Annotated in this window: 66 protein-coding genes, 5 tRNA genes and 1 pseudogene (1 of these 72 only partly in view); 9 read left to right on the top strand and 63 right to left on the bottom strand. The window is 39.0% G+C overall.

The genetic code is table 11. The features are described from left to right. Positions 1-25: 25 nt before the first annotated feature. Complete coding sequence (locus tag A6B45_RS01175) at positions 26-697, top strand: histidine phosphatase family protein (protein ID WP_072612976.1); 672 nt, start codon at positions 26-28, stop codon at positions 695-697. Positions 698-739: 42 nt separating this feature from the next. Here the strand turns inward: A6B45_RS01175 and A6B45_RS01170 are convergent, their stop codons facing one another. The 4 genes from A6B45_RS01170 to A6B45_RS01155 all read right to left on the bottom strand — a co-directional run bounded on the left by A6B45_RS01170 (position 740) and on the right by A6B45_RS01155 (position 5,077). Continuing rightward, the gene (locus A6B45_RS01170) at positions 740-2,278 is read right to left on the bottom strand and encodes a YhgE/Pip domain-containing protein (protein ID WP_072612975.1); all 1,539 of its coding nucleotides are present in this window, start codon (positions 2,276-2,278) and stop codon (positions 740-742) included. Positions 2,279-2,425: 147 nt separating this feature from the next. Next, on the bottom strand, positions 2,426-2,971 hold the full coding sequence (hpf, locus tag A6B45_RS01165) for a ribosome hibernation-promoting factor, HPF/YfiA family (RefSeq protein WP_010291116.1): 546 nt from the start codon (positions 2,969-2,971) through the stop codon (positions 2,426-2,428). Between the two features lie 136 nt (positions 2,972-3,107). After that, complete coding sequence (locus tag A6B45_RS10540; RefSeq protein ID WP_237048968.1) at positions 3,108-3,518, bottom strand: ComF family protein; 411 nt, start codon at positions 3,516-3,518, stop codon at positions 3,108-3,110. Between the two features lie 278 nt (positions 3,519-3,796). After that, a complete protein-coding gene (locus A6B45_RS01155) occupies positions 3,797-5,077 on the bottom strand; it encodes a DEAD/DEAH box helicase (RefSeq protein ID WP_072612973.1) in 1,281 nt (426 codons plus the stop codon). A 17-nt stretch (positions 5,078-5,094) separates the two neighbouring features. Here A6B45_RS01155 and A6B45_RS01150 point away from each other — a divergent pair, with 17 nt between their 5' ends. Beyond that, positions 5,095-5,730 carry a YigZ family protein gene (locus tag A6B45_RS01150; RefSeq protein ID WP_072612972.1) on the top strand — a complete coding sequence of 212 codons (636 nt, stop codon included), beginning with the start codon at positions 5,095-5,097 and terminating at the stop codon, positions 5,728-5,730. Positions 5,731-5,870: 140 nt separating this feature from the next. On the opposite strand, the gene ppx is transcribed toward A6B45_RS01150, so the two are convergent. From ppx to A6B45_RS01115, 7 genes are all read right to left on the bottom strand, one after another. Further along, positions 5,871-6,836: an exopolyphosphatase gene (gene ppx, locus A6B45_RS01145; protein ID WP_072612971.1), complete on the bottom strand. Its 966-nt coding sequence runs from the start codon at positions 6,834-6,836 to the stop codon at positions 5,871-5,873. Then, positions 6,833-8,965 carry an RNA degradosome polyphosphate kinase gene (locus tag A6B45_RS01140; protein ID WP_237048955.1) on the bottom strand — a complete coding sequence of 711 codons (2,133 nt, stop codon included), beginning with the start codon at positions 8,963-8,965 and terminating at the stop codon, positions 6,833-6,835. The genes ppx and A6B45_RS01140 overlap by 4 nt, the downstream gene beginning before the upstream one ends. Before the next feature lie 8 nt (positions 8,966-8,973). Beyond that, positions 8,974-10,452 (bottom strand): Ppx/GppA phosphatase family protein, encoded by a 1,479-nt coding sequence (locus A6B45_RS01135; protein ID WP_072612969.1) that lies wholly within the window; start codon positions 10,450-10,452, stop codon positions 8,974-8,976. Positions 10,453-10,527: 75 nt separating this feature from the next. Further along, positions 10,528-11,115 carry a DNA-3-methyladenine glycosylase I gene (locus A6B45_RS01130; RefSeq protein ID WP_072612968.1) on the bottom strand — a complete coding sequence of 196 codons (588 nt, stop codon included), beginning with the start codon at positions 11,113-11,115 and terminating at the stop codon, positions 10,528-10,530. Between the two features lie 78 nt (positions 11,116-11,193). Further along, positions 11,194-12,519: a phosphopyruvate hydratase gene (gene eno / locus A6B45_RS01125; RefSeq protein ID WP_072612967.1), complete on the bottom strand. Its 1,326-nt coding sequence runs from the start codon at positions 12,517-12,519 to the stop codon at positions 11,194-11,196. A 122-nt stretch (positions 12,520-12,641) separates the two neighbouring features. Beyond that, positions 12,642-13,451 (bottom strand): triose-phosphate isomerase, encoded by an 810-nt coding sequence (gene tpiA / locus A6B45_RS01120; protein ID WP_072612966.1) that lies wholly within the window; start codon positions 13,449-13,451, stop codon positions 12,642-12,644. Then, complete coding sequence (locus A6B45_RS01115; RefSeq protein WP_072612965.1) at positions 13,448-13,783, bottom strand: hypothetical protein; 336 nt, start codon at positions 13,781-13,783, stop codon at positions 13,448-13,450. Before A6B45_RS01115 ends, tpiA begins: the two co-directional genes overlap by 4 nt. A 112-nt stretch (positions 13,784-13,895) precedes the next feature. On the opposite strand from A6B45_RS01115, the gene A6B45_RS01110 reads away from it, so the two are divergent. After that, positions 13,896-13,980, top strand: a tRNA-Leu gene (locus A6B45_RS01110). Between the two features lie 93 nt (positions 13,981-14,073). Here the strand turns inward: A6B45_RS01110 and A6B45_RS01105 are convergent. Next, positions 14,074-14,145, bottom strand: a tRNA-Gln gene (locus A6B45_RS01105). Positions 14,146-14,182: 37 nt separating this feature from the next. After that, positions 14,183-14,265: transfer RNA gene (locus tag A6B45_RS01100), tRNA-Tyr, on the bottom strand. Between the two features lie 127 nt (positions 14,266-14,392). On the opposite strand from A6B45_RS01100, the gene A6B45_RS01095 reads away from it, so the two are divergent. The 3 genes from A6B45_RS01095 to A6B45_RS01085 all read left to right on the top strand — a co-directional run bounded on the left by A6B45_RS01095 (position 14,393) and on the right by A6B45_RS01085 (position 16,476). Then, positions 14,393-14,590: a helix-turn-helix transcriptional regulator gene (locus A6B45_RS01095; RefSeq protein ID WP_072612964.1), complete on the top strand. Its 198-nt coding sequence runs from the start codon at positions 14,393-14,395 to the stop codon at positions 14,588-14,590. A gap of 12 nt (positions 14,591-14,602) precedes the next feature. Next, complete coding sequence (locus A6B45_RS01090) at positions 14,603-15,067, top strand: hypothetical protein (RefSeq protein WP_072612963.1); 465 nt, start codon at positions 14,603-14,605, stop codon at positions 15,065-15,067. Positions 15,068-15,291: 224 nt separating this feature from the next. Continuing rightward, a complete protein-coding gene (locus A6B45_RS01085) occupies positions 15,292-16,476 on the top strand; it encodes an oxidoreductase (RefSeq protein ID WP_072612962.1) in 1,185 nt (394 codons plus the stop codon). Between the two features lie 22 nt (positions 16,477-16,498). Here A6B45_RS01085 and A6B45_RS01080 read toward each other — a convergent pair whose 3' ends face one another. From A6B45_RS01080 to A6B45_RS01045, 8 genes are all read right to left on the bottom strand, one after another. Next, positions 16,499-17,416, bottom strand: coding sequence for a LysR family transcriptional regulator (locus tag A6B45_RS01080; protein WP_072612961.1), 918 nt, complete (start codon positions 17,414-17,416; stop codon positions 16,499-16,501). A 183-nt stretch (positions 17,417-17,599) separates the two neighbouring features. Next, entirely contained in the window at positions 17,600-17,995 is a 396-nt protein-coding gene (rpsI, locus tag A6B45_RS01075) for a 30S ribosomal protein S9 (protein WP_002815996.1), read from the bottom strand. An 18-nt stretch (positions 17,996-18,013) separates the two neighbouring features. Then, positions 18,014-18,457, bottom strand: coding sequence for a 50S ribosomal protein L13 (rplM, locus tag A6B45_RS01070; protein WP_002815997.1), 444 nt, complete (start codon positions 18,455-18,457; stop codon positions 18,014-18,016). Positions 18,458-18,594: 137 nt separating this feature from the next. Further along, on the bottom strand, positions 18,595-19,005 hold the full coding sequence (locus A6B45_RS01065; RefSeq protein ID WP_072612960.1) for a pyridoxamine 5'-phosphate oxidase family protein: 411 nt from the start codon (positions 19,003-19,005) through the stop codon (positions 18,595-18,597). A 48-nt stretch (positions 19,006-19,053) separates the two neighbouring features. Beyond that, on the bottom strand, positions 19,054-19,821 hold the full coding sequence (truA, locus tag A6B45_RS01060; protein ID WP_072612959.1) for a tRNA pseudouridine(38-40) synthase TruA: 768 nt from the start codon (positions 19,819-19,821) through the stop codon (positions 19,054-19,056). A gap of 20 nt (positions 19,822-19,841) precedes the next feature. Next, entirely contained in the window at positions 19,842-20,645 is an 804-nt protein-coding gene (locus A6B45_RS01055; RefSeq protein WP_072612958.1) for an energy-coupling factor transporter transmembrane component T family protein, read from the bottom strand. Then, entirely contained in the window at positions 20,638-21,495 is an 858-nt protein-coding gene (locus A6B45_RS01050) for an energy-coupling factor transporter ATPase (protein ID WP_072612957.1), read from the bottom strand. Before A6B45_RS01050 ends, A6B45_RS01055 begins: the two co-directional genes overlap by 8 nt. Further along, positions 21,471-22,289: an energy-coupling factor transporter ATPase gene (locus A6B45_RS01045; RefSeq protein ID WP_072612956.1), complete on the bottom strand. Its 819-nt coding sequence runs from the start codon at positions 22,287-22,289 to the stop codon at positions 21,471-21,473. The genes A6B45_RS01050 and A6B45_RS01045 overlap by 25 nt, the downstream gene beginning before the upstream one ends. A 174-nt stretch (positions 22,290-22,463) precedes the next feature. Between A6B45_RS01045 and A6B45_RS01040 the strand changes: the two are divergent. Both A6B45_RS01040 and A6B45_RS01035 read left to right on the top strand, forming a co-directional pair. Continuing rightward, positions 22,464-24,133: pseudogene (locus A6B45_RS01040) on the top strand (FAD-dependent oxidoreductase). Positions 24,134-24,201: 68 nt separating this feature from the next. Continuing rightward, positions 24,202-25,200: a polyprenyl synthetase family protein gene (locus A6B45_RS01035; RefSeq protein ID WP_072612955.1), complete on the top strand. Its 999-nt coding sequence runs from the start codon at positions 24,202-24,204 to the stop codon at positions 25,198-25,200. A gap of 41 nt (positions 25,201-25,241) precedes the next feature. Here the strand turns inward: A6B45_RS01035 and rplQ are convergent, their stop codons facing one another. The 36 genes from rplQ to rpsL all read right to left on the bottom strand — a co-directional run bounded on the left by rplQ (position 25,242) and on the right by rpsL (position 47,816). After that, positions 25,242-25,625 (bottom strand): 50S ribosomal protein L17, encoded by a 384-nt coding sequence (gene rplQ / locus A6B45_RS01030; RefSeq protein ID WP_002816006.1) that lies wholly within the window; start codon positions 25,623-25,625, stop codon positions 25,242-25,244. A gap of 36 nt (positions 25,626-25,661) precedes the next feature. Further along, entirely contained in the window at positions 25,662-26,606 is a 945-nt protein-coding gene (locus A6B45_RS01025; RefSeq protein ID WP_011679138.1) for a DNA-directed RNA polymerase subunit alpha, read from the bottom strand. 47 nt (positions 26,607-26,653) lie between these two features. Beyond that, positions 26,654-27,040, bottom strand: a complete 387-nt coding sequence (gene rpsK / locus A6B45_RS01020; RefSeq protein ID WP_011679137.1) for a 30S ribosomal protein S11 — start codon at positions 27,038-27,040, stop codon at positions 26,654-26,656. A gap of 125 nt (positions 27,041-27,165) precedes the next feature. Further along, entirely contained in the window at positions 27,166-27,537 is a 372-nt protein-coding gene (rpsM, locus tag A6B45_RS01015) for a 30S ribosomal protein S13 (protein ID WP_002816010.1), read from the bottom strand. 76 nt (positions 27,538-27,613) lie between these two features. Beyond that, positions 27,614-27,733, bottom strand: a complete 120-nt coding sequence (gene rpmJ / locus A6B45_RS01010; protein WP_002816013.1) for a 50S ribosomal protein L36 — start codon at positions 27,731-27,733, stop codon at positions 27,614-27,616. Positions 27,734-27,777: 44 nt separating this feature from the next. Then, positions 27,778-27,993 (bottom strand): translation initiation factor IF-1, encoded by a 216-nt coding sequence (gene infA / locus A6B45_RS01005; RefSeq protein ID WP_002816015.1) that lies wholly within the window; start codon positions 27,991-27,993, stop codon positions 27,778-27,780. Positions 27,994-28,099: 106 nt separating this feature from the next. Continuing rightward, the gene (locus tag A6B45_RS01000; protein ID WP_072612954.1) at positions 28,100-28,663 is read right to left on the bottom strand and encodes an adenylate kinase; all 564 of its coding nucleotides are present in this window, start codon (positions 28,661-28,663) and stop codon (positions 28,100-28,102) included. Then, positions 28,656-29,990, bottom strand: coding sequence for a preprotein translocase subunit SecY (gene secY, locus A6B45_RS00995; RefSeq protein WP_072612953.1), 1,335 nt, complete (start codon positions 29,988-29,990; stop codon positions 28,656-28,658). The genes A6B45_RS01000 and secY overlap by 8 nt, the downstream gene beginning before the upstream one ends. Beyond that, positions 29,990-30,424, bottom strand: a complete 435-nt coding sequence (gene rplO, locus A6B45_RS00990) for a 50S ribosomal protein L15 (RefSeq protein WP_072612952.1) — start codon at positions 30,422-30,424, stop codon at positions 29,990-29,992. The genes secY and rplO overlap by 1 nt, the downstream gene beginning before the upstream one ends. Positions 30,425-30,454: 30 nt before the next feature. Further along, positions 30,455-30,637 carry a 50S ribosomal protein L30 gene (gene rpmD / locus A6B45_RS00985; RefSeq protein WP_072612951.1) on the bottom strand — a complete coding sequence of 61 codons (183 nt, stop codon included), beginning with the start codon at positions 30,635-30,637 and terminating at the stop codon, positions 30,455-30,457. A gap of 11 nt (positions 30,638-30,648) precedes the next feature. Beyond that, the gene (rpsE, locus tag A6B45_RS00980) at positions 30,649-31,155 is read right to left on the bottom strand and encodes a 30S ribosomal protein S5 (protein ID WP_072612950.1); all 507 of its coding nucleotides are present in this window, start codon (positions 31,153-31,155) and stop codon (positions 30,649-30,651) included. Positions 31,156-31,173: 18 nt separating this feature from the next. After that, positions 31,174-31,527: a 50S ribosomal protein L18 gene (rplR, locus tag A6B45_RS00975; RefSeq protein ID WP_072612949.1), complete on the bottom strand. Its 354-nt coding sequence runs from the start codon at positions 31,525-31,527 to the stop codon at positions 31,174-31,176. Between the two features lie 80 nt (positions 31,528-31,607). Continuing rightward, a complete protein-coding gene (gene rplF / locus A6B45_RS00970) occupies positions 31,608-32,144 on the bottom strand; it encodes a 50S ribosomal protein L6 (protein WP_072612948.1) in 537 nt (178 codons plus the stop codon). A 24-nt stretch (positions 32,145-32,168) separates the two neighbouring features. Further along, positions 32,169-32,567 (bottom strand): 30S ribosomal protein S8, encoded by a 399-nt coding sequence (gene rpsH, locus A6B45_RS00965; protein WP_002816023.1) that lies wholly within the window; start codon positions 32,565-32,567, stop codon positions 32,169-32,171. A gap of 133 nt (positions 32,568-32,700) precedes the next feature. After that, complete coding sequence (gene rplE, locus A6B45_RS00960) at positions 32,701-33,243, bottom strand: 50S ribosomal protein L5 (RefSeq protein WP_002816024.1); 543 nt, start codon at positions 33,241-33,243, stop codon at positions 32,701-32,703. A gap of 23 nt (positions 33,244-33,266) precedes the next feature. Further along, positions 33,267-33,575, bottom strand: coding sequence for a 50S ribosomal protein L24 (gene rplX / locus A6B45_RS00955; protein WP_002816025.1), 309 nt, complete (start codon positions 33,573-33,575; stop codon positions 33,267-33,269). Positions 33,576-33,598: 23 nt separating this feature from the next. After that, on the bottom strand, positions 33,599-33,967 hold the full coding sequence (gene rplN, locus A6B45_RS00950; RefSeq protein WP_002816026.1) for a 50S ribosomal protein L14: 369 nt from the start codon (positions 33,965-33,967) through the stop codon (positions 33,599-33,601). Positions 33,968-34,015: 48 nt separating this feature from the next. Then, positions 34,016-34,282 carry a 30S ribosomal protein S17 gene (gene rpsQ, locus A6B45_RS00945; protein WP_002816027.1) on the bottom strand — a complete coding sequence of 89 codons (267 nt, stop codon included), beginning with the start codon at positions 34,280-34,282 and terminating at the stop codon, positions 34,016-34,018. A 22-nt stretch (positions 34,283-34,304) separates the two neighbouring features. Continuing rightward, a complete protein-coding gene (gene rpmC, locus A6B45_RS00940; RefSeq protein ID WP_002816028.1) occupies positions 34,305-34,511 on the bottom strand; it encodes a 50S ribosomal protein L29 in 207 nt (68 codons plus the stop codon). Continuing rightward, positions 34,511-34,924 carry a 50S ribosomal protein L16 gene (gene rplP, locus A6B45_RS00935; protein ID WP_002816029.1) on the bottom strand — a complete coding sequence of 138 codons (414 nt, stop codon included), beginning with the start codon at positions 34,922-34,924 and terminating at the stop codon, positions 34,511-34,513. Before rplP ends, rpmC begins: the two co-directional genes overlap by 1 nt. Before the next feature lie 14 nt (positions 34,925-34,938). After that, positions 34,939-35,610 carry a 30S ribosomal protein S3 gene (rpsC, locus tag A6B45_RS00930; protein WP_002816031.1) on the bottom strand — a complete coding sequence of 224 codons (672 nt, stop codon included), beginning with the start codon at positions 35,608-35,610 and terminating at the stop codon, positions 34,939-34,941. Then, positions 35,610-35,966 carry a 50S ribosomal protein L22 gene (rplV, locus tag A6B45_RS00925; protein ID WP_002816032.1) on the bottom strand — a complete coding sequence of 119 codons (357 nt, stop codon included), beginning with the start codon at positions 35,964-35,966 and terminating at the stop codon, positions 35,610-35,612. The genes rpsC and rplV overlap by 1 nt, the downstream gene beginning before the upstream one ends. Positions 35,967-35,980: 14 nt before the next feature. Further along, a complete protein-coding gene (rpsS, locus tag A6B45_RS00920; protein WP_002816034.1) occupies positions 35,981-36,259 on the bottom strand; it encodes a 30S ribosomal protein S19 in 279 nt (92 codons plus the stop codon). A 17-nt stretch (positions 36,260-36,276) separates the two neighbouring features. After that, positions 36,277-37,110 carry a 50S ribosomal protein L2 gene (gene rplB, locus A6B45_RS00915; RefSeq protein ID WP_072612947.1) on the bottom strand — a complete coding sequence of 278 codons (834 nt, stop codon included), beginning with the start codon at positions 37,108-37,110 and terminating at the stop codon, positions 36,277-36,279. Between the two features lie 21 nt (positions 37,111-37,131). Next, positions 37,132-37,419, bottom strand: coding sequence for a 50S ribosomal protein L23 (rplW, locus tag A6B45_RS00910; RefSeq protein ID WP_002816036.1), 288 nt, complete (start codon positions 37,417-37,419; stop codon positions 37,132-37,134). Further along, the gene (gene rplD / locus A6B45_RS00905; protein WP_072612946.1) at positions 37,419-38,042 is read right to left on the bottom strand and encodes a 50S ribosomal protein L4; all 624 of its coding nucleotides are present in this window, start codon (positions 38,040-38,042) and stop codon (positions 37,419-37,421) included. Before rplD ends, rplW begins: the two co-directional genes overlap by 1 nt. A gap of 32 nt (positions 38,043-38,074) precedes the next feature. Further along, positions 38,075-38,761, bottom strand: a complete 687-nt coding sequence (gene rplC, locus A6B45_RS00900) for a 50S ribosomal protein L3 (protein ID WP_025267687.1) — start codon at positions 38,759-38,761, stop codon at positions 38,075-38,077. 73 nt (positions 38,762-38,834) lie between these two features. Then, positions 38,835-39,143 carry a 30S ribosomal protein S10 gene (rpsJ, locus tag A6B45_RS00895; RefSeq protein WP_002816040.1) on the bottom strand — a complete coding sequence of 103 codons (309 nt, stop codon included), beginning with the start codon at positions 39,141-39,143 and terminating at the stop codon, positions 38,835-38,837. A gap of 297 nt (positions 39,144-39,440) precedes the next feature. Continuing rightward, positions 39,441-40,520 (bottom strand): ABC transporter substrate-binding protein, encoded by a 1,080-nt coding sequence (locus A6B45_RS00890; RefSeq protein ID WP_072612945.1) that lies wholly within the window; start codon positions 40,518-40,520, stop codon positions 39,441-39,443. 1 nt (position 40,521) lies between these two features. Continuing rightward, positions 40,522-41,352, bottom strand: a complete 831-nt coding sequence (locus A6B45_RS00885) for an ABC transporter permease (RefSeq protein WP_072612944.1) — start codon at positions 41,350-41,352, stop codon at positions 40,522-40,524. A gap of 13 nt (positions 41,353-41,365) precedes the next feature. Then, positions 41,366-42,187: an ABC transporter permease gene (locus A6B45_RS00880; protein ID WP_072612943.1), complete on the bottom strand. Its 822-nt coding sequence runs from the start codon at positions 42,185-42,187 to the stop codon at positions 41,366-41,368. After that, a complete protein-coding gene (locus A6B45_RS10675) occupies positions 42,174-43,280 on the bottom strand; it encodes an ABC transporter ATP-binding protein (protein WP_173674453.1) in 1,107 nt (368 codons plus the stop codon). Before A6B45_RS10675 ends, A6B45_RS00880 begins: the two co-directional genes overlap by 14 nt. 80 nt (positions 43,281-43,360) lie before the next feature. Beyond that, positions 43,361-44,554, bottom strand: coding sequence for a CynX/NimT family MFS transporter (locus A6B45_RS00870; protein ID WP_072612941.1), 1,194 nt, complete (start codon positions 44,552-44,554; stop codon positions 43,361-43,363). 90 nt (positions 44,555-44,644) lie between these two features. Next, positions 44,645-46,756, bottom strand: a complete 2,112-nt coding sequence (fusA, locus tag A6B45_RS00865) for an elongation factor G (RefSeq protein WP_072612940.1) — start codon at positions 46,754-46,756, stop codon at positions 44,645-44,647. 160 nt (positions 46,757-46,916) lie between these two features. Beyond that, positions 46,917-47,387, bottom strand: a complete 471-nt coding sequence (rpsG, locus tag A6B45_RS00860; RefSeq protein WP_011679126.1) for a 30S ribosomal protein S7 — start codon at positions 47,385-47,387, stop codon at positions 46,917-46,919. 15 nt (positions 47,388-47,402) lie between these two features. Further along, positions 47,403-47,816, bottom strand: coding sequence for a 30S ribosomal protein S12 (gene rpsL, locus A6B45_RS00855; protein WP_004911305.1), 414 nt, complete (start codon positions 47,814-47,816; stop codon positions 47,403-47,405). Between the two features lie 252 nt (positions 47,817-48,068). On the opposite strand from rpsL, the gene A6B45_RS00850 reads away from it, so the two are divergent. After that, on the top strand, positions 48,069-48,728 hold the full coding sequence (locus A6B45_RS00850) for a prepilin peptidase (protein WP_072612939.1): 660 nt from the start codon (positions 48,069-48,071) through the stop codon (positions 48,726-48,728). 4 nt (positions 48,729-48,732) lie between these two features. Here the strand turns inward: A6B45_RS00850 and A6B45_RS00845 are convergent, their stop codons facing one another. The 6 genes from A6B45_RS00845 to A6B45_RS00820 form a co-directional block, all read right to left on the bottom strand. After that, entirely contained in the window at positions 48,733-51,204 is a 2,472-nt protein-coding gene (locus A6B45_RS00845; RefSeq protein WP_072612938.1) for an ATP-dependent Clp protease ATP-binding subunit, read from the bottom strand. 144 nt (positions 51,205-51,348) lie between these two features. Next, the gene (gene prfB / locus A6B45_RS00840) at positions 51,349-52,467 is read right to left on the bottom strand and encodes a peptide chain release factor 2 (protein ID WP_072612937.1); all 1,119 of its coding nucleotides are present in this window, start codon (positions 52,465-52,467) and stop codon (positions 51,349-51,351) included. A gap of 50 nt (positions 52,468-52,517) precedes the next feature. Continuing rightward, positions 52,518-54,929, bottom strand: coding sequence for a preprotein translocase subunit SecA (secA, locus tag A6B45_RS00835; RefSeq protein WP_072612936.1), 2,412 nt, complete (start codon positions 54,927-54,929; stop codon positions 52,518-52,520). A 134-nt stretch (positions 54,930-55,063) separates the two neighbouring features. After that, positions 55,064-56,371 carry a serine--tRNA ligase gene (serS, locus tag A6B45_RS00830; RefSeq protein ID WP_072612935.1) on the bottom strand — a complete coding sequence of 436 codons (1,308 nt, stop codon included), beginning with the start codon at positions 56,369-56,371 and terminating at the stop codon, positions 55,064-55,066. Positions 56,372-56,686: 315 nt separating this feature from the next. Further along, a tRNA-Ile gene (locus A6B45_RS00825) sits at positions 56,687-56,760 on the bottom strand. 37 nt (positions 56,761-56,797) lie between these two features. Then, positions 56,798-56,814 (bottom strand) — tRNA-Gly (locus tag A6B45_RS00820) (it continues 54 nt past the right edge of the window).

Genomic DNA, 56,814 nt, shown 5'->3' with positions numbered 1-56,814 from the left:
AATAGTTATCTTCAGGAGGAAACTTATGACAGTCAACATCTACATGGTACGCCATGGCGAAACCTATTTTAATCTTTTGCATCGTTTCCAAGGTTGGTCTGATGCACCCTTAACAAAAAAAGGGATTCAAGACGGTTATGCGGCTGGTACTCGGCTGGCCAACGTACACTTCGATGGTGCTTATTCATCTGGCTTAACACGAACTATCCACACATCACAATATATCTTAGCCAACAATAAATCTGATTCACCCAATCAAGCTATCCAATTACCAGACTTCCGTGAAGAAAACTTTGGCTATTTTGAAGGTGTACACACTGGTTTAGCCTTAACAACTCTTGGTGCTTATAAAAATGATACCTTCTCAGATTTTTCCGATGTTATCGCTAAATATGGTATGCCTGCAGCAATGGATTTGATCCGTGAAGGCGACCCTTTCAAAATCGCAGAGGACTATCAACAGTTTATAAACCGTATACAACACGGTTTTGACGACATTCTTTCTCGTCATCAAGATGGAGATAATGTACTAATCGTCTCTCATGGTACAGCTATTCGTGCTATTGCTGACTATTTTGGCTATCATGATTTTGCCAAGATTAGTGTTAAAAATGGTGCTGTTACGCAACTTGAATTAGATGCTGACCATGCTAAAATTACTAACTTTAATGATGATTCAACTATATTTAATTCATAATGTATTAACAATAAAAAAGCGAGCTCAAATGTGCTCGCTTTTTTATTCAGCAATTTTTTCTGTCAAACTTTTTCGTTGTCTAAAACGATACTGTGAGACTAATAGGATAGTAAATATAATCCACCAAATTACTAAGATCATTACATTTTGCTGTATTTCACCACCAAACGTAATGTGGTTGACAGCACTTGTTAATGCTGTTAATGGCCAAAATGGTCTAGAAATACCAAACACCGTATCTTGTACAATTGCTGGATAACTAACAGCAACTATAATCAGTTGTAAAACAGAGATTCCTGTAGCCAACCACCAGCCCGCTTGACCAAATAGTTGTTTCAGGTACCAAACGAAACTTAACATTGTCCACTGAGCTAGTATGACAGCTCCTACAATGAGCCAAAAATTAGTGATTGGTATTTTCCAAAACGTTATACTGACTGTTATTAACAAAGCACCTACGACACTCAGTATGCCACCAATTTGGAAATTATCCCACCATTGTTCAAGAGCAAGTGCTTCTGGTTTTTCTGGTTTAATTGGTAATACCAAACCAAATAGTATTGCCATTACTGTCACACCAACTGCCAATACCTGTGGCAAAATAACTTGCCCATCGTTTTTCACTGACTTAATGTCAGTTGTGTTTAGCATAAGCATCTGCGTCAAGGAAGTGGTCGTCTCAGATTTATCCCCAAGCAGTGATTTTAATTTATTGGAGACAGCGGTTTGACCATTTTTTACGGATGTAGCTTCGGTTTGGATAATACCAGACTTCTGACTCAAGGCTTGTGTATTATTCAAATTCACAACAATATTACTAATTCCTCCTACTACCGTTGTTTGCATTTTGTAGGAAACGTCGTTTATCTTAGCTGCTGCTTCTTTAATTTTGTCGGTATCACTATTACTAATGGCCGTATTAAGCTCAACAGAATAAGTTGCTAACTGTGTTGCTAAATCACTCGCATCTGTTTGCAAATCTTTAGCTGTATCTGTATCAATAGCATTCCCAACGGCCTGTAAGTTGGCTTGCAAATCGGATGTTTTGTCCGCCAGACTATTGCTTTGCTTTGCTAGATTTTTCAAGGTAGAATCGTTTGAGATACCCATGCTCAGCTTTACATTAGCTTCATTAACCAAGTCTTCGAGTACACGTCTCGTATATTGTGTAGCAAATTGATTATTACCAGTAGCTATGACTTGCTTAACGCTCACGTTCTTGCCTGAACTCTTAAAGTCGGCCAACTGCTGCGTCATCTTATTTGGGAAAACAATAACGCCACTAACCTGTCCCAACTTTAAGGCCTCTCGAGCCGACTTCTCTGAGCCATAACTCTTGACCGCTAACTTTTTACTGGCCTTAAATTGATCAGTCAATTTAGCACCAACGCTTTGTTGTTCACCTTCAAACCGCGCTGGCTTATCTAAATTAACAACAGCGACCTTTAAACGGTTCGCATGCTGTGTTACATGACTAGTTGCCCCAAGGTACCCAGCAACTAAAATTACTGGAATCACCATTGCTAATAGCCACTTAACTAAACTGTGTTTATTTTTTAATATCGTTTGCCAACCAAACATAAAAGACCTCTTCAATTTAAACTCTGCTTAATATAGCATACGCAATTGAACTGGTCTTTTGGATAACTTTATAAACTTTTACGATTCTTAACTAAATTATGGAAAAATGTTCCCCACTTTGCAATTTATAACACACAATGACGAATATCATTCTGCTGTTTCAAGCAAGCCATACTTTCCATCAGCTCGCTTATAGATTACTGAATCAGTATTTGACTCTGCATCTTTGAAGATAAAGAACACATGTCCTAGTAAATCCATTTGCAAGGCAGCTTCCTCAGGTGACATAGGTTTCAAATCAACCTGCTTAGTACGAACAATTTGTAGAGCAGAGTCATCTACCTCTTCTTCAGGAATTTCTCCCTTCGAATCAATACCTTTAAATCCAGTTTCTCTGGACTTACGATTGATCTTTGTCTTATACTTACGAATTTGTCGTTCTACTTTTTCAGAAACATTATCAACAGCTGCGTATAAATCTTGATTAGTATCTTCAGCTCGCAAAACTACATAAGGTAACACAATAGTAACTTCAACCTTACCAGAATTGTCAGACTTGTATGTGCGCAAGTTAACGTTGGCCTTGGCATTTTCTTCGATATAACGATTTAATTTCGTCAAGCGTTTTTCCACATATTCACGAATTGCATCTGTGACTGTGATATTTTCACCACGTACATTGTAATCTAACATAAACTAATTCCTCCAAATTTCCTTCTTTAATGATAAATTTCTAAATATTACCATCAAGTCAGTTATTTTATATTGGTTCTATCATCATTATAACATATCTGTAAGCGTTTACCGTGAAATTACAATTTCTTCATTTTTATCGTGCCAATGAAATGCTTTTCACAGAATCAGCCCCATGTGCTAATAATAAATCGGCAGCATGGTGCAATGTATTACCAGTCGTATATACATCATCTACAAGTAAAATACTTTGTCCTTCAATGATTTTTTCGTCGATTATGGAAAATGGCTGTTCCCTTTTCATGCGACCTCTGCGATTAAAATGTGATTGTTGCATTTTTTTCGTTACCTTAACTTGTAAGGCTTCTGTCAATTCAACGCCTTCTAGCAGACTAGCTACTTGATTAAATCCACGTGTCATCATCGTATGATGGCTAACAGGAATTGCTACTACCAAATCCATATCTGAAGTATGAACTAAGTTTATTAACTCACGATTAAAAATTTTACGTAGTTTGTAGTCACCATTAAATTTATATTGTTGCATGAATAGTCGCATGGCGTCATTGTATTGATACAGTGCCTGATGATGAAGGACGGGTTCGTTATTCAATTGCCACCTTTGGCAGTCGTAACATGTGTCAGTATTTAGTTGCTGTCGTCCGCACGCTGGACAACGTTGATCATTGATTGCGTCAAAATTGTGACGACAACTTTCACACAACACACTATTTTCATGTCTTATTAGACCAAAAAATTGCAAAAATGAATGTACTTCAAATAATTGTGTTTGACACAATGCGCACCGCATAGCTTCTCCTTTTTTTAGTTGTTCATTCTACACTTTAATTTTTCCCCACGACGATTCATCATGATAATCTGTTTTTGTGCTGCCCTAACCTTTAAATTGATATGTTGTACGTATGCTTGTACTAAACCAGTGGGTCGATCAGCGCTACGTCCTACACGACCTGCAATTTGGACGAGCGCATTTTCACTGAATGTTTTATCGTCCGCTCCTATAATTAATACGTCGATTCTTGGGAAAGTAACCCCTCTTTCTAATATTGTAGTCGTAATTAAATATTGTAACTTTTCGTCACGCATTTTTTTAACTTTTTCTTGTCGAAATGGATCAGCTGCATGTACGTAATCACTTTGTACATTTGGAAATAATTGATGTAATTTTTGATGTAGCGGTTTTAAATCAGAAACTTTTGGCACAAAAATTAAAAATCTTTGTTTAGATGTAATGAGCTGAATAATTTGTCTTTTGATGACATTCGGTAGCCTTTTACGCCAGTTGCTAACTAATTTTACTTTTATTTCAGGTAAGACATGCTGGTGAAATCTTAATGGCAAATAAGAGGTCGGTAATTTTTTGCCTGCTTTTTTTCGCATTGCTAGTGTTGGTGTCGCCGTTAAATAAATTAAAGCACTGTTTTCCTTTCGGGCCTTATTCACCGCATAAGCCAGCATGGCATCCCCTGCAAACGGAAAACTATCAACTTCATCGACGATAAGAAGATCGAATGCATGATAAAATCGTAACATCTGATGTGTGGTCGCTAAAACTAACTGTGTATATTGATAGTCCTTTTTTTGGTTGCCATGTAATATCATTAGCTCAGTTTCTTCAAATGCCGACTGAATTCGTGGTGCTAGCTCCACAATGACATCTACGCGTGGCGAAACAATCGCTACACGTAGTCTTTGACACAATGCTTTGTGGATAACCGGGAATAACATTTCAGTTTTACCCGCACCAGTAACCGCCCACACTAAATGTTCCCCTTTTTGAGCCAAGGTCACCAATAGTTCATTGCTAACTTTTTCCTGTTGTTGCGTCAATTCACCTTGCCACGTCATTTTAGCAGTACCAGAAAATTGATTTGGTTCCGGTAACGAAACTAAATTATCAAGAGAACTAACTCGTCCTAATATCAAACAAGCATTACAATAATAATGTTGGTTAGGTAATTCCTCGGTATTCTTCTGTCCGCACCGTTGGCACTTTTTCCCAACAAAAGGTTCAATAATATGTTTAGTCGTTGTTTCCACTTTTGGTTGGACAATTTGACGACCATAGAAATATTCATCATTCATGCTGTATAATACGTTATATGGTAAAATATTTCACAATTAAGCCCACAGCATTCACGTGGGAAAAAGAAATTAAAAAATCACGTTTCATTTTAAACATGGCACGTATCACTTCCGAAAATGACGCTCGAGATTTTATAGAAAAAATAAATAAAATCCACTATAAAGCCAGCCATAATGTTTTTGCTTATGTTTTAGGTGACAACGACAGTATTAAGCGCTATAGTGATAATGGTGAACCGAGTGGTACGGCTGGCATACCAATGCTAGAGGTCTTACAAAAAAATGATCTACACGATGTTGTTGCAGTAGTGACTCGCTATTTTGGTGGTATTAAATTAGGGGCTGGCGGACTGATTCGTGCCTACGCTGGCACGATTGCTGAAGGGCTTGAGTCAATCGACTTCGTCCAACGACTAACACGTCTACAAGTTACTATCAGCATTGATTATAAGCATGGCGAAACATTAAATTATTGGCTAAACAGCCATAATTATCAAATAATAGACACACAATATGATACAAATGTTCACGTCGTAGTCCCAGTAGCTGAAGAAGACTTAACCAAGTTTCAATCAAATTTGATTAACCAGTTTTCTGGGCATATACTATTTGATATTGGCGACGAAACTCACTTTGAAATTCCAGTAAAATAAGCTATAATTAAATAGTTATGATCTGCTAGTGTAATGGATCGCACGCAAGATTCCGGTTCTTGAAATCCGGGTTCGACTCCCGGGTAGATCATTCAATAAAATAAAAAGCAACCAATCATTTATTGATTGGTTGCTTTTTATTAATCTACTGTCATTGAGGCAGGCTCCGGTGCAATAACTTGTTGTCCTGTCTCTTGTCTAATTGTTTCAAATAATATTCCTTCACGCAATCCAGCTTGTGAAAAAATCACTTGTTGGCCACCAAGCAAAATAAGCAACTCAATTAGTGGTAATAGTCCACCAACAATGATATCACCACGATCCTTGGCCAAGCCTGCCATTTTTTGACGCTCAACAAGATTTTTACCTAATATTTCTTGATATATATCAGTCGCATCTTTCATACTAAGATGATATCCATGAATAGGCATATCAGTAATCTTTCGCTGCCGTCGAGAGATTTTAGCCAAGGTACGATTGCTCCCTCCCAATGCAACCAAAGGTAAATGCACTGCATCACTCAACCATGAAACATCCCCAAACATCTGTCTAATCGCCACCGTTGCTTTAAATAAAGAGGCCGCATTAATAACATTTTTCTCAAGGAACATTTCGCTAATCGTGACTGCGCCAATCGGAAGACTTATTTCATGCACAGATTCTTTATTTCTAACTAAAATTAATTCTGCAGAAGCACCACCTGTATCCAAAATCAAAGCGTCATTAATACTTAGTGTATTAACAATACCAACATAATCATAATGTGCTTCCTCTTCACCAGTTAAAATCTGAAGTGGAAAATTCATTGTTTTTTCAAATTCTGTTAAAAAGATCTCTTGATTGCTAGCTTGACGTACAGCCGCTGTGGCTACTGCCCGTACCTTTGCTTTTGGATATTCTTCAAGAGCTTTCTTAAAATTTTTCAAGGCGTTTAGTGTCCGTTTAATTGCTTCTGGTTGCAAAATTTTGTCTTCACCCATTCCTTCAGAAAGGCGTACCATTTCCTGCAATCGACCCAGTACTTCATAGTGACCATCTTGATGGTATTTACTAATCGTCATACGAACTGAGTTTGATCCTAAATCGATTACTGCTATAACAGTCATTCTTCTCCTCCTATGAATGGGTTATTAATTGGTTCAAATTCTTTTTGAGTGTTTTCTCGTTCCTGTTGTTGCTTCAATTCAATTTGTTTTGCCATAGATTCTGCTATGAACATTTCTTGTGCATTTACGGAAGCTAATCCTCTTCTGTCAATTTTTTCAAATGATCCATTTGGCTGCAAAACTCGGGTCTTAACATTATCTGCCCACATGATTTCAAAGATATTAATTACCTGTTGAGACAAAGTCTCGTTTCGAATGGGAAATAACAATTCTACGCGACGATTCAGATTTCTTGTCATTAAGTCAGCCGAAGACAAATAGGTCAGTGGATTATCATCATTATTAAAAATAAAGATTCTGCTATGTTCCAAAAAACGTCCAACAATTGAATGCACCTTAATTGTCTCACTGATTTTTGGAATCCCTACTTTAAGCATTGTAATCCCTCGAACAATTAATTCAATTGGAACACCTGCTTCACTTGCCTCATATAAATGTCTAACCATCCTTTCATCAGATAAAGAATTAAATTTCATTTTAATACCCGAAGATTTACCTGCTTTGGCATTCATAATTTCAATATTAATTTTCTCATAAATAAATTCACGAATACCATTTGGTGACATGTGCAACTGATGAAAAAAACTAGGATCAGAGTAGCCAGTCAAAATATTAAAAATAGAAGCTACGTCTGCTCCTAATTCGCTATCAACAGTCAATAAACCAAGATCTGTATAGAAATTTGCTGTGACATCATTATAGTTTCCCGTCGCGAGATGAACATAGCGACGAATAGTATCATCTTCACGTCGTACAACCATTGCCATTTTAGCATGAACTTTCAGGCCGCGCAGGCCATATACTACGTGCACACCCTTTTGCTCTAATTCACGTGCCCAATGGACGTTATTCTCTTCATCAAAACGGGCCTTAATCTCAAGTAAAACTGTTACCTGTTTACCGCGTTGCGCGGCATCTGATAATGCTTTAATAATTGGTGAATTACCAGATACGCGATACAAAGTCATTTTAATAGCAAGCACATCATCATCCTTTGCCGCTGTTTTAATAAATTGAACAACTGGCTTGAATGAGTCATACGGATGATGCAACAAGTAATCACGTTTTCGAATACTATCAAATATTTTGTCAGATGATAAATCCGGATTTTCATAGCCGTGAAATGGTGCATATTCTAGGGTTGGCGCATCAATTAATTTTAACCAGGAATTAATAAATGTTAAATCAATTGGTCCACTCACCTCATAAATCCGATCATCAGGGACTTGCAGTGCTTTGATAAGTTTCGTCATCAACATTTTTCCAGTATTTGCACTGACAATAACACGAATCACGCGCCCACGCTCACGCTCCTGTAATTTGCTTTGCACTTCTTGCAAAATATTAGGCGTATCCTCATCGTCAGCGACGTCTAGCTCCATATCGCGTAAAATATGAAAAACATTTGATTCTTTGATTGTATATCCTGGAAAAAGTGCATCCAAAAATAGTTGAACAACCTCCTCAATTAAAATGACTTGATTTTCTTCAGGCAATGCAATCACACGGCCTGAAGTTTCAGGCACCTGCAATACAGCAATGTGCTTTTCAGATTGTTCATCATTCTTTTTCAAACGAACTCCGATATTTAATGTATCGTTGGCCAAAAAAGGAAATGGCCTTGTACTATCAATAGCCATCGGTGTCAAAACAGGTCTTAATTCTCTCTCAAAAAACTCCCTCAGAAAATTAAACTGTTCATCAGTTAAGTCTTCTGCACGAAGCAATTCAAAGCCTAGCCTCTTCATCGTCGGGATAATACTTCGAGTCAACACTTGATATTGGTTTTTAATTTGTTCTCCTGCCGCGGCAGCAATCTTAATCAGTTGTTGTTTTGGTGACAGACCAGAAGCATCTGCCTTATCGTGCCCTACAAGCATTTGCTGTTGTAAACTTGCCACACGAACCATGAACCATTCGTCCATATTTTTCTGGGTAATAGCTAAAAATTTAGCTCGCTCTAATATGGGATTCTGTGTATCTCGACCTTCCTCAAGCACACGTTTATTGAACCCTAACCAACTAATTTCGCGGTTAACATAATATTTAGGTTGTTTTAAATCTGTCATAATATTCATCAGCTCCTTTTTCCTTGGCGCTTCAAGATGATTGGCAATCCGAAAACTGCCTCAAAAAAATGTGCTTTTTGGGCAAATATGTAAATTTCTAGTTGTAAATCTGCCGTAGCCTGGCCTGTCACAGTGATTTTTTCTGAACCAATGGAAACAGTTAACTTACTTATCTTTTGTAGTCTACTGTCGTCTAGTGCATCAGCCAAACGCAATAAAGCAGCCATTTTAGCGATACGAATACGTTGTCGTGGTGAAAAATCTTGGGTCGACCTTAACGCATTATCAGGCGTTTCAGCACTATGATAACGAGCAATTGATGCAATCATTCGTTGTTCTGATGTGGACAAACCATGAAAATCAATTCCCTCGAGAATTTCTTCCGAGTATTGATAGTGTTTTTGAGAATTAATAAAACTACCAACATCATGTGTCAAAGCAGCAACACCTAATAGTAGACGGTCTCGAGCACTCAAACGATGAATTTTCTTCAATCGATCAAATAGACGCCAAGCATACTTAAGTACAATTTCGCGGTGTTTTTCTTCAACCATATAACGATCAGCAATTCCTCGTGCTGCGGTAATAATATCGTTTTGCGCATTGTTATCTTTAATTACTAGGCCATCTAAGACCGTTAAGTTACTAATATGAAGATTATTTGCTCCAACAGCTGTCATAACCTGTACTACCAAAACAGCCTCCATAAAGACCATCCAAATGTCATTTTGTTCAATATTATATTGTTCAGCAAAAGCTTGCTTATTCATCTGGCTAAAACTAGCAATCAATGACTGTAGTTCTGACTTTAAAATTGTCGTTTTATTTTTTTTGTTAAGAAAGAGATGGTTTAAAACATCTGCACCAAGTAAAACCACTGTATCTGTTGGCTGAAAAGGTGGCAACATATGCCAAAAGTCAGCCAATTTACTATCAATGAATTCCGGTATTAAATCAGGTATTTCAGTAATTTCTGCCGCCATATTTCGAATAGATTGTGTTAATCGGACTGGGCCAACAGCCGAATGCTGTGAAAACTTAAATTGATTATTTTCAAAATAAGATAAATCTACTCTAGTTGAACTAATACCTAACACAAAAGCATAGCGTTCATTTAATATTTTTTCATCATTTACACGTAATGCCAGCTGTCGATAGTAATTTTCTTGGTTAGCATTAAGCCAAAGCAACTCAAGGCCTGTTATATTTTCTACTTGATCAACGAAATAAATAGCATTGAGCATTTTAGACAAATTTTCACTACCATATAAACGGATGTCATCCACTTCATAGTCACGTAATAACTGTTGAAAGCGCTGTAATTGTACTAGCGCGCGCTGCATAACTTCTGTGGAAAAAGCTGCTAGTGCCAAGTCACTTTCACTATATTCACGTTTAACATGTTCTATTTGACGCCCACGGCTATCAACGATTTGTAACGCTGCAGCATCAGTGTTTAGAAGAATCACACCCTGTAATTTTGCCATATATTGAGCCCTCTAAGGCTAGTTTATCACATTTGATATTGTGGTTGTGTTAGAAAACTGTAAAGGCAACCATGCTCAAAAATTATCTGGATTAAAACTGCAATTTTGCTCGTGATCATTGATAATTCCTATTGCTTGCATATAAGAATAAACAATTACAGGACCAATAAATTTAAACCCGCGCTTTTTCATATCTTTTGAAACGAGCTGTGACAATTCATTTTGACTTGGGATATCAATATTATCGATAATGTGATGATTAATAACTTGACCGTCGGTAAATGACCACATATAGTCAGAAAAGCTATCAAATGAATAACTAGTTAGTTGCTTGATTATTTTAGCATTATGAATAGTAGCAGTAATCTTCAACGTATTGTTAATAATTTCAGGATTAGTTTTTAGTCGTAAAATGTCTTTTTCGGTCATTTCCGCAACTCGATCTATATTAAACGCGTAAAACGCTTTAATCATTGCAGAACGTCGTTTTAAAGAAGTTTCCCAACTCAATCCCGCCTGAAACACCTCCAAAGTTAACAATTCAAATAACTGACTATCACTATATTGATTTGGTTGCCCCCATTCTTTATCATGGTAATCTGTCATAAGTTTTGAGTATTGATAATTATTCACCCACGCACAACGTTTTATTTTAGCAACCATATTATTCTTCTTCCCGATCATATGTTCATATCAAAATTTTATGTATAAAAAAACGGCCAAATGGCCGATTTAATTTTTTTACTTGTTTTCAATTGCTTCGCGAGCAGCAGCTGACAAGTTATAGAATGAATGGATACCCTTATACTTAGCAGTTGTGTCTAACAATTCTTCGATGCGGATCAATTGGTTATACTTAGCAATACGATCAGTACGTGACAATGAACCTGTCTTGATTTGACCAGCGTTTGTAGCAACAACCAAGTCAGAAATTGTTGTGTCTTCTGTTTCACCTGAACGGTGAGAAACAATAGCCGTGTAACCAGCTTCCTTAGCCATTTCGATAGCTTCGAAAGTCTCTGTCAAAGTACCGATTTGGTTAACCTTGATCAAGATTGAGTTAGCAGCACCCATGTTGATACCCTTTTCAAGGTATTGTGTGTTAGTAACGAAGAAATCATCACCAACCAATTGAACCTTCTTGCCCAATTCTGCAGTAATTGTTGCCCAGTCTTCCCATTCGTTTTCGTCGATAGGATCTTCGATTGAAATGATTGGGTAACGATCTGCCAAATCTTCAAGATACTTGATGAATTCAGGTGTTGTGAATTCTTCTCCAGTTGACCAACGCAACTTGTATGTCTTTGTTTCTGCATCATACAATTCTGATGAAGCAACATCGACAGCAATTGCGATGTCCTTACCAGGCTTGTAACCAGCGGCTTCGATCGCACGGATCAAATACTTCAAAGGTTCTTCGTTATCAGCGAAGTCAGGTGCAAATCCACCTTCATCACCAACTGAAGTTGCCTTACCATCAGCTTCTAATAACTTCTTCAAAGCATGGAATGTTTCTGAACCGTAACGAATTGCTTCCTTAACTGTTGGTGCACCAACAGGCATAATCATGAATTCTTGGAAGTCAACCTTGTTTGCTGAGTGAGCACCACCATTGATAACGTTCATCATAGGTGTTGGCAATACGTATGAATTTGCACCACCTAAGTATGAGAACAAAGGTACACCTAATTCGTCAGCAGCTGCACGGGCAGCAGCGATTGAAACAGCCAAAATAGCGTTTGCACCCAACTTACCCTTGTTTTCTGTACCGTCGAGTTCGATCATAGCTTGATCGATTGCACGTTGGTCAGTTACATCGAACTTACCAACCAAAGCCTTAGCGATAGCATCGTTAACATTGGCAACAGCCTTTGTTGTTCCCTTACCACCAAAACGTGACTTGTCTCCATCACGCAATTCAACAGCTTCGTGTTCACCTGTTGATGCACCTGAAGGGACCATTCCACGACCAAAGCCACCCAATTCTGTGATAACTTCAGCTTCAAGTGTAGGGTTTCCACGTGAGTCAAGGACTTCGCGTGCGATAATATCAGTGATTAAAGACATGTTTTAATTCTCCTTTGGTTTTCGGTTATATACCATGTATATTATATCACAGGGTAAGAGTCATAGCCAAAAATTTACTAAACACATAAACAGATATAATGTTCAGAATCTATTAGCTTTCTTCATGTATTTTCAATGTTAAAATCTGGTACTTCAGGATCTTGTGCAATGGCAACAAGTTGTAAAAACTTTTCTGGATCAAGTGCAGATGTACCTACCAGAACACCATCAATGTCTTTTTGCAACATAATTTCACGCGCATTATCAGGTGTGACAGAACCGCCGTACAAAACACGTACTTGCTCGGCAATAACTGGTGAATATAGTTTAGCTAGTGTTTGTCGTATCAAATGGGCCGCTTTTTGTGCTTGAACAGCACTTGCAGCTTCTCCAGAACCAATTGCCCAGGTAGGCTCATAAGCAAGTGTGACATTACGAATTTGGTCTACTGATACCCCGGCCAACGCAGCAGCTACCTGAGCAACGGATGGTTCTGCATCCATAAACTGTGCATAAGTACTCATATCTTCATCAACATCAATGATTGGACGTAACCCGTTTCTAAGTGCTGCGGTAACTTTCAAATTAACTGTTGAGTCAGTTTCGTTAAAAAACTTCCGACGTTCAAAGTGGCCTATCAAAACATAGGTTGCACCTATATCTTTTAAAGCTTTTGGCGATGTCTCTCCTGTATAAGCACCACTATCTTCCCAATGAACGTTTTCGGCCACAATATGTATAGGTGAATCTGCCGTGGCACGAACCATGTCTGATAAAAATAAATCTTGTGCTGCAATACCTGTTTCTACAATATTTTGGGCTGGCACCTTACCATTTACTTTATTTAAAAAATCTGCCACATCAGCATGTAACTTATTGATTTTCCAATTTGCAACAACAAAAGGTACCCGTGAAGCATTATGTTGACTCATTTTTCGTCTCCTCTAAGCATCATAAAAATAAAGACCGCTTCAATTAATAATAACCAAATCATATAACGAGAAGGTTCACCAAGTAAGGATAGCAACATGTAGCTAATAAACAAAACGGCTAGTCCGCCACCTGTTTTAGTTAACTTTTGCTGGTACTTACTACGTGAAAGGCGTTCGGTCAAATGTTGGTTTTCCGATTTCAGTTCTGAAACATCTAATTTCAAAGCTTCAATCTGATCTAATAAATCATCATTTTCATTTTGTAAAGCTTCATTATGAGCTTGTATTTCTGGTGTGATTACTTCTGCTTTTTTTCGATTAAAAAATCTCATGTATTTTCTCCATTATCTCTATTCTATCAAAATTACACGCTCGCTGTCATTGAATATCTATTGACGAGATTAGATTTAATGGGTATAATTATATAGTTGTCAATTCATATTTGCAGCTGTGGCGGAATTGGCAGACGCGCAGGATTAAGGATCCTGTGCCCGTTTAGGGCGTGCGGGTTCGACTCCCGCTAGCTGCATCGTTAAAAAGCTATACTTAATTGTATAGCTTTTTTCTTTATATTATAATAAATTTTGCACAAAAAAAGGAATCCGAAAGGATTCCTTTTTAGTTGCCCCTGCTGGATTCGAACCAGCGCATGTCGGTACCAAAAACCGATGCCTTACCACTTGGCGAAGGGGCAATAGCTAATTTATTTTGCCGTTAGCTTTTATCGGCAATGGGAGCGGTAGGATTCGAACCTACGAACCCGAAGGAACGGAGTTACAGTCCGTCGCGTTTAGCCAGACTTCGCTACACTCCCATATCTCAAACAACTATAATAGTATACCAAATATTGAGACACATGGCAAGCATTTTTGTGATAATTACATATTGTGATTACATAAAAAAGTGAAGTAGATTGCTCATCAATATTGCGAGGTCCTCCAATGAAAATTAATAACAATGTTCAACCCGTTAGGAAATCACTTCACTTGACGCAAGAATCTCTAGCAAAACAAATTGGTGTTTCAAGGCGATTCATCTTTTCGATAGAAAAAGGAAACTATACACCTTCTTTGATGTTGGCCTTCCAGTTAGCACAAGCACTGAAAACACCACTGACTGATTTATTCACTATGCAATGAGGAAAATCAAACATGAAAAAAATTATTTTTGAGCAAACAGGCAATATTATTACTTCCCTACTGATCGCATTTGCAACGATACAATCCATATTACTTTCACCACAGCCTACCAGAAACTCTTCCCATATCATCTTTGGGAGTGGTTGGCTGATGTTAGCGCTTTGGGGAGCATTGTTTTATTTACTCAAACATCTGTATCAAAAATGTTTGAAAGATGGCTATCAAATCAAAAAAGGTGAACTAAGTAGCAGTGACGAAAGAGAAAAAGAGGTTGGTCATTTGGCGCTTAAAAGAACATACCAAGCCTTACTCTTTTTCTTGATTTTTACAATCATAGCCACATTCTTTTTCAGTCTATCAATAAGTACAAACATCACAATTCTAAGCATTTTTATTATTGTAATGTTAACAAATATGCTTACTCTTGTGTTTTTGACATACTTAATCGCTTGGATTATTTATGAGCGAATAACATAATTCATCGAACGAAGCGTGATTATTTTGAAATTTAGAAAGCTTTCGTTTCATGTAATGAAGCCATTTTTTTAATGTATAAGAATATAAAATGAATATATTATTAGAAATCGCATCAAGTTCAAATTCTGCTATGTTCAATAAAAGTTGACGATCCATTCATTTTTCAGAAATTCCCAAAAGTTTGTGAAGTGTTATACTTTGTTTATGAAACGGAGGTTCTTATAATGAAAAATTTAACAGACAAGGTAACTTTTCGGCATGGCGCAACAATAGATACTAGGACTGCTCAGTCACCTATGCTGACAAATAGTGGTTTAAATGAAAAAGTAACACAAGACACAATCAATTACTATAATGCCCGTTCACAATCAGCTGGTATGGTAATCGTTGAGTACACGAGTGTCAGCCCCAATGGCGGTCCATCACGTTCTTGGGCACCCGACCGTGAACAATTAGCAATTTATGACGATAGTTTTGTCCCGGGATTTAAAGAAATTACTGAGAAATTAAAAAAAGATGGCAATAAAGCTATCCTTCAACTAGTCCATTCTGGACGTGAGGCACAGTATCGATATGCGCTCGGCGGACGAGTAGAAGTACCTTCAAACATTGATTTTCCATGGATTAGTTATCCTTTACATGAGTTGTCCGAAGATGAAGTCTGGCAAATTGTAAAAGATTTCGGTACCGCAACAAAACGTGCAATTGATAGTGGTTTTGATGGTATCGAAATTCACGGAGCAAATCATTATTTGCATCAAGAATTTTTTTCTGCTTATTCTAATGTTCGTACTGACTTTTGGGGCGGTAGTCTTGAAAAAAGGATGAACTTTGCCCTCGAAGTCGCACGAGAAGTATTCAAGGTAGCCAAGGAAAATGCCCCAAAAGACTTTATTATCGGTTATCGAATTAGCCCCGAAGAGGTTCACGAAGATAATATCGGCTATACGTGGCAGGAAGCTCAATTACTAGTTAACCAATTGACAGAAAATTTTGAATTTGACTATATCCACCTTTCGACAAATGACTATACTGCGACGCCAACCGATTCTGATAAAAACTATGCACAACTACTCGGAGAACGAGTAAAAAAGCCAGCCCTTCTGATGATTGCTGGCGGTATCCATACCGTTGAGAAAATGAAAGATGCTCTGCAATTTGTTGATATTGTAAGTTTAGGCCGCCCCACTTTAATTGACAACCAAATTGGTTATAAAATCAAAAACGGTCAAGCTGAACATATTTTCTTAGAATTCAACGAAGAATCAGTGAAAGAATCACATCTAACACCAGGGTTGATCGATCTACTTGCAAACACAGCATATTTCGATATGCCTGGCATAGACTATCTTAAAACGCTCACAGATGTTAAACTAGGCGACGTTGTAACTCACGACGGAACAAAATGAACTTAACTTAAAAAGATGCTCTTTATTGAGCATCTTTTTTTACTTCTGCAGTAATATCTCTCAGTAATTCTTGGGCTTTCTCGGATATCATATAATTTGGGTTAGTTAACCAACCGAGCTTGAAATCATCATCAAAAATATGACCAATATCAATGATCTTAAGCTTCGAAAAATCTGTATTACTAGATAAATTTCCTTGGACAATTCTACCAAAACAGACGGTGTTTAAATTAAATATTGCTTGGTTCATTGCCCAAGCATCATCGACTCTTAACACAAGTGATAACGGTCCACATTGAAATTGTAATCTTTCGAAAATTTCATCGTGGAATTTATCATTGAAAAGACTAAATTTTTGTTTTTTTAAATCTGTTAAAGATATCGGCCGATTCAAAGCATTTAGCGGGTTGTCCGGTGCGCAAAATAAAACTAACTTACTATCACAAACCGGTGTAAAATCTAAATTTTCAATGCTTTCATCATTAATATTATTTATTGCGATAAAACCTGCATCAATTTCTTGACTACGTACACGACGGACAATTGATTCAAATTCGTGACAACTAATATTAACCTGAACATTTTCAAATTTAGCAACATAATTATCAATAAAAGTGCTAATAAAAGGTTTTAACATTGTGTTCATGTAATGAATTGAAACCTTTTGATGCTTTTGGGGATTAGCAACAATCGTAGCAGTTTTCTCAAGATTATTTTTAAAACGTAAAATATCGGAAATGGAAGACAACAATTGTCTTCCTTCGGAGGTTAGCTTAGTTCCAGATGATGATTTATCAAAAAGAGTTACTTCCAATTCATTTTCGAGTTGATGTATGGCTATGCTTAGTCCAGACTTACTGATGTGTAGTACGTCAGCGGCTTTCTGCATAGAATTATGCTGAGCCAAAACTTCAGCGTAAAGTAGTTGGTCGAAATTCATGGATGTACTCCTCAGATGATTTATCTAAACAAAAACTAAAAAGCTGCGCCTTAAATGCTTCAAAATAAAGATTAAATTCATGAACAGTATATCACATTTAAATTATTAGCAACGTGATAGCAAATCAAAAAAACACTTTCCAGTAAAGGAAAAGTGTTTTTAAACGCTGATATAATAAGAATATTAACGCTTTGAGAATTGTGATGCCTTACGGGCTTTCTTCAAACCTGGCTTCTTACGTTCCTTCATACGTGAGTCACGAGTCAACAAACCTGCTGCCTTCAATGCTGCACGGAAATCAGGATCTACTGTCAACAAAGCACGGGCGATACCGTGACGTGTTGCACCAGCTTGACCAGAATAACCACCACCAATAACGTTAACTAATACGTCATAGTTACCTAATGTTTCAGTAACGTTAAATGGTTGCAAAACAACTTCACGCAAGTTAGCAAAAGGAATATATTCTTCGATTGACTTGCCGTTCATTGTGATTTGGCCATTACCTGGAACCAAACGTACACGAGCAACTGAGTTCTTACGACGACCTGTGCCGGCATATTGTACTGCTGTAGTCATAATTGAGATTCTCCTTTCTTAAACTAACTTGTTGATGTCAAGTGCTTCGGGCTTTTGTGCGGCGTGATCGTGTTCTGATCCTGCATACACGTGCAAGTTCAAGCCTTGCTTACGTCCCAAAGTGTTCTTTGGCAACATACCGTGGATTGATAATTCAAGCAACTTTTCAGGGTTGAATTCACGATAGTTTCCAGCTGTGCGAGCCTTCAAACCACCTGGGTGGTTTGAGTGGTGGTAATAAACCTTATCAGTGGCCTTCTTACCAGTCAACTTAACTTCGCTTGCATTGATGATGATGACATTGTCACCCATGTCAACGTTTGGTGTGAACGTTGGCTTGTTCTTACCACGCAAAATTGAAGCTACTACTGTTGACAAACGTCCCAAAACGACGTCTTTTGCATCAATAATATACCACTTCTTTTCGATTTCACCTGGTTTTGCTAAAAATGTTGTACGCATGTTTGCGCTCCTTTGATTAGTTGTTTACTGACTCAGCCGTTCCTTGCCAAGCATTTACAATAAGTTTCCGGGGCTTATCGTGAGGTAAACAATACCGTCTTCTATCTTAACCAAAAAAGCGCCTCATGTCAATTATTTTACTCAAAATTAACATCTTTTTTATACCCATAGGACGCAAGACTAGCAGAATGAATGTGGAGTTCCAGTACAATCTCATTTTCGATATCTGGATGCCCCTGCATATAAGATTTGTTGTCAATAAATAATGGTTTAATATCTGCCCATGTTTTATCAGAACGTCTCATAGTTGCATTATTTGATTCAATACGTGCGCCATTTTCATTAAATGGCGTAATGATAGCTACCTTGTCATTATTATCGATATCATGAACTTTATATGATGTTGGATCAACGTTAAAGTACCATAGATTTTCACGTTCTGGACTGACCGCAAACCCCATAATTCGAATACTTGGTTGATTATCTCTAGTGGTTGCCACGAAAACAAGCCCTCGCGAAGCTTGAATATATTCTTCAAAAAATGTCATAATTACTCCCCCTTAAAGTAGTACTGGTTTCATTATAACAAATATTGTTCAATTGTAATCAATCTCGTCCAAGTATAGGCCACTTGCTGGCGCAGTATACCTAGCTTGTTCCCGATCCTTAACTTCTATCAGTCGAACGATATCATGTACAGGTCGTTTTCCGGTACCAATTTCTAGTAGTACACCAACCATAATACGAATTTGATTATATAAGAAAGCATTCCCTTCAAAGGTGAATACTATCTCATGCTCTTCTGGTTTCTCATCAACCTCAGCCCGGGTAATCAAACGAATAGTTGTAGCCGTTTCATTTCCTGAGGCAGCAAAGCTAGCAAAATCATGCTCACCTAATAAGTCAGGTAAAGCAGCTTTAATTCTGCTCAAATCCAGTTTCCAATGGAAATGTCCTGTATATTTGCGTTTAAAAGGGTCCTTGTAATCAGTCGTAGATACACGATAAATGTACCGCTTAGAATGTGTATTAAATCGTGCATGGAAGTCATCAGAAACATGTTCTACATGATTTACAACCACATCAAATGGCAACAACGTATTCATCCCCTTGCGCACGCCTTCTGGATCAATATTGAATGGCAAATCAAAATGAACTACTTGACCAAAAGCATGAACTCCCGTATCAGTTCGCGATGCACCTACTACTTTAATTTGCGGTGATGGGTTCTTTGCCATTTTATTGATGACTTTATTAAGCTCTCCTTGAACTGTACGTACAGACTCAACACCGTTTTTTGTTTGCAATTGAAACCCAAAGAATTCAGCACCATCGTAAGCTATAATTGCTTTATATCGCGGCATAAATTTCTCCTCTTACTGCCTCATTTTATAAAAAATTTAATACCAATAAATATAATCGTAAACCCAATTAATCCTATAAACGCACTGCGATCATTGCTGCCGTATGATAGTACACGATACTTTGTTCGTTGTGTGGCGTCTTGAAAACCGCGAACCTCCATCGCATTGGCTAAATCTAGTGCTCGTTGTAATGCACCCACGAAAAGTGGAATAAGTAATGGCACAATAGCTTTGGCTCTTTTAATTGGTCCCCCTGTTGAAAAGCTCATACCACGTGACTTTTGTGCATTCATGATTTTTTGCGTTTCATCCATTAGTAGTGGTACAAAACGCAGCGCGATTGATAGCATCAATGAAAGTTCGGCTACTGGAACGTGGATCTTTTTCAAAGGCTTCAATAAGGATTCTAACGCGTTTGCAATACTTGTCGGTGGCGTTGTTAACGTCAAAATTGTTGACATCAAAATGATTAAAACAAAACGAATCATAACATAAATAGCATTAATAATGCCCGGAACCGTCACTTTTAGTGGCCCAGCATGTAATAATACTGGTGTTCCTGGCGTAAAAAAAAGCTGTAAGATTACTGTAAATAGAATTAGCCAAAAAATTGGTTTTAATCCATCCCAATAAAGTCTAAATGGCTGCTTTGTTAAGCGTATTGCTAAAACAACGAAAGCCGCTGACCATGCATAGGTCGACCATGATGTTGACCACAACATCACAAAAATAAAAATAAAGGTTCCAATCATTTTAGTTCTTGGATCTAAACGGTGAATCCAAGAATCTCCTGGCACAAAACGGCCAATCATAATATTATTCATGCCGTTTTTCCTCATTTAACATAGTCGCTAATTCCGTCAATAATAATGGACGATGACGCAATACATGTCCATTTTGACGCAGCTGCTCCGCAAACTGTCCAGCCTTAGGCAAATCCAAAGCAACCGTTTTAAACCAAGCCAGATCTTTATTGAATATTTCAACTGGTTTACCTTCTGCTACAACACCACCATCATGCATCACAATGACATGATCAGCTACAGCAATTACATGATCCATTTGATGAGAAATGAAAACTACCAGTTTACCCGCTGCTTTCAGGCCTCTCACAATCGCAAGTAATTCTTTTTGGCCTTTTGGATCTAGGCCTGCTGCTGGCTCATCTAAAACAATAATATCTGGATCACTTGCCAACGTTCCTGCCATAGCAACACGGCGCATCTGTCCACCCGAAAGTTCAAAAGGTGATTTATCCCATAATTTCTCAGAGACATTCACCCGTTTTAAGGCAGTTTTTGCCGCAAACTCAGCATCTGCTTTGTCATAACCAAAATTTATCGGGGCATACATGACGTCTTCTAAGACTGTATTTGCAAACAACTGGTTTTCTGGAAATTGAAAAACCATACCCACTCTTGCCCGCAAAGAGGTTAAGTTTTTTTCCTTCAAGTCACTCGTTAAAACAAAATCATCAATAACTACTCGTCCTGTTGTGGGTTTCAATAAACCATTTAAATGTTGTATGAAAGTTGACTTACCCGAACCAGTCTGACCAATAATTGCCGTTACTTTTCCATCTGGTATCGTTACATTAATATCATGCAAAATTGGCTGCGCTAAAGTTGTACCAGCACCATAACTAAAATTCACTTGTTCAAAGTTGATAGCCACTGTATCAGTTCTCTCTCGTCCATATATTTATCAGGTTTCTCGTTTAAATGAAATGCTAACTCATTAGCAAAAGGTAGTTCTAATCCATTTTCATGTAGCGTTTTCCGCTGTGAAAAAACTTCGGCTGGTGTACCATCTAGGATTTTTTGCCCATCATTAATAACCACTACTCGGTTAGCAAGTGTTGCTTCATCCATATCGTGCGTAATAGTCACTAATGTTAACTCTTTACCAAACTGCTTTTTTAATTTCTGTAATGTCTCCATGACCGTAGCGCGGCCATCAGGATCTAACATTGCAGTCGCTTCATCTAAAATGATAATCTTAGGTTGTAATGCTAACACACTTGCTAAGGCAACGCGTTGCTTTTGTCCACCTGACAATGTATGTGGCTCACGATTTTTAAATTCTTGCATGCCAACAATAGTCAGTGCATTATCTATTTTTTGAGGCATTTCCGAGCTCTCAACCTGGATATTCTCTAGACCAAAAGCAACATCGTCAGCAACAGTTGCACCAACAAATTGGTTATCTGGATTTTGAAAAACCATGCCAATCTTTGATCGGACATGGTGCACAGTTTCGACAGTCAGACGTTCATCAAAAACATCAATATCACCTTGTTCTGCCACTAAAAGCCCCAAAATCAATTTTGCCAAAGTTGATTTACCAGAGCCATTGTGTCCCACCAAAGCAACCCATTGCCCAGCATCAATCTCTAAATTAAAATCGTTGAATAAGGGGCGTTCGTCATAACTATACTTTAAATTGTCTATCTTTATCGCTTTAACCATTACTACTTATTTTAGCATATTTTCCTCTAAAAAATAGGCGGAACCATTTCACAATACAAATTTCATATTTTCACAAAGAACTACTCTCATAAACCTAGTAAATTAGCATAAACTAGTCTATACTAGAAGAGGTAAAACGCTAATAAACAATAAATTTCACAAAGGAAGCATCCCATGAACGAGAAAAATATCGTCATTGTCGGCGCCGGTTTTGGTGGCGTCTTCGCAGCAAAAACATTGTCTAAAAAGCTAAGAAGTCATAAAGAGTATAATATCATCTTAGTTGATAAACATTCATACTTTACATACATGACAGAGTTACATGAAGTTGCTTCTCAACGTGTTAAACCAAAACACGTACAAGAAGATTTAGAACATCTTTTCTACCAAGATAAGAATGTTAAATTATTAACGACTGAAGTAACAAATATCAATAAAGATAAGAAGACAATCTCAACAACACAGGGTGATATTCCATACGAAAAACTTGTTTTAGCAGTTGGTGGGCAGTCAAACGATTTTGGTACGCCAGGCGTTAAAGAACACGGATTTGAATTGTGGTCAATGGAAGAATCACTGAAAATTCGAAATCATATTGAAAACATTATTGGTCAAGGAGCCGCTGAACTTGATCCTGACAAGCGTGAACAAATGTTAACTATTGCCGTTGTAGGATCTGGTTTTACGGGTGCCGAACTAATGGGCGAATTTATCGAGCAACGTAAAGTATTGGCCCAAACATACAAATTAGATGAAAGCGAAATTAAGCTTGTCCTGCTTGAGGCTTCTCCTTCTATCCTAAACATGTTAAAGGACCGTAAATTAGCTGACAAGGCTTTCAAATATATGGAGGACAATGGTGTTGATATACGATTGAACTCAAGAGTCACTGGGGTCGATGAGAATGGTGTATTCTTCCAAGACGGATCGACATTACCAACAAAATCATTAATATGGACTGCTGGTGTCAAAGCCAAATCATTCATATCAAACTGGGGATTCAAATACGGCCGTGGTGGTCGTATTGAGGCTGATGATTATATGCGCGCCACTAAGAAGATGGCACTCCAGAAAAGGACATTTATGTGGCTGGAGATACACTTTCTTACGTTGATGAAAAAACAGGGCCAATCCCACAAACCGTCGAAGGTGCCGAAAGTGCTGCTCGCGCAGCTTCTGCTAATATCCTTGCTGACTTTGGACTAGGTAAAGCCAAAACATTTTCTGAAGCTGTAAAGTATCACGGTTTCGCGGTTTCGATTGGATCCCATTACACTGTCGCTAGCTTGATGGGCCTTAACTTTTCAGGATTTATTGCCAGCATTGCAAAGCATGGTATCAACCTCTTCTTCTACTCTCAAATTCGTTCAGCCTACTCTATCTTCCATTATATGTTGGATGAATTCTTCCGTACAGAAGACGGCCGTAATCCTTTCAAGGGAAGCATATCACGTCTCGGCAATGTCCTATGGTCAACACCACTACGTTTGTTTTTAGGTATATTCTGGATCTTAGTTGCACTAGGAAATGCCGGTGATTTAAACAATTTCTTCTGGCAAAATGGTCTTGCTAGCTTTATTGAAATTGTTACTGGCGCAGGCATCTTACTTGGATTATTTACGTGGCCTTTAGGCTTATTATCAATCCTCCTTACCATTGTTTCCGGAGCAACGCATTCGTTTGAACTCACGCACTGGTTTATCATGTTGAGTAGTTTGGCAATTATGAACGGTTCTGGCCGTGGATTTGGTTTAGACTTTTATGTCGTACCACTACTCCAAAAGATTTTTGGTGGTCTTTGGTATGGTAAAGCAAAATCAACATATAATGAATTAGAAAAATAAGTTATAATAATAAAGTGCGAGAATAATGATTCTCGCACTTTGTACATAATCAATGAAAAGAGACTCCCATGGCAATGCCGTCGTTACCAAAAATTTGGGACACTTTCCCAGAATTAAATCCCCCACTTCAAAATGTATTAATAGAAATGTCTGAAAGTTGGCGCATTGGTTTTTCAGAAATCGATAATGCCATTCGTTCACAAGCTAGTGCTGGAAAATTAGTTCGTCCTGCACTGACATTACTTTTCTCTGAATTAACTGATGCGCCATATAATCGGAAGGCTATCGTGTTAGGAGCAAGTATTGAGCTTTTGCACCTTGCGACACTAATACACGATGATATCATTGATGAATCCAAACTGAGACGTGGACAAGATAGTATTCAAGCACATTTTGGTAAGGATACAGCTGTTTATGCTGGTGATTACTTGCTTACTGGAATGTTATCACTATTAAATGATGCTGACAATATTCAAGCAAATAAGCTGGCATTAGAAGCTTTAAGAAATATCTTGTTCGGTGAGTTAACACAAAAACACAACCGATATTTAACTGACACTTCTTTTGATAACTATCTCACTCAAATCACCGGTAAGACAGCTGCTTTATTTAAACTCAGTGTCCTATTCGGAGCCACAAGCTCAGAGGGTGTAAATTCTCAATTACTTGACGTTGTAGGTAAACTTGGTGAGAATCTTGGCATTGCTTTTCAGTTATTAGATGACTATCTTGATTTTGAGTCAATTACTGAACAACTCTCACTCGGTAAACCTGCTGGTCAAGACATTCGGAATGGTATATACACAGCACCTATCTTATTTGCCTTAGAAAATCCAGATATCAATGCAGAATTGAGGGAACTACTGGCTTTGAGAGATGAAATTACTGATGATCAACTCGTACGCATTCACAATATTATTCTTGAAAGTGATGCCATGTCGCGTCTAAATTCTCTGTTAGCTGAATATAGTCAGGAGCTTGATGTTCTGCTGAATAAATTGCCAAATAATGCATTACGCAACAAATTAAGCCACCTTGCCACATTATTATTAAATCGTAAAAATTAGCAAAAAAAAAAACTTGAGAAATAAATTCTCAAGTTTTTTTGTTAATCAACGAGCTCCAAGATAACCAGTTGCGCAGCATCGCCACGACGTTGGACTGTCTTGAGAATTCGTGTATAACCACCATTACGTTCTGCAAAGCGAGGTGCAACATCATCAAACAACTTTTGCAAAGCTGATTGCACTTTAACATCGTCGCCATCTTCTATAACGTCCGCAACTTCGTTACGAACAAAAGTAGCTGCTTGACGGCGAGCATTTAAGTCGCCACGCTTACCTAATGTAATCATTTTATCAGTTGTCTTACGAACTTCTTTAGCGCGTGCTTCAGTAGTAGTAATACGACCATTGATCAAAAGATCAGTTGTCAAATCACGCAACATAGCTTTACGTTGTGAAGATGTACGACCCAATTTACGATATGCCATTGGTGAATCCTCCTTTTTTTAATTTAAAGACATGTGTTAATCTTCCTTGCGAAATCCTAAGTTCATATCAGTGAGCTTTTCTTGGATTTCGTCAAGTGATTTCCGACCGAGGTTACGCACTTTCATCATGTCAGCTTCAGTGCGATCCGTCAACTCTACAATAGTGTTGATACCGGCCCGTTTGAGACAATTATATGAGCGAACAGATAAGTCTAGATCTTCAATTGGGGCAGAATCTGATGCACTAGCAGCAACAGGCTCTGCTTCAACCATAACACTAGCTTCAGCAGCTACAGGAGAAATATCCATAAACAAACCAAGATGCTCAGCTAAGATCTTAGCACCCAAACTCAAAGCATCACTTGGTTTGATAGAACCATTTGTCCAAATATCAAAAGTAAGCTTATCATAATCGTCACGCGCACCGATACGTGTATTTTCTACTTGGTAGTTTACACGTTCGATAGGTGTATAAATAGAATCAACGGCTAAAACACCAATAGGCATTTCATCACGTAACTTCTTATTTTCATCAGCTGATGTATATCCACGACCTTTGACCGCCGTGACTGTCATATGTAATGACTTACCTGCTGCCACAGTAGCGATATGCAAATCAGGATTCAAAACTTCAACATCAGCACCACCCTGCAAATCTGCAGCTGTTACATCTGCCGGCCCTTGAATATCAATTTCAAGTGAGCGTTCATCATCTGAGTCAATCGCCAACACAACCTTCTTGAGGTTCAAGATAATTTGTGTGACATCTTCAACAACGCCATCCACGGTTGAAAACTCGTGAACCACGCCGTCAATTTGCACCGTATTAACGGCTGCGCCAGGAAGCGAAGACAATAAGATACGACGCAATGAGTTACCAAGTGTCGTACCATATCCACGCTCAAGAGGCTCTACAACAAATTTGCCGTAGCGGGCATCCTCTTCGATGTTATGAATATTTGGCTTTTCAAATTCAATCATCTGTAAATTCTTACCCCTTCTTTCACAGCAAGAGCAATGAAATTCAATTAAACACGACGACGCTTTGGTGGGCGTGATCCGTTATGGGGAACTGGTGTAACATCCTTAATTGATGTTACTTCCAAGCCAGCTGCTGCCAAAGCACGGATAGCTGATTCACGACCTGAACCAGGACCCTTAACAGTTACTGCAACTGTACGCATGTTAATTTCCATGGCACTTTTTGCTGCAGCTTCCGCCGCCATTTGAGCAGCGAATGGTGTTGACTTACGACTTCCTTTGAAGCCAAGTGCACCAGCTGATGACCAAGCAACTGCGTTACCTTGTGCATCAGTAATCATTACAATAGTGTTGTTGAATGTTGAATGGATGTGAGCCACACCAGATTCAATATTCTTCTTCACACGACGCTTACGCGTTGTACGACCTGCCATTTATTTGCCTCCTTTTCAATACTTTCTTATAATTTCTCGGGTTAAAATAAATTAACCAACATTACGCAACTTTGGTTGCGATAATCATGTGTCGCATCGATGAGGATACAACAAGAAGAAGTGAATTACTTTTTCTTTCCAGCAATTGCTTTAGCTGGGCCTTTACGTGTGCGAGCGTTGTTCTTCGTGTTTTGTCCACGAACGGGCAAGCCCTTACGATGACGAATGCCACGGTATGATGCAATTTCTTGCAATGATTTAATATCAAGTGATACCTTACGACGTAGGTCACCTTCTAATTGCAAGTTTAACTTGTCAACTGTTGCACGAATGGCATCTTCTTGGTCAGACGTCAAATCGCGTACGCGAACGTCTTCAGAAACGCCAGCTTCAGCCAAGACCTTTTGTGCAGTAGTATTACCGATTCCGTAGATGTAAGTTAAGCCAATGACAATTCGCTTGTCACGTGGCAAATCTATACCTGCTATACGAGCCATAACAATTTACCTCCTTTAGTATTTTTGAAAATGACAGTTATGTCTTTATTCAATCAATATTTATAACACGCAGAAATTACTTTCCAGCGCGTTGCTTATGCTTGGGGTTAGCAGAACAAATGATCATTGTTCGACCATTGCGCTTGATAACACGGCAAGCATCACACATCTTTTTAACTGATGGGCGTACTTTCATAATCTATTCCTCCTATTCGGTTAACTGATTATTATATCTTTTACTTATCGGAAACGATAAGTAATACGACCCTTCGTTAAGTCGTATGGTGACATTTCAACGGTAACACGATCACCTGGCAAGATACGGATAAAATTCTTTCGAATTTTACCAGATACATGCGCTAAGATCACAGCTCCGTTTTCGAGTTCCACTTGGAACATCGCATTTGGTAAAGTTTCTTTCACTTTACCTTCGATTTCAATGACATCGTTGGCCACGCACTTAACCTCCTGTGCTTATAATGTTCAACATTGTTGATAAGTGCTTAACCTATCAAATTATACCAGAAAAACTGATATCTCTCAACAATGGCGTTTTGAATAATTAATTTAAATTGTCCAAAACTTCCTTAACATCATGATACACATCAGCAAGTTCACGACCGCCATCGATTGTGTGCAACACACCTGCTTTTTGATAGTAATCTACCAAAGGCAAGTTAGCCGCCTTATTAACTGCCAAACGGTTGTCAATAACTTCGGGTGTATCATCTGCTCGGCCACGTCCCAGAAGACGCTCACGTAACACTGTATCAGCAACTTCAAAATATAATGTTGCTGATACAGATTTACCGTTATCTGATAAGTACTTATCTAGGAATACTGCTTGTGCTTCATTACGAGGGTATCCATCAAGCATAAAACCAGTTTCAACGTCTTGTTGGTTTAAACGATCAGCAACCATAGCATTTGTGATTTCATCAGGAACTAAGTCGCCCGCATCCATGAATTGACGCGCCTTTTGTCCTAATTCGGTATTTTCTGCCAAGTTAGCACGGAAAATATCTCCAGTACTAATATGAACAATAGAATAATCCTTCACAATAAAGTCTGCTTGTGTGCCTTTACCAGCACCTGGCAAACCCAACAAAATCAAATTTTTAGCCATTGATTGCCTCCCGAGCTGCTAACTGATCTTTTGTAATAAATCCAACGTAATTTTTTTTCTGCATCAAACCATCAATTTGGCGAATTAGATCCAAAGCGACACCTATTGAAATTAACAGGCTTGTACCACCCAGACCAATCTTTTCATTGAGTCCCCAGACATCCGATGCAATCAAAGGAACCAACGCAACAACGCCCAAGAAAATTGATCCAACAAAGCTCAAATTTAACAAGAGTTTTGAAACGAAAGCTTTTGTTTCTGCACCGGGACGAACACCAACAATATATGCACCTTGCTTTTGTAGATTCTCTGATAACTTATCAGGATTAACTTGAACAAAGGCATAAAAATATGTGAAAACAACAATCAATGCAGTATATAAAATTGCGCCAGGCAAAGTTGTCATACTGAATATCTGTTGCATAATTTGGTACCACTGAGCTGATGAATATTTGTCTTGAAACGCTAACATAACCGTTTGTGGCGTACTAATAAATGATGAGGCAAATATGACCGGTATAACGCCAGAAACATTTACTTTTAATGGTAAATACGCTTCACTACCATATGATGTGGCAGATCGCGTATACTGCATTTGTAGTCGACGAGTTCCTTCATAAGACCACGTCGTAAATGCTACCACTAAAATCATCGCTATAACTAATACAACAACAAATATCCAACCATTAAGTATGTCACTACTGCTTGCTTGCAGAATATTTTCTTTGAAGATTTCATAGAAACCTTCTGGTGCTTGGGCGATTATACCCGCAAAAATAATCATTGAAACGCCGTTTCCTAAGCCTTTTTCAGTAATCATTTCCCCAAGCCACATTGCAAAAAATGTTCCAATAGTCATAACAGAACCGATTACAACAAATGACATTACGCTATTGGTTTGACTCACTAATCCATAGGATGACAATGAATTAAATCCAGCTGTGATACCAACAGATTGAACGAACGCAAGAACAAGTGTTAACCACCGCGTAGCGTTATTCAACTTTCGGCGGCCAACTTCACCTTGCTTACTCCATTCAACAAAGCGAGGCACGATATCTAATTGCAAAAGTTGTACAATAATTTGTGCTGTCACGTATGGTGACACACCCATTGCGAACAACGAGTAGTTTGTCAGGCCACCACCAGAAAAGATGTTCAAAATGTTCATTAATCCGGAACTAGCCATCTCAGACATAGCAGCAGGGTTAACACCAGGCACAGTTATGTGCGTTCCAATTCTGTAAATAAACAGAATAAAAAACGTCCACCCTAATTTTTTGCGAATGTCCTTTTCACGTACTGCATTAAATAACGTGCTAAGCATTAAAGTACCTCAGTTGACCCACCGGCTTGTTCGATTGCAGCAACCGCTGCTGCAGAGAACTTATGTGCCTTAACAGTCAACTTCTTTTCAAGTTGACCAACAGCCAAAATCTTAATACCAGACTTTTGATTTTTAACAATACCGTTTTCAATCAAAAGTGTTGGTGTAATTTCTTTACCATCATCAAAGCTGTTTAACTTGTTCAAGTTAACAACTGCGAATTCCTTACGTGAAATGTTAGTAAATCCACGCTTTGGAATACGACGGTACAAAGGCATTTGACCACCTTCAAACCCCAAACGTACTTTGCCACGAGCCTTTTGACCCTTTTGACCACGTCCGGATGTCTTACCGTTTCCAGATGATGTACCACGACCAACACGGTTACGTACATGACGTGAACCGGCAGCTGGTTGTAATTCGTTCAAATTCATCTTTCGGTACCTCCTATTTTAATTGTGTAATTACTTAACTTCTTCAACGCTAACTAAGTGAGCGATATGGAAAATCGCACCACGTGTAGCTTCGTTGTTAGGCTTCACCACTGAACTAGATACGCGTCCAAGTCCAAGAGACTTAACGATCGCGCGTTGCTTAGGTAAGCGATGAACCGCACTCTTAATCAAAGTGATTTTCAAATCAGCCATTTTATCGCTCCTTATTCAGCTAAGTGTTCTAAAGAAACACCACGCAACTTAGCAACTTCTTCGGCATCTTTCAAGCTTGTAAGAGCATCGAAAGTAGCACGAATAACGTTAATTGGTGTTGCTGAACCAAGTGACTTAGCAGTCACATCTGCAATACCAGCAAGTTCCATAACAGAACGTGCTGCACCACCAGCGGCAACACCAGATCCTTCTTCGGCGGGCTTAACTAAAATCTTACCGCCGCCCCATTTACCAAGGACATCATGAGGAATAGTTGTAGAAACTGTTGGCACAGTAATCAACTTACGCTTAGCATCTTCAATAGCCTTGCGGATAGCTTCAGGAACTTCTTGTGCTTTACCAGTACCAAAACCAACGTGTCCTTGCTTATCACCAACAACGACCAAAGCTGCGAAACGCAAGCGACGACCACCTTTGACAACCTTTGTGACACGGTTAATAGCAACAACGTTCTCTTCTAATTCACCAAGTGACTTAGGATTAACGAATTCAACCATTTTTTATTCCTCCTTTCCTTAGAACTTCAAGCCGTTTTCACGGGCTGATTCTGCTAGTGCTTGAACACGTCCATGATAAACGTAACCACCACGATCGAAAATAACTTCTTCGATATTTGCGGCCTTACCACGTGAAGCGATCAACGCACCAACCTTAACTGCTTGTTCTGTCTTTGATCCCGTTACTTCGGCATCATGACTTGAGGCACTTGCTAGCGTTACACCCGCTACGTCATCAATTAATTGAGCGTAGATGTTTGCATTAGAACGGAAAACGTTCAAACGTGGGCGAGCAGCAGTACCAGAGATTTTCCCACGAACACGCTTGTGGCGCTTTACGCGGAGCTTATTCTTATCTGGTTTTGAAATCATAGCTGTGCTTTCCTTTTCTTATGGCAAATGCCATTTTAAGTTTATTATTAATAAAGTGTTGGCAAACAAAAAATAATAAATTACTTTCCTGTCTTACCTTCCTTGCGACGTACAACTTCGCCCTCGTAACGAATACCTTTACCTTTATAAGGTTCTGGTGAACGTACGGCACGAATTTCAGCTGCTAAATCGCCAACCTTTTGCTTTGAAATTCCTGAAACTTTGATTGTTAAAGCATCTGGTACTTCAACACTCAATTCTTCACGATCTTCAAAGTTAACAGGATGAGAATATCCAACATTCAAAGTCAATTTTGATCCTGACTTTGCTGCACGATATCCAACACCAACAAGTTTCAATGTCTTAGTGAAACCTTCAGATACACCCTCGACCATATTTGCAACGTTAGCACGAGTTGTGCCATGCAATGCTCGAGTCTTGCTGTCATCGCTATCACGACTGAAAGAAACTTCGTTTCCTTCGACAGTCATTGTGATAGCTGAAACAATTTCACGTGACAATTCACCTTTTGGTCCTTTAACTGTCACAACTGCACCTTCTTGAGATACAGTTACATCAGCTGGTAAAGTGATTGCTTTGTTTCCAATACGGCTCATGGTAAGTCTCCTTTCTTAGATATATTACCAAACGTAAGCGATAACTTCGCCACCGACTTGCTTAGAACGTGCTTCTTTGTCAGTAATAACACCTGCAGAAGTTGAGATAATAGCAATTCCCAAACCGTTCAAAACTTTTGGTAACTCCTCAGCCTTAGCATACTTACGCAAACCAGGCTTAGAGATACGTTGAATTCCTGTGATCACACGATTACGGTCTTCTCCATACTTGAGAAATACACGGATGACACCTTGCTTGTTGTCATCGATGTATTCAAAGTCACGGATAAAACCTTCTGCTTTCAAGATTTCAGCGATGCTCTTCTTAATTTTTGATGCTGGAGCTTCAACTACTTCGTGACGTGCCAAATTGGCATTACGAACGCGAGTCAAAAAATCAGCAATTGGATCAGTCATAGACATCTATCGATATCCTCCTTTTTATTTTGAACGTAATCATGCAAAATGACACGCTCTTAACCATTATAGACTATTTCTGTCAATAACAGTTAAAAACGCGTCACTCATTTAGAGCAACAACATTTTTATTTACCAATTACTTAGCAAATGGCATTCCCATTTGTGTTAACAACTCACGACCTTCTTCGTCGTTTTGCGCTGTTGTAACAATAACAATGTCCAAACCACGTACGCGGTTAACTTTGTCAAAGTCGATTTCAGGGAAAATTAATTGTTCACGAATGCCCAGTGTGTAGTTACCACGACCATCAAAGGCCTTTGATGATACACCACGGAAATCACGAACACGAGGTAATGAAATGTTGATCAACTTGTCTAAAAAGTCATACATACGTTCTCCACGTAGTGTAACCTTTGTTCCGATTGACATACCTTCACGCAAACGGAACCCAGCGATTGACTTCTTTGCCTTTGTGATAACTGGTTGTTGACCAGCAATCAACTTCAATTCTTCAACCGCTTCATCCAAGTTCTTTGAGTTTGAAACTGCATCACCAACACCCATATTCAAGACGATCTTATCAATCTTTGGGGCTTGCATTGATGACTTAAAGTTAAACTTTTCGATCAAAGCAGGTTGAACTTCATTAACATATTTTTCTTTTAAAGCATTAGCCATGAAAATGATTTCACCTTTCGATATTAGCCTAGTACATTACCAGACTTTTTAGATACGCGAACTTTCTTGCCGTCTTCCACCTTGAACCCAACACGTGTTGGTTCGTTAGTTGAAGGGTCAAGCAATTGCACGTTAGAAACATGGATTGGTGCTTCGATATCGATAACACCACCTTGTGGATATTCGTTAGAAGGCTTTTGATGCTTCTTAACGATGTTCACGCCTTCGACAACGACGCGATCTTTTCCAGCAACAGTCTTAGTGATTGTGCCTTCTTTTCCCTTATCTTTGCCGGCAATGACGCGAACCTTATCACCTGTTTTTACAAACATGATTTGGCTCCTCCTTGTCAGTATTAGAGCACTTCTGGTGCCAATGAAACGATACGCATATAGTCGTTGTCACGCAATTCACGTGCAACAGGACCAAAAATACGTGTACCTACTGGTGACTTGTCGTCCTTCACGATAACAGCGGCGTTTTCATCAAAATTGATGTATGAGCCATCTGCACGACGAACGTCAGAAACAGTACGAACGATAACAGCCTTAATGACGTCACCCTTCTTTACGTTACCACCAGGGATAGCTTGCTTGACTGTAGCAACAATCATGTCACCTACACCAGCAAACTTACGGCCTGAACCACCGAGCACTTTAATCGTCAAGATTTCACGTGCGCCAGAGTTGTCAGCCACTTTTAAACGACTCTCTTGTTGAATCATGGTTCTTCCTCCTTGTTAGCAATTAATTACGACGTTTTGGGTAGATCATTAAAGAATAACAGCCTCTTCAACGATCTTAACCAAACGGAAGTGCTTAGTTGCAGACAAAGGACGTGTTTCCATGATTTGAACAATATCGCCTTGTTTGGCAGCATTGTTTTCATCGTGGGCCTTGAACTTCTTTGTGTACTTGACACGCTTACCGTAAACATCATGTGTCAAATAAGTATCAACAGCAACAGTAATTGTCTTGTTCATCTTATCTGAAACAACTCGTCCTTGGTAAACCTTACGAGTATTACGTTCTTCACTCATTTTTCAGCTTCTTCCTTTCGTCTTATTTGTTGGCGTTTGCCAATTCTTGTGCACGAATAACTGTCTTAACTCGTGCAATGTCCTTACGAACTTGTGCGATACGCGCCGTGTTTTCTAGTTGACCAGTAGCCAATTGAAAACGTAGGTTGAATAATTCTTCCTTGAATTCGGCTTCGCGCTTTTGCAAATCCGCAAGTGACAATTCTTTCAATTCACTTGCTTTAGCCATTATTCAGCCTCCCGAGCAATAATCTTTGTACGTACAGGCAACTTGTGTTGTGCCAAACGTAATGCTTCACGAGCAGTTGCTTCAGGAACACCTGCAACTTCAAACATTACCTTGCCACGCTTAACTGGTTCAACCCAACCTTCGGGTGCACCTTTACCGTTACCCATTCGAACACCGACACCTTTAGATGTATATGACTTGTGAGGGAAGATTTTAATCCAAACCTTACCACCACGCTTCATATAACGTGTCATTGCAATACGAGCAGCTTCAATTTGACGGTTAGTAATCCAACTTGAAGTTGTTGCTTGCAAGCCAAAATCACCGAATGTTACCGTCTTGCCACCTTTTGCTTCGCCACGCATGTGACCACGGTGTACACGACGGAACTTAACACGCTTTGGTACTAACATGTTTGCTTCCCTCCTTACTTACTGTTCTTTTTTTGTGGCAATACATCACCACGATAAATCCAAGTCTTGATACCCAAGTTTCCATAAGCAGTCATTGCTTCATCCCATGAGTAATCGATATCGGCACGTAAAGTATGCAAAGGCACTGTACCTTCAGTGTATTGTTCAATACGTGCAATATCAGCACCATTCAAACGACCTGAAACCATAACCTTGATACCCTTAGCACCTGAACGAGTGGCACGTTGGATAGCACCACGCATAGCGCGACGGAAAGCCACACGGCGTTCCAAATCACCAGCGATCTGTTGTCCAACCAAATGTGCACTCAAATCTGGCTTTTTGATTTCTACGATGTTAATAAAGACACGCTTTGAACGACCTTTTTCATCTGTATCTGTCAATTTTGCCAATTGTGTACGAAGCTTTTCAACTTCTGAACCACCCTTACCAATAACCATTCCTGGCTTGGCAGTTTGGATAGAAACGTCAACACGTGACTTGGTTGTACGTTCAATTTCAATGCGATCAACTGAGGCATCTGCTAAGTTTTTCTCGATATACTTACGAATACGTAAGTCTTCGTGAAGTTGGTTAGCATAGTCAGCCTTGTCAGCAAACCACTTTGCATCCCAGTCGCGAATAACGCCGACACGGAATCCAGTAGGGTTAATCTTTTGACCCATTACTTTGCCTCCTTCTCAGCAACCACAATTGTTAGGTGGCTTGTACGCTTGTTAATAGGTGAAGCAGAACCTTTAGCACGAGGGCGGAAACGCTTAAGCGTTGGTCCTTCGTTAGCAAAGGCTTCCTTCACAATAAGATCTTCTCGGTCTAATGAGAAGTTATTTTCAGCATTAGCAACTGCTGAGTTCAAAACCTTGTAAATATCTTCGGTAGAAGTATTAGGTAGGAACTTCAAAATTGCGTATGCTTCGTTAACGCTCTTACGGCGAATAGTGTCAAGAACTAAGCGTGCCTTACGTGGGGCAACGCGAACGATCTTAGCAGTCGCACGAGCTGATGTAACTTGTTCAGCCATTTTTCACTTCCTCCTTATTTACCAGTCTTTTTATCGTCGTTCTTGTGTCCCTTGAACGTACGAGTTGGTACGAATTCACCTAACTTGTGTCCGACCATATCTTCTTGCACATAAACTGGAACGTGCTTGCGACCATCATAAACGGCAATTGTAAAGCCGATGAAGCTTGGGAAGATTGTTGAACGACGTGACCAAGTCTTGATCACTGATTTCTTTTCAGAATCAACTTGCGCTTCAATCTTCTTAAGCAAGTGTGGGTCCGCAAATGGTCCCTTTTTTAAACTACGAGCCATTAGTTGTCTCCTTTCCCTTACTTACTCTTACGACCGCGAACGATAAACTTTGTTGAAGCCTTCTTCTTATCGCGAGTCTTCTTACCGGCAGTCTTCTTACCCCATGGTGACATAGGACTTGGACGACCAACTGGTGCTTTACCTTCACCACCACCATGTGGATGGTCGTTAGGGTTCATAACTGATCCACGAACATGTGGACGCTTTCCACGCCAACGATTACGACCAGCTTTACCCCAGTTAATCAATGAATGTTCAGCATTACCAACTTCACCGATTGTTGCACGGTTTGTAGCTAATACCAAGCGAACTTCACCTGAAGTCAAACGAACGATGATATATTTACCATCACGTCCCAAAATTTGTGCTGATGCACCAGCTGAACGAGCCAATTGTCCACCCTTACCAGGCTTCAATTCGATATTGTGAATCAAAGTACCTTCAGGAATAGCAGTCAATGGCAAGGCATTGCCGGGCTTAATGTCGGCATCAGGACCAGATTGAACTTTGTCGCCAACCTTCAATCCTTTTGGCGCCAAGATATATGACTTGATACCATCTTCGTATACTAACAAAGCAATGTTAGCAGTACGATTTGGATCATATTCGATAGCTTTTACAGTAGCTGTCTTGTCATCTTTAGTACGCTTGAAGTCTACGATACGGTAGGCTTGCTTATGTCCACCAGCATGGTGGCGAACTGTCATACGACCAGATGCATTACGTGCACCAGTCTTTGACTTTTTGGCCAACAAACTCTTTTCAGGCGTCGTCTTCGTGATTTCAGCGAAATCTGAAGTCGTCATGTTACGACGTCCGGCAGAAGTTGGCTTATAACTCTTGATAGCCAATGTCTTATCCTCCTATTTAGATTAACCTTCGTTAAAGATTTGAATATCTTTTGAATCTTTTGACAACGTAACTGTTGCCTTCTTTAATTTACGTGTGTAACCAACATAACGGCCTTGGCGCTTTTTCTTACCACGAACGTTTGCTGTGTTTAAACCAGAAACTTTAACCTCAAAGATTTCTTCGATAGCTTTTTTAATTTCAGGCTTTGTTGCGCGCGTATCAACTTCGAAGACATAACGCTTACGTTCTGTTTGCGCCATTGAAGCTTCAGTGATGATAGGGCGACGGATAATATCGCGTGCATCCATTAGGCAAGACCTCCTTGGATTTCTTCGATTGATGATTGAACAATCACCAGCTTATCTGCATTAACAACATCAAGCACGTTGATACCCTTTGTTGTCATAACTTGAACATTAGCCAAGTTACGTGCTGACAAGATTGCGTTTTCGTTGTCTTCATCAACAACTACTAATGTCTTGTTATCAGCTGACAAGTTCGCCAAAACTTTCTTAAAGTCTTGTGTCTTTGGTGCTTCAAATGACAAAGCATCAACAACTACCAACTTGTTATCAGCGACTTTTTGTGACAAAACTGACTTTAATGCCAATTGATATGCCTTACGGTTAATACGGTAAGCATATGAACGTGGTGAAGGTCCGAAAACAATTCCACCACCACGGAACTGAGGTTCACGAATTGAGCCGGCACGTGCACGACCAGTACCCTTTTGCTTCCAAGGCTTACGTCCACCACCAGAAACCGCAGAACGATTCTTAACAGCATGTGTACCTTGACGCAATGATGCACGTTGCATCAATACTGCATCAGTAATAACGGCGTTGTTAGGTTCGATGGCGAATACTGCATCATTTAATTCGATTTCTGCAGCTTGACTACCATCTTGCTTTAATACAGCAACTTTAGTCATGATTGATTGTTCTCCTTTCTATATAATTTATATTAAGCTTCTTCTGAGTTAGTAGCTGATGCAGATGCATTAGCCATCTTAACTTCAGGATGCTTTGCGTTTACTTTTACAGTTGATTTGATTGTCAAAAGTGATTTGTTAGCACCAGGTACGTTACCCTTCAAAAGCAACAAGTTGTTTTCAACATCAACATGAACAATAGCAATATTTTGCATTGTTCGCTTATTATTACCCATACGTCCTGGCAAAAGTTTACCCTTGAAAACACGGTTAATAATAGCACCCATTGAACCTGGGCGACGGTGGTAACGAGAACCGTGAGTCATAGGACCACGAGACTGTCCCAAACGCTTGATAGCACCTTGGAAACCATGGCCCTTCGTGATTCCTGTTACGTCAACGTATTCGCCCGCTTGGAATGTGTCAACCTTAATCTCATCCCCAACGTTAAATTCGTCTCCCGCATTGCGGATTTCACGAACGTAGCGCTTAGGGGCCGTATTTGCTTTTGAAGCATGGCCTTGTTCAGGTTTGTTTGACAAAACTGTGCGCTTGTCTTGGTAACCAAGTTGAATAGCACTATATCCGTCTGTTTCTGCATTTTTTACTTGCAAAACGACGTTTGGTGTTGCTTCAACAGCAGTCACGGCGATCAATTCACCAGATTCTGTAAAAACCTGAGTCATACCGACTTTGCGGCCTAAGATACCTTTAGTCATGACTAATCTCCTTAAATATTTTTCTTATTTTAATTTTGCCTCAATGAGGCATGAAAGTTATATCCGTTATGGATTACAACTTGATTTCAATTGCAACACCTGATGGCAATTCAAGCTTACGCAATGCGTCAACTGTCTTGTCAGTAGGGTTCACAATATCGATCAAACGCTTGTGCGTACGCATTTCAAATTGCTCACGGCTATCCTTATGCTTATGTGGTGAACGTAAAATCGTATATAATGTACGTTCAGTTGGTAGCGGAATAGGACCAGCAATTTCTGCGCCCGTACGCTTGGCCGTTTCAACAATCTTTTCTGCTGATTGGTCCAAGATACGGTGTTCGTATGCCTTCAAACGGATACGGATCTTCTTTTGTGCCATTATTTCATGCCTCCTCGTTGATTTTGTAAATCAGCTAACTTCGATTAAAAACCGACAACACTGCTTGTGTTTTGCGCGCCCATGGCAACGCGGCCGCGCGTGTCGCAACCTTAATCATCATCGCTAAACATTGATACACTAGGCTTTCGGTAGGGTTTTACTACTACTGTTCCAAAAGCGTACTTAAATATAATAACAGAAAAACCCTTGCCTTGCAAGGGTTTTGTTCTTTTAATTTAAAAATGTTTATTACCTTTTTTCTAATGAATTTCCACAACTAAATCTACTAACTTTATTTCATCGCTGTGTCATCTTAAACTCTAAGAATGCATCATTATACTTCTCTGTCCATTTTTGTCCTAAATCATCATATGTTTGTAAATTACGGACTGTTTTTTCATCTGGATAAAACTGTTTATCTTCCCGAACTGATTTTGGTAATAACGACAGTGCCTTCTTATTTGGTGTAGCATAACCAATATACTCTGCATTTTGAGCAGCATTTTTCGGTTCACTCATGAAATTCAAAAATGCATATGCTGCTGCTTTATGTTTAGCATTTTTTGGCATCACAATATTGTCAAACCATAAATTCGAGCCCTCACTAGGTACAACATAGTGCAAATGAGAGTTTTTATCCATTGCTTCTGCAGCTTCACCAGAGTAAGTTACGGCTATTGCAGCCTCATCCTGAGCCATATACATTTTAATCTCGTCAGCAATAATCGCTTTGACATTTGGCATCAAGGTTGTTAGTTTTCCTTGCGCTGCAGCTAAGTCAGCTACCGATTTGTTATTCACGGACTTCCCTTGTGTAATTAAGGTGATGCCCAAAACATCTCTTGCTGAGTCAATTAACATAATTTGATTTTTAAACTTTGATGACCAAAGATCGTCCCAATGTTGAATGTCTTTAGCTTTGACATATTTATCATTGTAGATAATGCCAAGTGTACCCCAGAAGTAGGGAACCGAGTATTTATTACCTCTATCGAACGATTGATTTAGAAAACGACTATCGTAATTCTTCAAACCAGTTAATTTACTATGATCAAGTGGTAATAGTAAATCATCTGCTTTCATTTTTTCAATCATATATTCTGAAGGCACTGCTAAATCGTAGGATGTACCACCTTGCTTAATTTTCATATACATCGCTTCATTTGAATCAAAAGTTTCATAACTAACTTTATAGCCAGTCTCTTTGGTGAATTTTTTTAATAAGGCGGGATCAATATAATCTCCCCAATTATATAAGTTCAAAACTTTGCCACTTTTGTCTCCTGTGCCTGTCTGTGCCGAAAAATAATGCTGCGCACTAATGAGTAAAGCAACAACAATTAATATCCCCACTACACTGGATAATAATTTTTTCATCTTACAATCCCTCCGTAGCCGGCATTACAAGGTTTGTTCCGTCGCGCTTTTTGCCTTTAGAAGATCTGTTGGAAATAAAATAATAAACCAATACTAATAGTAGTGAAACTAAAAACATCATTGCCGATAACGCATTGATTTCTAAACTAACTCCTTGGCGCGCACGAGAATATATTTCAACTGACAAAGTTGAAAAACCATTTCCTGTTACAAAGAAAGTCACTGCAAAGTCGTCTAGTGAGTAAGTAAACGCCATAAAAAATCCCGCTAATATCCCCGGTGAAATAACCGGTAATACTACCCTAGACAACATTTGCAAATTGTTGGCACCAAGATCCTTGGCTGCGGTGACTAAATAAGGATTCATTTCCTGTAAACGAGGTAATACCATCAAAACAACAATCGGTATACTAAAAGCAATATGCGAAAGTAGAACAGAAGTAAAACCGAGTGTAAAACCAACAACGGTAAATAAAATTAAAAATGAGGCGCCAATAATAACATCCGGAGAAACAAGTAGAATATTATTAAGTGATAAGAAAATATTTTTTGCCAATTGATGACGTTGATTATAGATATACAGGGCCCCTGCTGTACCAATTATACTAGCCAGTAGCGAAGATAATAGCGCAACTAGAAATGTGTTAACCACAATCTCTAAAATTCTTGTATCGACAAAGAGCTCGGCATAATGTTTCAATGAAAAGCCATCCCATCCTTGCATGACATCTCCTGCATTAAAGGAGTAAATAATCAAAAAGAAAATGGGTAAGTACAACAAAACAAATACAAACACTAAATACAAATTAGACCATCTAAATTTTTTATGCATGATTAGTCATACCTCACTTTCTTAGATTTTTACGTGCACGATCACGTGTCAGCAGCATTGTAGCAATCATTGCAACAATCAAAACTACGCCAATTGTTGAACCAATTTGCCAATTTTGCGTGACCAAGAAGTGCTCTTCAATTGCGGTTCCTAGGGTAATCACTCGATTACCTCCAATCAAGCGTGTAATCATAAATAATGACAAACTAGGAATAAACACTGCCTGAATACCGGCCTTAACACCCGGCATCGACAATGGGAAGATAACGTAGCGAAGCGTCTGCCACTTATTAGCACCTAGATCGTGACTGGCCTGAGAAAGCCTTGGATCAATCTCCGCTAACGAATTAAAAATGGGCAAAATCATAAAAGGAATTTCGATATAAGCCGCTACCAGTAAAAAGCTCCAGTCAGAAAATAAGAGTTGTTGTGGCGCAATGCCCCAAAGTGAAATGAAATTATTCACAGTCCCAGTCTTGGACAATAGTCCAATAAAGGCATACGTTTTTAACAGTAAATTAATCCATGTAGGCAATATGACTAACAATAGCCAGAACTGTTTTTGTTTCAGTTGATTCAATAAATAGGCTGTTGGGTAACTAATCACTAAAGTAATCACTGTTATCAAAAATGCGTACCATACTGAGTTGAAGGTCATTCGCAAATATGTCCCACTGCCAAAATAGGTCGCATAATTGCTAAATGTGAAATGTCCATTAGCAGTAGTAAATGACTGAAATAACATTAATATCAATGGCGCAATAACAAATAGTAATAACCAGATGCCATAAGGAACAATATAAAATATTTGACGTTGTTGTTTAGATTTCATCATCGTCCTCATAGCTCTCCAGACGCGCATCAAAATCGTCCTCAGACTCATTAAATCGCATAATGTGGATATCCTCAGGATCAAATGTCAAACCGACTCTAGCACCAATTATTGCCGAATTTGTTGCCTGAACTTGCCATTCATTACCATCATCATCTCTAGCCGTAATTTCATAGTAGTCTCCTCTAAATGACTGGTCTTCAATAGTAACGACTAATTTACCATTTTCAATGGACGTCAAATCTAAGTCCTCGGGTCGTAACACTACTTCAACTCTCTCGTTGGGGCGCATTCCTGCATCAACATTTTCAAAATCTTTACCCACAAAATGAACCACGTAATCTGCTTTCATGATGCCATCAACAATGTTGCTTTCACCAATAAAATCAGCAACAAAGTGATTGATTGGTTCATCATAAATATCTTCTGGTGAACCATTTTGCTGAATAACTCCATCATTCATAACAAATATCCAATCAGACATTGCTAATGCTTCTTCTTGGTCATGTGTCACGAAAACAAATGTAATCCCTAAGCGCTGTTGAATTTCTCGAAGTTCATATTGCATACTTTTACGTAACTTGTAGTCTAAAGCTGACAAAGGCTCATCGAGTAATAAAACCTCTGGGTCATTAGCCAAAGCACGCGCAATCGCAACGCGTTGCTGTTGCCCTCCTGATAACTCATCAATCTCGCGATCAACAAAATCACTTAACTTGACCAAATTAAGCATTTCTTTCACTTTATTCTTAATTTCCGTCTTATTCATTCCTTTTAGAGTCGGACCGAAAGCAACGTTATCAAAAACATTCATATTTGGAAATAATGCATAGTTTTGGAATACGGTATTCACTTTTCTCTTTTCCGCAGGTACATCATTAACACGTTGACCTTCAAAAGATATATCTCCTGAGTCAGCCGTTAGCTGTCCAGAAATTAGTTTCAAGATAGTTGATTTTCCTGAACCAGATGGTCCAAGTAAAGTATAAAATTTACCAGCTTCAATCTCTAAATCAACATTATTTAAAACATGTGTGTCTCCAAAAGACAAATCCACTTGATTAAAAGCAATAATTGGTACTTGTTTCTCACTCACTTGCTCACCCTCGAATCTTTTCAATAGAATACATTTTACACTAATTATAAAAACAAAAAAAGCGCGATGACTTGCGCTTTTTAATCCAAAATTTTATCTTGATTTTCCACAATTAATATTGCAATTGTCATCAGAATAAATAAGATAATTAACATAATAATTTGCGGAATCCAAGAATGAAACCAACCATATGCATAACCAAATAACAGTGGCCCAGTTGCAGCTAATAAATAGCCACCACTTTGTGCCATGCCAGACAGCCGTGCTGTTTGCTCTGCATTACTAGTTTTTAAACTAAGCGTTGTCATTAAGTATGGGAATAATGCTGATGTACCAACCCCGATTAATAAATTAACGATTAACCAATAGGTAAACGTTCCTTGCGGGAAAAGTAACAACATGTACCCTAAAGTACCCAATATTGAAAACGTCCCCACTAGCCACTGCCGTTGCCCACTATCAAGTCTGGCAACAATTGATGGAATAAACAAAGCAAATGGCAGACCAATCAATGAATTCAATCCAGCAAACAAACTGGCTGTAGAAGCCGACAAACCAGTCTGCACTGCCATCGTTGGTCCCCAGGCTAATAGAATGTAGAACATAATTGACTGTACACCACTAAAAAACAACAATAGCCAAGCATACTTATTTCGCCAAATACTGGGTTTCAAAACATTCTCAGATTTTGTTTTAACTGTTGTTTGGTTATTATGAACAAAATTTTGATTAGGTAACCAAACAAATAATGCGATTATTAGTAGAACCGTTAACAAAATTATAAATGTATGCCAACCAGTCACAGCAGTAATGGGTGCCGAAAGTGCTGCCCCTATAGCAGTCGCTAGCATCATACTAAATGTAAATATCGAAGTCATAAAACCAACTTTTTGCGGAAAATACGTTCGAATCACACTAGGTAATAAAACGTTCATATGTGCAATCGCAACTCCTATGCATGCAGTACCAATGTAGAGAAGAGGTGTATTTAAGATTCGAATGAACGAACCAATAATAAGCAATCCAAGCATGAGTGTGAAAGCACGTTCTAACCCCAACTTTTGTGCTACCTTTGGCGCAAAAACTGAAAAAATGGCGAACGCCAGTAAAGGTATCGTTGTTAAGATTCCTAGACTAGAAACCGGTACATGCAATGAACGCGCAATATTTCCCAATATCGGTGGAATAGACGTGAAGGGTAAGCGTAAAACCATTCCTACAACGATTATCCCGGGTACTAAAAATTTACTATGATTTTTATTATTTTTCAGCATTATACTTTTTCCTATTAAAACGGCGCCACTCAATATGAGTGACGCCGTTTATACTGAACCATCTGTCAGTTAAATATTTAAATATTAGAATTAATCTTCTTGACCGTGTGTCTTGATGATTTCTTCTTGAATGTTCTTAGGAACAGCTTCATAGTGGTCAAATACCATCTGGAATGTACCACGACCTTGCGTAGCTGAACGCAAAGTAGTTGCATAACCAAACATTTCTGACAAAGGAACCTTAGCCTTAACAGCCAATACAGGTCCACGTGATTCTTGACCTTCGATCATACCACGGCGAGCTGAGACGTGTCCCATAACATCACCAAGGTTATCTTCAGGTGCAACAATATCAACAGCCATGATAGGTTCAAGAATAACCGCACCAGCCGTCTTTGCTGCTTCCTTCAATGCCAATGATGCAGCAATCTTAAAGGCAGCTTCACTAGAATCGACATCGTGATATGAACCATCATACAACTTAGCCTTCAAGTCAACTAATGGGAATCCTGCCAAAGGACCAGCATTTAATGCATCCTTCAAACCAGCTTCAACTGAAGGGATGTATTCACGTGGCACAACACCACCAACAATAGCATCTTCGAATTCAAAGCCAGCACCTTCTTCGTTTGGTGCGAATTCAATATAAACATCACCATATTGACCTTTACCACCTGATTGACGCTTGAAGAATCCACGAGCTTGAACTGTCTTAGTGAACGCTTCACGATAAGCAACTTGAGGTGCACCAACTGTTGCTTCAACGTTAAACTCACGACGCATACGATCAACCATGATATCCAATTGCAATTCACCCATTCCAGCGATCAAAGTTTGACCAGTTTCTTGGTTTGTTGTTGCACGGAATGATGGATCTTCTTCAGCTAACTTTTGGATAGCATTTGATAGCTTGTCTTGGTCAGCCTTTGTCTTTGGCTCAATAGCCAATTCAATAACAGGTTCTGGGAATTCCATTGATTCAAGAATCAATTGATGATTAACATCTGTCAATGAATCGCCAGTTGTTGTGTTCTTCAAGCCAATCGCAGCAGCGATATCACCTGAGAATACTTCTTCGATTTCAGTACGTGAAGTAGCATGCATTTGTAGCAAACGACCAACACGTTCACGAGTGTCAGAAGATGTGTTTTGTACGTATGAACCAGACTTCAAAGTACCAGTATACACACGCATAAATGTCAAACGACCAACGAATGGATCAGTCATAATCTTAAATGCCAACGCAGCAAAAGGCTTGGTATCATCAGCAATCAAGTCAACTTCTTCATCTGTCTTTGGGTCGTTAGCGATATATGGCTTAACATCCAAAGGTCCTGGCAAATAATCAACAACCGCATCCAGCATCATTTGGACACCCTTATCCTTGTAGGCTGAACCTGCAAGAACTGGGTAGAATTGTAATGCCAAAGTAGCACGACGAATTGCAGCTTTTAATTCTTCGATTGAAATATCTTCACCTTCAAGATACTTTTCCATCAAATCATCATCAACATCAGCAACGGCTTCAATCAATGTATTGCGCTTTTCTTCTGCCAATTCCTTTAACTCTGCAGGAATTTCGCGTGGTGCCCACTTTTCTCCCAAATCATCTTCAGGATAATATGCTTCTTGTGTAATCAAGTCAATAACAGCTTCAAAGTCATCTTCGGCACCAATTGGCCATTGAATAGCTTCAGCATTAACTTGCAAACGCTCATGGATTGAATCCACTGACATTTGGAAATCAGCACCCATCTTATCCATCTTGTTAACGAATACGATACGTGGTACATCATATGTGGTTGCTTGACGCCAAACTGTTTCAGTTTGAGGTTCAACACCAGCAGCGCCATCCAAAACCGCTACAGCACCATCCAAAACACGCAATGCACGTTCAACTTCGATTGTGAAATCAACGTGTCCTGGTGTATCGATGATGTTAACACGATAAGGTGTCTTAGCGAATTGGTCAAAGAAACCGTGCCATACAGCCGTTGTAGCGGCTGATTGGATAGTAATTCCACGTTCCTTTTCTTGTTCCATGAAATCCATTTGTGAAGCACCGTCATGTGTTTCACCAATTTTGTGAATTTTACCTGTATAGTACAAGATACGTTCAGTAGTCGTTGTCTTACCCGCATCAATGTGGGCCATGATTCCGATATTACGTGTACGTTCTAGTGGGTATTCACGTTTTGCCATTGTGAGTTATCTCCTGGTTTAGTTCTATATGCAACAAAAAGCGACACATAGTTGTGTTCGCTTTTTGACAATGCTTGTGTGTGACAAACACCGTCTATGACAATTGTACACTATCTGCATACCAAGGGTAGTATTATCTACTAACCTTAGTAACAAATTTTTACCAACGGTAGTGCGCAAATGCACGGTTCGCTTCGGCCATCTTATGTGTGTCTTCACGCTTCTTAACAGATGCACCAGTATCGTTGGCTGCATCCATGATTTCTTTAGCTAAACGTTCATCCATTGTATGTTCGTTACGCAAACGTGAGTAGTTAACTAACCAGCGTAGTCCCAAAGTTGAACGACGATCTGGACGAACTTCGATTGGCACTTGGTAGTTAGAACCACCAACACGGCGTGCTTTAACTTCCAAAACTGGCATGATGTTTTCCATAGCTTGTTCAAAAACTTCTAATGGATCGTTACCAGTTGCTTCCTTGATACGATCAAAAGCATCGTACAAGATTGTTGAAGCTGTACCACGCTTACCATCAAGCATCAACTTGTTGATCAAACGTGAAACGAGCTTTGAGTTGTAAATTGGGTCAGGCAAAATTTCCTGACGCTTAGTATAACCTTTACGTGGCATTAGTCAGTCTCCTTCTTACTTCTTTGGTGCCTTTGTGCCATACTTTGAACGTGAAGTCATACGACCATCAACGCCCGCAGTATCCAAAGCTCCACGGATAATGTGGTAACGTACACCAGGCAAATCCTTAACACGGCCACCACGAATCAAAACAACAGAGTGTTCTTGCAAGTTGTGTCCAATACCTGGAATATATGCAGTTACTTCATATAAGTTTGAAAGACGCACACGGGCGTACTTACGCAAAGCTGAGTTAGGCTTCTTAGGTGTCATTGTTCCAACACGAGTAGCAACACCACGCTTTTGTGGTGCGGCATTGTTAGTTGCCTTCTTCTTCATTGAGTTGTAGCCAAAGTTCAAAGCAGGTGATTTTGACTTAGAAACCTTTGACTTACGTGGCTTACGAACCAGTTGGTTAATTGTAGGCATGCTACAGTCTCCTTTAAATTTTCATTAATTTCACAGTTCCAGGTGTATCATTTTTATATTTTTAAAAATCAAAACACTGAAAATCTGTTGACAATTGCCTTTACAGCGCCGTTCAGCACAGTGTGACGATGTCACAGAACAGATTACTCAAAAGCACGTTCAATATAATACCATTTTGAGCCGTGTTGTCAATAGGTTTTAACAACTTTCCTTGTTAAATGAAAAAATGAGTTCTGCAACGTATGATAAGTTATGGAAAATATATTTATCTTTTTGTTCAATAGCATTATCGTCTCATCTACTATATGTACTGCGGATCGGTTGTCCAACAGTGTCTCTTTGAAAATACAACGCTCTTTTTGTTTCTATTGCGGCCATAATTTGGCTTGGTTTGATACTATACCCGTTGTTTCGGCATGTATTCTACGCAATAAGTGTCGCTATTGCCATACTTCTTTTGGTCGCTATTATGCTATTTTCGAATTGTTTTACATACTAATTGGCACATTCTTATGGGGTACACCTGTAACTTGGATTACAGGTGTCTTCTTATTATTTTTATCGTTAGAAGACTGTTCGAAACAAAGCATACACGCGAATATTTTATTCCCTTGGATAGGCTATCTACTTGTACTTCATCATGATGCCGAACATCTATGTTTAACAGTTCTCATTTTAATTCTATCTATAATTCTCGTAAAACATCGGCACACATTAGGCAGTGGTGATATACCGGTACTCTTAAGTTTAATACTATCAACCACGCCTGTTATTTTTTCCTGTACTTTACTCATCGGTTGTTGTCTGGCTTTATTCTATCTATTATACTCACAACAAAAAAGATTACCCTTTGTACCGTTTTTAAGCGGTGGTTGGGTAATCACTAATCTTTACATATTATTTTTACTTTGAAAACTTATGCTTTTGTCGTATCTTTTTTTAATGGCTTTGTACTAATTCTGATTTCACCATTTTTGGCACCAATTGTTACCGCGTCATCAGTTGTGATATTACCTCGAAGTAATTCTTCACTTAATGCATCTTCAATTTTAGTTTGGAGTGCACGTCTAATTGGACGCGCACCATATTCGGGATCAAATCCCGCTGAAGCTACTACGTCAATTGCTGCTGGCGTTATCTTAACACTGATACCTTGCTCAGCGACACGTTGTAGAACTGAACGACTCATTAGCTTTACAATTTCATGCAATTCAGGCTTCGTCAAACTTTCAAACACGATAGCTTCATCTAGTCGGTTAATAAATTCTGGTCGGAAAGTTTCTTTTAAGGTTTCACGTATTTTTGCAGCTACTGCTTCGTGATCGTCCTTCAAATCAACCGCACCAAACCCTACCGATTTTTCATCACGTAATCGTGTTGCACCAAGATTAGAAGTCATAATGATGATTGTGTTTTTGAAATCAACCTTTCGTCCTTTTGAATCTGTTAAATAACCATCGTCAAACACCTGTAACATTAAATTAAAGATGTCTTGATGTGCTTTTTCTGCTTCATCCAATAAGACAACAGAATACGGATGATTACGAACCTGCTCTGTTAATTGGCCACCTTCGTCGTAACCAACATATCCAGGTGCCGAACCAATCAAACGACTAGATGACCAACGTTCCTGGTACTCTGACATGTCGATTCGAATCAAGTTATCTTCGCTGCCAAATATTGCTTCAGCCAACGCTTTAGCTAGTTCAGTTTTTCCAACACCAGTTGGTCCCAAAAACATAAATGTACCAATCGGGCGACTAGGGTCTTTTAATCCAGAACGAGCACGACGAATTGCTCTAGCCACTGCGGATATAGCTGTCTTTTGTCCAATAACACGGCGGCCTAAAACTGACTCCAAATTGACCAATCGTTGTTGCTCATTCTTTTCCATTTGCGTAACAGGGACACCAGTTTGTTGTGAAATGACCTCAGCAATATCTTCTTCTGTAACATGAAGCGAATATCGTTCAGCATTTTCTTTTTGAGTATCTTTTGCTTCTGACTTTGCCAGTTTCTGCTTTAATTTCATTTCTTCAGTGCGCAACTGGGCTGCCTTTTCAAAATTCAATGACGTAATAGCAGTTTCTTTTTCCGCTTGAACTTCTGCAAAACGAAGCTTGGCTTTCGATATTGGTGTCGCTTTCCCAGTGGCATCAATACGTACTTTTGCTCCAGCTTCATCCATCAAATCAATGGCTTTATCAGGCAAAAATCTATCCGAAATATAGCGAGCCGAAAGTTTCACAGCCGCTTCAATAGCTGCATCATCAATTTGAACTTGATGATGTTGCTCAAAATGAGAACGAATTCCTTTCAAAATAGCAATAGCATCATCTTGAGTTGGTTCATCAACTGTTACTGATGCAAAGCGGCGTTCCAAAGCTGCATCGGATTCGACATATTTTTGATACTCATCAAATGTTGTAGCACCCAACGTTTGCAATTCACCACGTGCTAATGCTGGCTTTAAAATATTCGATGCATCAATAGCGCCCTCAGCGCCACCTGCACCAATCAATGTATGCAACTCATCGATAAATAGAATAACTTCACCATCATTGTAAATTTCTTCAATGATTTTTTTTAATCGGTCTTCAAATTCTCCACGGTATTTTGTTCCTGCAACCAGTGATCCCATGTCCAATGCCATCAACCGTTTCTTGGCTAAATTTTCAGGCACTTCACCATCTACGATTTTTTGTGCCAATCCTTCAGCAATGGCAGTTTTTCCAACGCCAGGTTCTCCAATCAATACAGGATTATTCTTTGTTCGTCTGGATAGTATTTGTATAACGCGACGGACCTCTTTTGGGCGACCAATTACTGGATCAATTTTGTTGTCTCGCGCCATTTGAGTCAAATCACGTGCCAATCCATCTAAAGTAGGTGTTCCTGCTGATGCTTGCTGCTTCTCCTGTTGCTTCATTTGCTTTCGCACATCAGTAATGCCTAATTTCCGAAGAATTGCACGGCGCATATCTTGTAAATTAACGTCTAATGCTAGTAAAATTCGTGAAGATAGTATGCTTTCATCCTGTAATAAAGCTAACAAAATGTGCTCTGTTCCAACTTTTGATTGTGCTAGAGCACGCAATTCTCCATTCGCTTGATGTAAAATATCTGCCGCTTTTGGTGAATAAGGTAAATAGATGTTTTTATCATAACGACTAGTAATACCATATCCTGTAAAGTGTTCAATTTCCTCACGAATATCATCGTCCATAACATTAAATTGACCTAATATCTTGCTAGCGATGCCTTCTTTTTCTATTGCTAGGGCGAGTAAAAGATGCTCTGTTCCCACAGCTTGGTGCTTAAAATACTTTGCTTGTTCCTGTGCCAAAACCAATACATTCTGCGCACTTGGTGTATAATTATTATCCATGTTTGCCTCCTTAAAATTAGGCTGCCTACGTCTTATATTGACTTATATTATAACCTATTAAACATTTATTAGGAAATTTTTTTGTTTAGTCTATTTATACTTATAAAATTTAAAAAGTCGAAACAGTAATGTTTCGACTAATTATTAATTAGGATTTTTAAGCGATAACTGCCACTGCAAGTACGCATTGATAAAAGGATCTAAATCGCCATCCAGCACTGCTTGTGGTTGGTTAGTTTCATAATTTGTTCGATGATCCTTAACCATTTGATAGGGATGCAAAACGTAAGAGCGAATCTGTGATCCCCAACCATTTTCCATTTTTTCACCGGTCAGCGCCGCACGCTCAGCTTCTTTTTTCTCTAATTCCAACTGGTATAACTTACTTTTTAACAAACGCATGGCATAATCACGGTTACCATACTGAGTACGCTCTACAGTTGATGAAACAACAATCCCTGTCGGTTCATGCGTTAAACGAACACCTGTTGAAACTTTGTTGACATTTTGTCCACCGGCGCCACCAGAACGGAACACATCCATTTTAACATCATCATCACGTACCTCAACCTCAATTGAATCATCTAGCTCAGGCATTACATCAACTGATACGAAACTCGTATGACGTCGACCAGCGCTATCAAAAGGAGAAATTCTTACGAAACGGTGCACTCCTTTTTCACTTCGTAAAAAGCCATAGGCATTATGTCCAGTTACTTTAATCGTTGCACTATCAATACCCGCTTCATCGCCTGCATGATAATCTAAAGTTTCAATTTGAAAATCATGTTGTTGTGCCCAACGCGTGTACATACGATATAGGTTAGCTCCCCAGTCTGTCGACTCAGTACCGCCAGATCCTGGATGAATTTCCAAAATGGCATTATTTGCATCATACGGCTCAGTTAATAGTTGCTCTAAATTATAAGCATCAATATCTTTTTGCGCCTTGGCAACCCCTGCTTCAAGTTCACCTAGCGTATCCTCATCCTCAGGATCTTCCACAGCCATTTCTATTAATAGTTCTAATTCTTCAACTTGATTTGTTAAATTCAAAAATGAATCACGACGATTTTTTAAAACATTATTTTCTTCAATAACCTTTTGCGCTTTTTCATTGTCGCTCCAAAAATCAGGTTCCGTCATACGATTTTCATAATCAGCAATTTCTTCCGTAAGTGCTTCCATATCGAGCGTTCCGCGAAAACGTTCGATATTCTCCTGCATATCACTAACGGCATGCTTGGCATCGATAATTTCCATATTAATTCCTTTCAAAATAAAAACGAACAAAGTTCGCTTTTATTTGTATATTAAGAACGTAAATTCTGACGAATTTCAGCTTTCATAAATGTACGTGTTGTGTCATATTCAACATCTGCAATCATCTTTTGAAAGTTCGCAAATGCTTCGCTTTGATATTCGATGAGTGGATTTAATTGTCCATATCCACGTAAACCAACACCTTGACGTAAACGATCAAGAGAATCTATATGATCTGTCCAATGTTGATCAACAGCCCTCAAAATAACAACTTTCTCGAACTCCAACATTTGTTCTGGGTCATAAAGCTGGCTTTGCTTTTCTTTATAATTCAACTTCGCTAACTCTAATAATTTTGCTTTGATTTCATCACGAGTCAATCCCTGCAGTTGTTGCACTGTAACGGCATCATCATGTGCTAAGGCATTGCCAACAAAAGCAACGATTTGCGGCAGATTCCATTCAGAAGACTTTTTCTCTTTCGTTTGAGCATCTACGACACGGTTAATAGTACGTTCAACCATTGGCATCAAAACCCACTCCAATGACTCTGATTCATCAATAACAATATCACGTTCATGATAAATCAATTCACGTTGTTCACGTACAACATCATCGTACTGCAAAACATTTTTACGTGTATCATAGTTATTTCCTTCAACACGCTTTTGGGCTGATTCGACAGAACGAGTAATAAACCGATTGGTAATCACTGTGTCTTCATCCAAATTCATTCTCTGCATCATCAGGCGGACACGTTCAGCACCAAAACGAATCATCAAATCATCTTCCAATGAAAGAAAGAACTGTGAAAAGCCTTCATCTCCCTGACGTCCTGCACGACCACGTAACTGATTATCAATACGCCGTGATTCATGACGTTCTGTGGCAATAACAACTAACCCACCGAGTTCTGCGACACCGGGTCCAAGCTTGATATCTGTTCCACGGCCTGCCATATTTGTAGCTACTGTTATTGCACCACGTTGTCCAGCATTGGCAATGATTTCAGCTTCTTTAGCGTTATTTTTAGCATTTAAAACATTATGAGGCAAATTTTTTGTCATCAAAATTTTTGATAACAATTCTGAATCTTCAACAGATCCCGTACCAATTAGGATGGGTTGTCCCTTTTCATGCAATTCAACAATCAATTTTACAACCGCATTATACTTGGCACGAATAGACGTATAAAGTAAATCAGGCTTATCCACACGTCTAACAGGACGGTTCGTAGGAATACTGATTACTTCCATATTGTAAATTTCGCGTAATTCTTCTTCCTCAGTTTTAGCGGTTCCAGTCATACCTGAAAGTTTCTTATACATACGGAACAAATTTTGATAAGTAATTTGCGCCATTGATTTATTCTCTTCTTGAATCTCGACGTTTTCTTTAGCTTCAATAGCTTGGTGCAAGCCATCTGATAAACGTGTTCCTTCAGAAATACGGCCCGTTGACTGATCAATCAACTTAACCTCGCCATCTTGAACAACATAATCCTTATCTTTAATGTAATTAAAATTAGCACGCAAGGCTTGGTCAATATGATGCGTTAAGGCTGTATCATCCGCATCATATAAGTTATCCAAGTTAAAGAATATCTCGCTTTTGTGAATTCCTTCAGGTGTTAACAAAGTCGCCTTGGCTTCTTCATCAACCTTGAAGTCCTCATCACGTTGCAAAGTTTTCACGAAACGGTCAGCGCGAGCATAGAGTTGGGAGATTCCTGAACCTGGTCCAGAAATAATCAAAGGTGTACGAGCCGTATCAATCAAAATTGAATCTGCTTCATCGATAAGTGCAAAGTTCAATCCTCGTTGCATAACACGCTCGTCAGCACGTCGTACCATGTTGTCACGTAGATAATCAAACCCGATGTTAAAGTTGGTAGAATAAGTGATATCAGCGTTGTAAGCAGCACGCTTTTCTTCTGCTGGCGCATCACCAACATTAACACCTACTGTTAATCCAAGCCAATTATATAATTGACCCATTTGCTCCGCGTCTCGAGCGGATAAATAATCGTTTACTGTAACAACATGCACACCGCGACCTGATAATGCATTTAAATAGACAGCCATTGTTGCAGTCAGGGTTTTACCTTCACCTGTACGCATTTCAGCTAAGTTTCCACCGTGTAATACGATGGATCCCATGATTTGAACATGGAAAGGATACAAACCAAGAACTCGTTTAGCTCCCTCCCGTGCCACAGCAAAAGCTTCTGGTAACAGCTCGTCTAAAACTTTTGCCAAAGCCTTATTTTGCTTATCCTTGTCCTCAATACCATCAATTGCATCAGCAATTTTTGACTTGAATTCTCCAGTTTTAGCCTGTAACTCACTATCTGACATGCTAGCCATAGTGTCTGCATAACTTTCGACTTGATCGGCAATTTTATTTAATTTCTTTAGTTGTTGCTTTGAATTATCAACTAATTTACGTATTGGATTGGCCATTACTTTTAACGTGCGAGTAGTAAGTTCGCTCGTTTCTCCTCTAAAATCTATTTTTGTATATTACTGCAAAATATGTGTATTATATGACTAATTATACCAAAAAAAGAGTCCAAAATATAGACCCCTCCTTTGAATTAATGGTGTGGTGTTGGTTCAAGCTTCTCTTGTCCGCCTAAATAAGGTCGCAAAACTTCTGGAATAGTTACTGAACCATCCTCATTTTGATAGTTTTCTAAAATAGCCGCTACTGTTCGCCCTACTGCTAGGCCAGAACCATTTAATGTATGCACAAGCTGTAACTTATTATCTGCATCGCGATAGGTAATGTGCATTCGACGCGCTTGGAAATCTTCAGTGTTTGATACTGAAGAAATTTCTCGATAAACGTTCTGCTGTGGCATCCAGACCTCAATATCATATGTTTTTGCTGCTGAGAATCCCATGTCGCCTGTTGACAATACAATCACATGATAAGGCAAATTCAGTTTTTGTAAAATGTTTTCTGCATCTAGTGTCATCTTTTCTAATTCTTCGTAAGAATCTTCTGGTTTGGTAAATTTAACCATCTCAACCTTATTAAATTGATGCAAACGGATTAATCCACGCGTATCTTTACCTGCCGATCCCGCTTCTTTACGGAAAGAAGGTGACAGCGCAGTGAACTTGATTGGTAAGTCCTCGCTTGGCAATTCTTCTCCTGAATAATAGTTAGTCAAAGGGACTTCCGCAGTTGGAATATATGTTTGATTCAATCCTTCTACACGATAGGCATCATCTTGAAACTTTGGATATTGTCCTGTTCCAAACATTGCTGAATCATTCACCACAATCGGCGTGATCATTTCAGTGTAACCTTCTTGCCTATGCTCATCTAACATAAAGTTATAGACAGCACGTTCAAGCCTTGCCCCATCACCAACGTAGTATAAGAAACGGGCACCAGAAACTTTTGCGCCTCTCTCAAAGTCAAGTATCCCCAGATTCTCTCCAATTTCATAATGAGCTTTAACCCACGATGCTTCTTCTAAGGCATGCGGACGTGATCCGTATTCCTCTGGGGCCCACTTTCGTTGTTCTACGTTAGCAGATTCGTCTGGGCCAACTGGTACATCACTAGCAGCCATATTTGGCAAATGAGCAGCAATTTCTCGAACCTGTTCATCCAGCAATGTCTGCTCATTATCAAGACTCTTAATATCTGCCCCAACTTGCTTCATTTGCAAAATTGCTTCACTAGCATCTTCTTTTTGACGCTTAGCAAAAGCAATTTTGTCTGATACTTCATTACGTTGTGCCTTAAGAGACTCAACTTTTTGGATCAAATCCCTTCGCTTTTGGTCAAGCTCCAATAACTCGTCAATTGTTTCTGGGTTAACACCGCGATTTTCTAAACGTTGCTTGACTTCTGAGCTGTTTTTACGCATATAACGCATATCTAACATTTGATATATCCTCTTTTTCATAAAATAAAAAACGCGTTCTTCTCTTGTCGCTAAACAAGGGACGAAAAACGCATTTCCGTGGTACCACCCAATTTTTATGATTATAAATAAACCATAACACTTCATTATCGATAACGGTGATTCCGAGCAGCATTACCCGCTAAAATGTTTGTTACTGGAGTTTCACGCGTACCATTTTTCATCAACCAATGATTTTCTAAAATGCGTTACTTATGGTAACTGATGTTCTCATTTTAACCCATTATCTATCAAAAGGCAACAAAAAAGGAGAAGAACACCTCTCCTACTTCTTGATGGGCCATCCAGGACTCGAACCTGGGACCTCTGCGTTATCAACACAGCGCTCTAACCAACTGAGCTAATGGCCCTTATTTTCCTTGCCTACTCATACCATCCATAGACAAAAGCGAATGACGGGAATC

This window comes from Leuconostoc suionicum, assembly GCF_001891125.1.
Lineage (GTDB): Bacteria > Bacillota > Bacilli > Lactobacillales > Lactobacillaceae > Leuconostoc > Leuconostoc suionicum.
Note: the sequence above shows the minus strand (reverse complement) of the source record. Positions and strands in the feature narration are given on the sequence as shown.

Coding starts and splice junctions, on each gene's coding strand:
- A6B45_RS01175 (WP_072612976.1), top strand. CDS start 26: ATGACAGTCAACATCTACATGGTACGCCATGGCGAAACCTATTTTAAT.
- A6B45_RS01115 (WP_072612965.1), bottom strand. CDS start 13,783: ATGAGATTTTTTAATCGAAAAAAAGCAGAAGTAATCACACCAGAAATA.
- A6B45_RS01170 (WP_072612975.1), bottom strand. CDS start 2,278: ATGTTTGGTTGGCAAACGATATTAAAAAATAAACACAGTTTAGTTAAG.
- rpmD (WP_072612951.1), bottom strand. CDS start 30,637: ATGGCTGATTTGAAAATCACTTTGATTAAGAGTGCGGTTCATCGCTTA.
- A6B45_RS01095 (WP_072612964.1), top strand. CDS start 14,393: ATGAAAATTAATAACAATGTTCAACCCGTTAGGAAATCACTTCACTTG.
- A6B45_RS01130 (WP_072612968.1), bottom strand. CDS start 11,115: ATGGTTGCTAAAATAAAACGTTGTGCGTGGGTGAATAATTATCAATAC.
- rplP (WP_002816029.1), bottom strand. CDS start 34,924: ATGTTAGTACCAAAGCGTGTTAAGTTCCGTCGTGTACACCGTGGTCAC.
- rpsI (WP_002815996.1), bottom strand. CDS start 17,995: ATGACTACAGCAGTACAATATGCCGGCACAGGTCGTCGTAAGAACTCA.
- A6B45_RS01140 (WP_237048955.1), bottom strand. CDS start 8,965: ATGACAGATTTAAAACAACCTAAATATTATGTTAACCGCGAAATTAGT.
- A6B45_RS00890 (WP_072612945.1), bottom strand. CDS start 40,520: ATGAAAAAATTATTATCCAGTGTAGTGGGGATATTAATTGTTGTTGCT.
- rpsJ (WP_002816040.1), bottom strand. CDS start 39,143: ATGGCACAAAAGAAGATCCGTATCCGTTTGAAGGCATACGAACACCGT.
- rplE (WP_002816024.1), bottom strand. CDS start 33,243: ATGGCTAATGCTTTAAAAGAAAAATATGTTAATGAAGTTCAACCTGCT.
- A6B45_RS01080 (WP_072612961.1), bottom strand. CDS start 17,416: ATGAATTTCGACCAACTACTTTACGCTGAAGTTTTGGCTCAGCATAAT.
- A6B45_RS00870 (WP_072612941.1), bottom strand. CDS start 44,554: ATGCTGAAAAATAATAAAAATCATAGTAAATTTTTAGTACCCGGGATA.
- A6B45_RS01085 (WP_072612962.1), top strand. CDS start 15,292: ATGAAAAATTTAACAGACAAGGTAACTTTTCGGCATGGCGCAACAATA.
- rplD (WP_072612946.1), bottom strand. CDS start 38,042: ATGACTAAAGTTGCTGTATTAAAGCAAGATGGTAGTCAAGCTGCAGAA.
- eno (WP_072612967.1), bottom strand. CDS start 12,519: ATGTCTTTAATCACTGATATTATCGCACGCGAAGTCCTTGACTCACGT.
- truA (WP_072612959.1), bottom strand. CDS start 19,821: ATGCCGCGATATAAAGCAATTATAGCTTACGATGGTGCTGAATTCTTT.
- rplF (WP_072612948.1), bottom strand. CDS start 32,144: ATGAGCCGTATTGGAAACAAAGCAATCACTTTACCAGCTGATGTAACT.
- A6B45_RS01090 (WP_072612963.1), top strand. CDS start 14,603: ATGAAAAAAATTATTTTTGAGCAAACAGGCAATATTATTACTTCCCTA.
- A6B45_RS01150 (WP_072612972.1), top strand. CDS start 5,095: ATGGTAAAATATTTCACAATTAAGCCCACAGCATTCACGTGGGAAAAA.
- A6B45_RS01055 (WP_072612958.1), bottom strand. CDS start 20,645: ATGAATAATATTATGATTGGCCGTTTTGTGCCAGGAGATTCTTGGATT.
- rplR (WP_072612949.1), bottom strand. CDS start 31,527: ATGATTTCAAAACCAGATAAGAATAAGCTCCGCGTAAAGCGCCACAAG.
- A6B45_RS00850 (WP_072612939.1), top strand. CDS start 48,069: ATGGAAAATATATTTATCTTTTTGTTCAATAGCATTATCGTCTCATCT.
- serS (WP_072612935.1), bottom strand. CDS start 56,371: ATGTTAGATATGCGTTATATGCGTAAAAACAGCTCAGAAGTCAAGCAA.
- A6B45_RS01135 (WP_072612969.1), bottom strand. CDS start 10,452: ATGGCAAAATTACAGGGTGTGATTCTTCTAAACACTGATGCTGCAGCG.
- rplM (WP_002815997.1), bottom strand. CDS start 18,457: ATGCGTACAACATTTTTAGCAAAACCAGGTGAAATCGAAAAGAAGTGG.
- rpsE (WP_072612950.1), bottom strand. CDS start 31,155: ATGGTTGAATTCGTTAATCCTAAGTCACTTGGTGAATTAGAAGAGAAC.
- rpsM (WP_002816010.1), bottom strand. CDS start 27,537: ATGGCTCGTATAGCAGGTATAGATTTGCCACGTGACAAGCGAATTGTC.
- rpsL (WP_004911305.1), bottom strand. CDS start 47,816: ATGCCTACAATTAACCAACTGGTTCGTAAGCCACGTAAGTCAAAGGTT.
- fusA (WP_072612940.1), bottom strand. CDS start 46,756: ATGGCAAAACGTGAATACCCACTAGAACGTACACGTAATATCGGAATC.
- A6B45_RS01000 (WP_072612954.1), bottom strand. CDS start 28,663: ATGGCTAAAAATTTGATTTTGTTGGGTTTGCCAGGTGCTGGTAAAGGC.
- A6B45_RS10540 (WP_237048968.1), bottom strand. CDS start 3,518: ATGCAACAATATAAATTTAATGGTGACTACAAACTACGTAAAATTTTT.
- rpsG (WP_011679126.1), bottom strand. CDS start 47,387: ATGCCACGTAAAGGTTATACTAAGCGTCAGGAAATTTTGCCTGACCCA.
- A6B45_RS00885 (WP_072612944.1), bottom strand. CDS start 41,352: ATGCATAAAAAATTTAGATGGTCTAATTTGTATTTAGTGTTTGTATTT.
- prfB (WP_072612937.1), bottom strand. CDS start 52,467: ATGGAAATTATCGATGCCAAGCATGCCGTTAGTGATATGCAGGAGAAT.
- A6B45_RS01155 (WP_072612973.1), bottom strand. CDS start 5,077: ATGAATGATGAATATTTCTATGGTCGTCAAATTGTCCAACCAAAAGTG.
- A6B45_RS01025 (WP_011679138.1), bottom strand. CDS start 26,606: ATGATTGAATTTGAAAAGCCAAATATTCATAACATCGAAGAGGATGCC.
- rpmJ (WP_002816013.1), bottom strand. CDS start 27,733: ATGAAAGTACGCCCATCAGTTAAAAAGATGTGTGATGCTTGCCGTGTT.
- A6B45_RS01045 (WP_072612956.1), bottom strand. CDS start 22,289: ATGGTTAAAGCGATAAAGATAGACAATTTAAAGTATAGTTATGACGAA.
- rplC (WP_025267687.1), bottom strand. CDS start 38,761: ATGACTAAAGGTATCTTAGGCCGCAAAGTCGGTATGACTCAGGTTTTT.
- rplQ (WP_002816006.1), bottom strand. CDS start 25,625: ATGGCATATCGTAAATTGGGTCGTACATCTTCACAACGTAAAGCTATG.
- rplN (WP_002816026.1), bottom strand. CDS start 33,967: ATGATTCAACAAGAGAGTCGTTTAAAAGTGGCTGACAACTCTGGCGCA.
- rpsC (WP_002816031.1), bottom strand. CDS start 35,610: ATGGGTCAAAAGATTAACCCTACTGGATTCCGTGTCGGCGTTATTCGC.
- rplV (WP_002816032.1), bottom strand. CDS start 35,966: ATGGCTGAACAAGTTACATCAGCTCGTGCGACTGCTAAGATCGTTCGC.
- rpsS (WP_002816034.1), bottom strand. CDS start 36,259: ATGGCTCGTAGTTTAAAAAAGGGACCATTTGCGGACCCACACTTGCTT.
- hpf (WP_010291116.1), bottom strand. CDS start 2,971: ATGTTAGATTACAATGTACGTGGTGAAAATATCACAGTCACAGATGCA.
- ppx (WP_072612971.1), bottom strand. CDS start 6,836: ATGACTGTTATAGCAGTAATCGATTTAGGATCAAACTCAGTTCGTATG.
- rpsK (WP_011679137.1), bottom strand. CDS start 27,040: ATGGCAGGTCGTACAACGCGTAAGCGTCGTGTGAAGAAGAATATTGAA.
- rpmC (WP_002816028.1), bottom strand. CDS start 34,511: ATGGCTAAAGCAAGTGAATTGAAAGAATTGTCACTTGCGGATTTGCAA.
- secY (WP_072612953.1), bottom strand. CDS start 29,990: ATGCTTAGCACGTTATTTAATGCAGTACGTGAAAAGGACATTCGCAAA.
- A6B45_RS00845 (WP_072612938.1), bottom strand. CDS start 51,204: ATGGATAATAATTATACACCAAGTGCGCAGAATGTATTGGTTTTGGCA.
- A6B45_RS01065 (WP_072612960.1), bottom strand. CDS start 19,005: ATGACATTTTTTGAAGAATATATTCAAGCTTCGCGAGGGCTTGTTTTC.
- rplO (WP_072612952.1), bottom strand. CDS start 30,424: ATGAATTTGAACGAATTACAACCAGCTGCCGGTTCACGTCATGTACGT.
- A6B45_RS01035 (WP_072612955.1), top strand. CDS start 24,202: ATGGCAATGCCGTCGTTACCAAAAATTTGGGACACTTTCCCAGAATTA.
- rpsQ (WP_002816027.1), bottom strand. CDS start 34,282: ATGAGTGAAGAACGTAATACTCGTAAGGTTTACCAAGGACGAGTTGTT.
- rpsH (WP_002816023.1), bottom strand. CDS start 32,567: ATGTCTATGACTGATCCAATTGCTGATTTTTTGACTCGCGTTCGTAAT.
- rplX (WP_002816025.1), bottom strand. CDS start 33,575: ATGTTTGTAAAAACAGGTGATAAGGTTCGCGTCATTGCCGGCAAAGAT.
- A6B45_RS00880 (WP_072612943.1), bottom strand. CDS start 42,187: ATGATGAAATCTAAACAACAACGTCAAATATTTTATATTGTTCCTTAT.
- tpiA (WP_072612966.1), bottom strand. CDS start 13,451: ATGAGTCAACATAATGCTTCACGGGTACCTTTTGTTGTTGCAAATTGG.
- secA (WP_072612936.1), bottom strand. CDS start 54,929: ATGGCCAATCCAATACGTAAATTAGTTGATAATTCAAAGCAACAACTA.
- rplW (WP_002816036.1), bottom strand. CDS start 37,419: ATGGATGCACGCGATATTATCCGTCGCCCTATCATCACTGAAGCTTCA.